Source organism: Geotalea daltonii FRC-32, from assembly GCF_000022265.1.
Lineage (GTDB): Bacteria > Desulfobacterota > Desulfuromonadia > Geobacterales > Geobacteraceae > Geotalea > Geotalea daltonii.
Window position 1 is genome coordinate 3,900,489 of sequence record NC_011979.1, and the last position, 57,671, is coordinate 3,958,159.

Consider the following 57,671-nt stretch of genomic DNA (forward strand, 5'->3'; position numbering starts at 1 on the left):
TCGTTGCTTCCAGGTCTTTTATCGGTCGCACAAACCTCCTGGTACGGAAGAAAACGACACAGGAGACAGCGGTGGCAGTAAGAAGCCCTATCAGCAGCATGTGCCAGAGCAATTTTTCTACCGGGGCCAGAATGTTGCTGGAAGGAACCGATAGAACCAGTCTCCAGCCGAAGCCCTCGAATCCTTCGATACCCTGCAAGGGAAACACGGCAAAAAGTTTATCGTGCTCGGAAAAAACCCGCGCCTCTCTTTTCGGCAGCTTCCCTCCTGCCGCTTTGGCAAGAGTAGACGGATCAAGCTCCCCAAGAAGCAGATGTCCGGAGGAGCCGATGATAGCGGTCTTGAACTCTTCCGTAGTTTGCATGACGGCCGAGATCAAGGAAACATCGAATTTGGCAACCAGAACACCTTCGGGCAGCGACTGGTAAAAAATCGGGAACGCGAAAAGCACCTTGTGATGCTTCCCGTCATCGCTGATCTCGGCATGGGGACTGCCCCCCATCACCTTTTGCCGCCACCGTACATTCTCGAAGACATCATTGCTCGTACCAGCTCCGTTTTTAGCGATGATCCTCCCCTTATAGTCGAGAAGAAAAATATCAGCCTTGTCACCCTCTTTGCCCGGCAGGGACAGCTTGCGCATGAAGGGAGCCAGATATGTCTCTCTCCCCAGTGTGTCGATGACGCTATTGATCATGAATGGATTGGCTGCAAGGTCCTGCGTTGCGCGCCACTTGATAGTCATATCCTCGTTTACCGCACGTGAAAAGTCGGCGGCCATCTGAGAAAGATGAACGCGAATTTCCCCTTCAAGCGCCTTCATGGCTGTCCGCGAAACGCTGAACATCATGATGCTGAGCGCCGTCAGGTCAAGAATAATAAAAAAGATAAGTATCTTGCCTTGAAGGCTCTTCAAATAGCCCATAACCAGCCTGCCTATCGGCGTGGCATGATCGTCCCGTCCCGATCGTAAATCGCCAGGTGGTAATCCGAGGCGTTCAGCCCCTCATGCCGCTGAGGGGTAAACGGAGGCCGGTATGTTTTGACAAGGCCCGAATAGGAGTTGATCTTTTCCATGGCATTGCGCACTTTTGCCCGATCGATGGTTCCCGCCTTGTCAATGGCCAGCGCCAGAATATGTACCAGGTCATAAGCGTGGGCAGTACCGACGGGGGCCATAATTTCCCGCTCGCTTCCGGCCTTGAACATGGTCTTGTAGCGATTGATCACCTCTCGCGCCTTTTTCCCTCTTGCGTTCATAAATGAATAGGTCTGAAGAAACTGCAATTTAACACCTTTCAGTCCATCCCCTGCACTCCCGCGGAAATTTCCCCCTGTTATTCCCCAGTGAGAGATTATTGGAAGTCTCACCTTTTCCGGTCTCAGCGCCATGTGCCTGACGATTGCACCACCCTCCGGAGCATTGGCCACCATGATCACCGCATCCGCCCCTGCTTTTTCGAAAGCAATCAATTGAGTCGTCATGTCCGTGTCCCCCAGATAGAACCACTGTACGGAAGCAGGCTTACGCCCCAGTTTGGAGAGGGCGACGGTGATATATTTTTCGTTGCCCCTTCCCCAATCGGTCTTTTCCAGCAAGAGCCCCAGGTTCTTGTAACCCTGCTTAACAGCCTGCCCTACCAGAAATCCGCCCACATATTCATCACGTACCGAAACCCTGAAGACATAGTTTGGAGATTTTCCATTCTCCACCACTGCAGTGGCGGCAGCCCAAGGATCGAGCATGATCAGGCGGTTGCGATGGATCAGATCCTGGTTCTTGATGATTGCGGGGCTGTGCAGACCACCGATCACTGCAACCAAGTTCTTTTCTTTGGAGAGGTCGTTGAGATTATCGGTGCTTCGCGTGGGCGAGCCATGATGGTCCTTCAAATTAAGTTCCAGCTTTCTACCACCAAGCACTCCCCCCTTTTCATTTATTTCGGCAATGGCGATAAGCGCACCCCGGTGAATAGCCTCACCTGCCGAAGCAGACCCGGAAGAGAAGTCGGCGTCTATGCCTATTATTACCGGTTCTGCGGCAAGCCCATTCGATGGCATTCCATAAAAAACCACACAAGTTCCCGACATCAGGAATACAGATGTCAGCGTCTTAAACCAACCTTTCATTTCTCCCCCCTGTTCGCTAATTTATGAGCCAGTGCCCGATGTACACCGGTATGTTGAGGACAAGCATTACACACTTTCTTCTTCATGTTAGTTATCGGAAGAAAGGCTGAATTTCTTTAAGAACTTATTAAATGCATTAGGACACTACGGGAAGAGATAGGATTAAGAATGAAGTGGAGGTGCAAGGAGTGAAACAGGCTGTCTAAGTAGGGAAAGAGGTGTTCTTGTGGAACTCCAGAGGGGTCTGCCCTTGACATGAGACATTCCTAAACCACCAAAACGCCCTTAAGTCCTTTTCATACAAGGCTTAACGGCGTTTTGAAAGAGATGAATTCATCTGATGTTCGGGAGGGAGCTTTGGCTGCTTGCCAACGGTGGCGTAGAGAATGCTCAAGGAGATTATCCGGCAGCACCTTCAATATTTATACTTGCCACTTTGATGGACACAACAGTTGGGGATTTTGTTGTCATGCAATGAAGATGGGACAGGTTGGGCAAGATAAAAGGGTTGCCTTCCTGTATCACAAGAAGGCACTTTCAAAATCAGGCGGCCATCTCCGTTCGGCGCAGCACCCGTATGGTCCTCCACCTCCCGCGCCGAAACCGGAACAACCAGATTACCGCTGTGGCGAACACGAACATGGTAGCCAGTGCCCATTCCGCCATCAAGCTCGGAATGATCATGTCGACAAGCCATAGCAGGGCGAGAAATATGCTCGAAGAGACCAGGAAGGTACGGGCGAGCCAACGGGTATCGCCTGCTGAAGCCAGTACGCACCCAATCATGACATTGGCTGCATCGAAGATGCAATAAAAGGCGACGAATTTCATGATCAGGGAACCGGTCTCCACAATTCGTATGCTTTCCGGCCCGTAACCCGCAAAGACCGACATGAGCGGCACCGGCGCTGTGGCGAACAAGGTTGCCATTGCGAGCATCCAGATCTCGCACACCACAAGCGACTGTGAGGCTATGGCCGGGATCTCGTCATCATTCCCGGCTCCCCGGGCGTGTCCCACCAATATTCCTGCGGCCTGGCCGAGTCCGAGTGCAGGGAAGAATGCCATGCCATTGATGCGAAAGGCAATGCTGGATGCAGCCAATTGCACGGTTCCCAAGCGACCGACCACCACCAGAAACAGTGTCCACGCAGCAAGCTCACCGCTGATCCGCAGCCCCATCGGCATGGCGAGGGACAGGAAATGGCGAAACTCCACCCAATCGAGCCGCCTTGCCACGGCGTCAGAAAAGCCGCCAGCCCTGGCAAACGTCGCTGCATAGAGGATCATAGCGACCATCTGCGCGGCCACAGTCGCGACCGCCGCTCCAGAGATTCCCATCCGGGGCAGGCCCCATTCACCAAGAACCAGCCCCCAGGCCAGTAGTGCATTCACCGTGAGAGATATGAATGCCACCCCGGTAACGACGGCAGGTCGTCCGATGCCTGAAAGCCATCCTGCCAAGGCTCCGCCCATAACCGGGAACAATGAACCGGCCATACAGATCCCAAAATATGTCATCTCGTTCCGGGCAACCCCTGGCTCGTGGCCGGCCAGCAGGAACAGTAGTGCAATCGGCCAGGCCAAGACCAGGGCTGTCCCCCCGGCCGCCAGAGCGGCATAAATGCCAAGCCATGCGGATCTGCGCCCCCCCTGGGTGTCACCACGCCCGTGACAGTGGGCAACAAAGGTGCCGGCATACCCTGCAGTACCGAACATAAATCCCTGAAAAAGGATTACCGCCAAACCTGACGGTCCCATGGCCGCGACCGCCTCGCTTGAGTAGCGTGACAAGACGATGGCATCTATGATCTGCATCAGCATGATCGCGGAACTTGACAGTATCATTGGTGCCGCTAGCTTTAGCAGGCGCGGGACGTGATTGAACGTCACATTTTTCCATTTGGTCCATCTCATTGACGCAGTTGCCATGGCCACACTCACTCGTATCGCAGGGCGTCGATCGGGTTGAGTCCTGCCGCCCGGTGAGCCGGAAAATAACCGAAAATGACGCCGATTCCGGCGGAAAACAGAAAAGACAGCAGGTTGATTCCGGGGTCGAACAGATAGGGAACCCCCATCAAGCGGGCCAGGCCGATGGAAGCACCGGTTGCCACTGCAATGCCGACCAGGCCGCCAAGGCTGGACAATACTACGGCCTCGATGAGGAACTGCAGCAGCACTTCCCTTTCCAGCGCGCCAATGGCAAGGCGAATACCTATTTCTCTGGTACGCTCGGTAACGGATACCAGCATGATGTTCATGATGCCGATGCCACCAACCAGAAGGCTTACCGCAGCAACGGCACCAAGGAGCATGGTCAGGATTTTGGTGGTGCTGGTGAGTGTTTGGGCGATCTGCCGGGTGTCCATGACGCGGAAGTCATCCTCCTCATTCTCTGCGATTTTTCTTCGCTCACGCATGAGCAGGGTGAGCTGGTTTTTCACTTCATCGATGGAAGCTCCCTGCTTTACCGAAACCGTCAACCGGCCGATATCCTGGTTGCCGGTAAGACGACGCTGAACCGTGCGGAGCGGCATCACCACGGTATCGTCCTGGTCCGAGCCCATGGCCGACTGTCCCTTTGCTTTCAGCAGGCCGATCACTTCGCAGGAGAACTGCTTTATGCGGATTTCGCTCCCCACCGGATTCTGTCGCCCGAACAGCTTCCCGCGCACCGTTTCACCGATCACGCAAACCGCCTTGCCAGCCCGTTCCTCCGCCTCGCTGAAACTGCGGCCACTGGCCAATTCCCAGTTGCCGGACTCGAAGTACTCGTTGTTGCTGCCGTTGATCACGGTGGACCAGTTGCGGGCCTGATAGACAGTGGTCACTGTTTTGCTGACCACCGGCGCAACCCTTTCGATGGCAGTAATCTGGTTGCGGATGGCATCCGCGTCAGCGCTCTTGAACTTGGGTGCCCCCTCGGAGCCAGGTCCGAAGCGCTGGCCCGGGATCACCATCAGCAGATTGCTCCCCATGCTGGAGATCTGGTCTGATACGGACTTGGTGGCACCGTTACCGAGGGTGACCATGGTGATGACAGCGGCGACGCCGATGACGATGCCGAGGATGGTAAGAAAAGAACGCATCAGGTTGCGCCGGATGGCGCGCATCGAGAGCAACAAAGTGTTCCAGAACATCAGGCAGCCTCCCCGTTGCGTCGGTCGCTCTCCACCCGTCCGTCGACAAAGTGGATGACCCGCTTGGCATACGCCGCTATGTCCGGCTCATGGGTGACCATGAGGATGGTGATGCCCTTGTCGCGGTTAAAATCAGTGATCAGCTGCATGATCTCTTGACTGGTACGGGTGTCCAGATTGCCGGTGGGCTCGTCCGCCAGCAGTACCGCCGGGCTGGTGACAATGGCGCGGGCAATGGCAACCCGCTGCTGCTGGCCTCCGGACAGTTCTGCAGGGGTGTGATGCTCCCAACCATGCAGACCCACCTGTTCAAGAGCGGCACGGGCCGCAGCATGCCGGACAGCGGCAGGCTCCCTTCGATAGATCAACGGCAATTCCACATTCTCCAGAGCAGTGGTGCGCGACAGCAGGTTGAATCCCTGGAAGACGAAACCCAGATAGTGCCGCCTGAGCAGAGCGCGCTGGTTTCGCGCAAGTTTCTCCACATGCACCCCCTGGAATTGGTAGATGCCGCTGCTGGGGGTATCAAGACAACCGAGGATATTCATGGTGGTGGACTTGCCGGAACCGCTGGGGCCCATGATGGCGACGAATTCGCCGGCGTCGATATCAAGATCGATTCCCTGCAAGGCCTGAAAGGAAGCCTGACCTCGACCATAGGTCTTGGTGATGCCGGAAAGCCTGATGAGACTCGCGTCGCTCACGATGAACTCCCCAGCGCCTCGGTGATCACCTGCATGCCTGATTTGAGCGGTCCGCTGAGGATCTCGGTCACCCGGCCGTTGGTTGCGCCGGTCTTGACATCGATAGCCGCAGGCTGGCCATTGAGCAGCACCCACACCTTTGGCGTGCCGGTGGAGGTCGCCAGGACCTTCGGCGCCTGGCGGGGTGGCCGCGGCATCAGGACACCCATGACACTGGAGCCGGACTTTTTCTGCCGGGTACCGGTTGTTGACGGGGTGAAGCGCAGAGCGGCGTTCGGCACCAGCAGCGCGTTGTCGTGAACCAGGGTGGTGATTTCGGCGATGCCGGTCATGCCCGGGCGCAAGGAGAGATCATCGTTAGCGACCTGGAGCACGGTCAGGTAGGAGACAACCCCCTCTTTTTTCTGGGAGCCATAGCCGACCCTGGTGATAACCGCGTCATACTTGCGCCCTGGCCAAGCATCGACACTGAAGGTCGCTTTCTGGCCGACCTTCACCTGACCCACGTCGGCCTCGTCCACATCCACCTGCAGTTCCATCTTTGACAGGTCCTCGGCCAAGGTGAACAACACCGGTGCCTGGAAAGATGCTGCCACAGTCTGCCCCGGCTCCACTTTACGGGCCAGCACGACACCGTTGATGGGTGAGCGGATACTAGCTTTGGACAGGTTTGTTTCGTCCGATTGCAAATTGGCCCGAGTCTGGGTAACGCTGGCACGGGCGCTGGCCTCGTTGGCCTCGGCCCGCTTGAGATTGGCTTCGGCGCTGTCCATCTCGGCCTTGGAGGGCACCTTGCCGCCGGAAAGTTGTGCTACCTGCCGAAAACGTGCCAGTGCAGCCCGTGCTTCAGCTGTCGTCGCCTGCGCCTGCAGCACCTGCGCCTCGGCAGCGGCAAGGCTGGCGCGCGACTTCGCCACAGCATCCTGCAGCTTGGCCGGGTCAAGGCGTGCCAGAACCTGTCCCCTTTTGACCTGGCCATTGTCGTCGACAAATACCCGATCTATGATGCCTGATAATTCGCTCCCCACGTCAACCTGGTTGGTCGGCTGCAGATTGCCGGTGGCGGAAACCTTTACCACCAGCGTGCCAACATCGACCGGTTCGGTCTGGTAACGGGGCGCGGTTGACTTATCGCCTGGGCGAAGGAAGAAAATGGCCACGGCCGCAACGACGATCAACGCACCGGCCAGCCACAGCCAGCCTCGGGAGAATCGCCCTGCGGACCTGTGGGCAAGAAGATGTTTCAGGGGTTCTTCCTGGTTTGTTTGCGTGGTTTTGGTATCTTTCATGACTTTACCTTCTCTGTGGCGCCTGGTTGGTTCTGCGGCGACCATCCGCCGCCCAGTGCCTTGTATAAGCGAATCAGGGCCGCTACCTGATTGGCGCGGGTGCTGGCAAGACTGTCTTCGACTGAGAGTACGGTGCGTTCGGTGTCGAGAACGGACTGGAAATCGATCAACCCGGCACTGTAACGCTGCCGCGCCGACCGGGCAGCATTGCGCGCCGATTCGGCGGCATTTGTCAGCGCTTCGCTGCTTTCACGGTTACGGGAGAATGCTACCAGGGCGTTTTCCACCTCCTGCAAGGCGGTCAGTACCGATTGTTCATAGGCAACCAATGCCTGCTCACGCACCGCATCTTGTATCACCACCTGATTGCGTAGTTTGCCGGCATTGAAGATGGGCGCGGTGATGCCCGCAAGTAATGATGAAGTGGCGGCCCCGCTGCTGCCGAGTGCTCCGACGGTCAGCGCTTCAAAGCCGATGGAACCAGAGATGCTGAAGGAAGGATATCGCGCAGCTTCGGCTGCCCCTATCCGGGCCGTTTCTGCTGCTAATTTCCGCTCGGCGGCCCGAACATCAGGGCGCTGGCGAAGGGTCTCGGCTGGGATGCCTACGGCAATCTGCATAGGTACAGACGGCAGTTCACCGGCGACTGCAAGTCGCCCTTGGAGGGTTCCCGGCGTTTTGCCCAGCAAAACTTCCAGGCGGTGCTCTGCTTCCGCCAGACTGATTTCCAGACCTGGAATGCGGGCCCGGGTCTGCTCCCGGTTGCTGCGCGCCTGGTCAACGTCCTGGCTGCTCACCAGGCCCGCTTGGGCACGCCAGTCGGTGAGCTGCAGCGTCTCCGTCTGGCTGACCAGGTTGTCCCGGGCAATGCCAAGCCTGAGCTGCAGGGTTCGAACCTCCACGTAGTTCTGTGCCGTTTCCGCCACCAGAGAAACCCTGGTATTCTCAAGGCTTGCCACCGAGGATTCCACATCAGCCCTGGTCGCCTCAATGCCACGGCGTACACCACCGAAGAGATCCAGCTCCCACTGCGCATCGAAGTCTGCTCTGAACAGGTTCTGCGTGCTACCGCCTCCCAGTTCCTCGCTTGACCGATTGCGTCTGGCGCTGCCCGAGGCGGTCACGGCGGGATATAGCCCGGCAGAGGCCACTGCGCCCCGAGCGCGGGCTTCCCGCAATCGGGCTTTTGCGCTGCGCAGATCGGGGCTCGCCTGCAGGGCATCATCAATCAGCCCGGACAGCAGCGGATCATTCAGCGCCAGCCACCAGCGGCTCAAGTCACCAGTCGCAGCGGCTTTTGTTTCTGAATTGGCTTGGTCCAGCCGATTCCAGTTTGCCGGCACATCAAGTTCCGGCTTTACGTAATCCGGGCCGACTGTGACGCAACCAGCGAGGGCAAGTGTTGCAATTATGATTAACCACCGGACGAGATGCACCACGTATGTCACCACCATTTTCCTTGTTTTAGCTTTGTCACGCATATGCTCGACAACTATCAGCAGAATGTGCATGAATTGTGGAGGAAATCAGCATTTTGCACTTACGGCTCAAATTTGTAGCCTGCCCCGTAAAGGGAATGGATATATTCTTGTCCTGGATCTGCACCTGACAGCTTTCTGCGTAATTTTTTTATGTGACTGTCGATGGTACGATCACTGACGATACGCTGGTCCGGATAGATGTGGTCCATCAGCTGCTGTCGTCCGAAGATCCTTCCTGGGCTGGCTGCCAGCAGGCTGAGCAGCTTGAACTCAACGGCAGTGAGGTGAAGGTCTCGGTCATGGAGCATTGCCCGGTAGCGGGAATCATCAAGGACCAATTCCTTCCCATTGACAGCTTCAGCTCCGTGAGCCCTGCGCAATACCGCTTTGACCCTGGCCACCACCTCGCGGGGACTGAACGGCTTGCAGATGTAGTCATCGGCACCCAATTCCAGGCCAAGTAACCGATCTATCTCCTCGACTCTGGCAGTAATCATGATTATCGGTACCGATGAAAAGGATCGGATCTCCTTGCAGATCTCCAGCCCTCCCTTACCCGGCAGCATCAAATCAAGCAGGATCATCTCCGGCTTTTGCGCCTGAATCCATGGCACGACCCTTGAACCGTCACTAAGGCAATGGGTTTCATAGTCCGCCTGATGCAGGTAATCAGCCAGAAGCTTTGCCAGCTTCTCTTCATCTTCCACTATGAGAATCATTCCGCTCATGAACGTCTCCCCTTTCCAGGCAGCTCAATTCTCATCCATAGCCCGCCAAGAGGTGATGGCTGCGCCGTAATGGTTCCTCCATGGGCCTCAACAATATTGCGGCAAATGGCAAGGCCAAGTCCGGCCCCTCCTGTGGACCGATTGCGGGAAGAATCGACCCGATACAGACGTTCGAACAGCTTTTCCGACTCTGCTAACGTGACCCCCGGAGGAGAATCCTGGAAACTGATCACTGTGCACCCGGCGCTCTTTTCCATGGTGATCTGCAACGTTCCGCCCGGGTTTGTGTACTTCAATGCATTGTCCAACAGGTTGGCAAACAGCTGGTGCAGCCGCTCACGGTCACCCCAAAATGCGACCGGCTGGCCGGGGATTCCGGCTCTTACGGTAATATCCTTGGAGGCAAACCCCTGGCGGTATCCGGCAACGGCTGCTGAAAGGACTTCGCTCAGGTCGAGATCGAACTTTCTGTAGGTCATGGCACTCAGGTCGGACAGGGAAAGCTGGTAGAGGTCATCAACCAGCCGTCCCAGACGGAGCACCTCGCCATGGAGCGAGGCAATGGTCTCCGGGGACGGTTGCCGGATGCCATCCTGAAGCGCTTCTATTTCACCTCGCAGGACCGCAAGAGGGGTTCTCAGTTCGTGGGAGATATCGGCTACCCACTGCCGCCGTGCCTGTTCGTTTTTCGCCAGCACCTCTGCCAATGCATTGAAATCCTGAGCAAGGCGACCCAGTTCATCATTTGCCTCGGCCGACACGCGAATGGTGAAGTCACCGGTAGCAAGGCGATCGGTGGCCTTGGCCAATTCTGCGATGGGCTTCACCAATCGTCTGGCCAGCAAAAGCGACAGGCCCGCGGCCAGCAGAACGACAACCCCTGCCACAACAATGAACGCAAGTTTCTGCTCTCTCAGGAACCTGCGTTGATGGTCATCTGAGATATTGGTGCGGGGAAGAAGTCCCACATAGCCGACGACCGTGCCGTCAAAATGCACCGGCGTCAGCTCAGCTCCCGCTGGTATGGGAGCCTCAGCTATCAAAGGCTTCTTCCGGGCATCGAGAAGAAACAATCGCTGCATAAAGTGCCGGACCACCGGTGGGGGTACCCGTCGGTAGGACTCCATGGCGCGCCTTTGTGGTCCACTTGCAGGACTGTCCTCAGGGAGAGAGATTTTCACCAGTTCCCGCCATTTTGCCGGGGTTTGTTGGATCGACAGCCAATTGCGGTCCTCCCCATAGGACTGTTCCAACCGGCTCACCAGGCGGCTTACGCTTGACCGTTCCAATGAATTGACATATCGCAGGAAACCGCGGCTGAGATTCCACTGCATGATGAAAACCAGGCTGATAACAGCCAGGCCGGCTGCCGCCAGAATGGCGAAAAACAATTTATGAGTAATGCTGATATTCATCCGTTTTCCCCTGTTCGACAACGACCTGTTGATTAGCAGGTTGTTGAAAAACGTCGAGAGGATGCCGAAATGCAAGGCTTAAGCGAGCGAAAAGCCGAAGCGTACCCACTGTACGCTGAGGTTTTGAGCAAGCGATAACGCAGTAGATCGGCACCGCAACAGTTTTTCGACAACCTGTTAAGTTCTATCACAACTATTCGGTACAGATACAGGCCCTTTTGCCCCGTCTGTGCATTTCCTCATTTCTTCCACATTTGATGCACATTCTCCTGCTATCTATCAAACCATAACATTCACCGGCACTTTAGAACAGGTGCCTACTTGACAAAGGAGAACCACAATGAAGAAAAAAGCATTGGTAGCGGCTGTGTTGGTAGCGATGGCCATTGGTGGAGGAACAGCGGTGTTTGCAGGACGCGGACCAGGGGGAGATTGCGACAAGAAGCAGGGGTCGGAGATGCATCAAGGGAAATTTTATCAGCGCATGGCGAAGGTGCTGAAACTGACGGATGCACAACAGAACCAGATAAAGTCGCTGATCAGTGCGGAGCGTGCCGCATCTGAACCTTTCATAGATCAGATGCACGAAAAACGCAAGCTACTCATGCAGTCAGGTGAAAGCACCACCTTTGACGAAGCCTCAGTTCGGAGTATCGCTGCCGCCATTGCCCAGATCAAAACGGAACTGGCGGTCATCCGGGTGAAGACCCAGACGCAGATATACACCATACTGACTCCCGAACAGCGGGAACTGGCAAAGAGTCTCAAGCCTAACAGGAAGCATGGTAATCGTTCTTCGGTGCCTGGAGACGAGGAGTGAGTTCGATTGGCAGAGGTAGTTTAACAACCTGAGGACATGGTTCAGAGGGCAGGGCTGATATTCAGCACCTGCTCTCGCCTTGTTTAATGCAGTGGAAGCTACTGCCTTCTCACCCGAAAAACCGAGGTAAATGTCGCCACCTTGACCCCCGCCTCGTCGAAGACTTCGGCTTCCCCCTTGATATTTCTTTCGTCACGTTCAACAATCCGCGCCTCGGCCTTAACCAATCCGGATCTTACCGGAGCATGGAATTTGAGGCCCAGATCCATGGTGACGAAATTGCTTCCCTCAGGCAGCATACTTTTGATGGCCATGGCGACAGCCGTGTCTGCCAGGGCAGTGATGGCGCCACCGTGCATGAATCCCACCCCCTGGGACAGCTTGACCGTGAACGGCATGGTCAGTATGGCCCGCCCTTCGGCAGCCTCATCTATTTTCATCCCCAGGTACTCCTCGAAGGGGGCACAGGCTATCCATTCAGGCAGCTCAAAGGGTAACTCCCCCCCGGCTGGCATTGGAGTGTCATAGACCTTTTCGTACATTCTCTCCTCCAATCACTTCTTCAGTTCAATATCAAGCAGCCGCATCACCTTCTGCATATCTTCCCACACCTCGCGCTTCATGGCCGGATTGCGCAACAGGAACGCCGGGTGAAAGGTCGGCATGAGCGGTATGCCATGGTAGTCGTGAAAGCGGCCACGCAGTTTGGAGATCGGTTCCTTGGTCTGAAGCAGGGTCTGGGCGGCAAAGGTGCCCAGACAGACAATGGCTTCAGGATTCACAGCATGCAGTTGCCGGAGCAGAAACGGCTGGCACTGTTCGATCTCTTCCTGCTGAGGGTTACGGTTGCCCGGGGGACGGCACTTGAGTATGTTGCAGATGTAGACATCGCTCCGCTTGAACTGCATGGCGCCAATTATCTTGGTCAGCAGCTGTCCTGCCTCGCCGACAAAGGGCTCTCCTTGAAGGTCTTCGTCCCGCCCCGGCGCCTCGCCTACAAAGACCAGCCTTGCAGCCGGATTGCCGATACCGAATACCAGATTGGTCCTGGTGCCGCTTAGTCCGCAGCGGGTGCAATTCCCCAGGTCAAGCCGCACTTTGTCCAGAGTTTCCTTCTCTGCTGATACCGGGTCTGGCGGCGAGCCTTCGGCAGGGGCCGGTTCAACCGAAGCTGGTGGGGAAGTAGCAGAGTGGTAATCATTTCCGTGATCAACAGCTGGAGCGGACTCTCCATAGGCCAAGCCGTCTATGCCAGATTCCTGCAGATCCTCCAGATAGACACAGAGCGAAGCCACCAACTGCCGTGCTTCATCGGCCCCATGCATGGCAAACTCCTTTACATTTACAGGCACATCTAATATTCTTTATGTCAATGTTGCTCATATCTTTCGCCCTTCTACTCATCGTTTTAATGCCCCATGAAGCACTCGCCTGGGGTGCCGGAATTCACCTGCAGCTGGGCTCCGTCATACTCAACAACCTTCAGGCATTGCAGCCTGCCGTGGCAGCCATTATCAGTGAATTTCCCAATGATTTCCTCTATGGCTGCATCGCCGCGGACATCACCATCGGCAAGAAATTCACCCATTATTTGCTCCACTGCCATCGCTGGCGGATCGGGCTGAAAGTCCTGGAAAATGCAGAGATGGATGCTCAGAAAGCCTGCGCCTATGGCTACCTGGCCCATCTTGCCGCAGACACCGTCGCCCACAACTATTATGTCCCCTATAAGGTGATGCGAAGCTTTTCCACCATGACCCTGAAACATGCCTACTGGGAAATGAGATTCGAAACCTTCGTCGACAAGGAGATCTGGGACGGCGCCCGGAAGGTGTCCATGGAGCATTACCGCAAGAATGACGCTCTGTTGAGAAAGGTATTGTCCGACACACTGTTTTCTTTCGGCACCAACAAGCGTATCTTCAACTCCATCCTGCTGGTAAGCCGGCTGGAAAAATGGCAGCAGGTCCTGCAGACCCTCTCTGACATTTCCCGTTTTGGTCTGGAGGAGGTGGATCGTGACGAATACATGAGTCTGGCCGAAGAAGCGGTTTTCAGCTTCCTCACTGATTTCGAAGATTCACGGTTCTTCCAGGCGGACCCCACCGGGGAGCGAGCCCTTGCCACGGCTGAAGCAGTGAGGAAGAATCTGAGACTGCTCTACCGCAGCGGCAAGATCACCAAGCAGCAGGCCAATGAACAGCTGGATGAAATTAAGGGAAAGCTGCACGAAGCCATTTGTAAGCCGGAGCTGTTGCTGCAGATCCTCTCCACAGAGTAGTTCATGCTGAAAAACGCCCATCTGCGGCGTTGCCGGCGTCTCTGCGCTGCTCACATTCTGATGTATGCTCTGGACATTTTTGAGCATGAACACTGTCTTTAGCTGAAAACCACCAATCACCAATCACCAATCACCAACCACCAACCACCAATCACCAATCACCAATCACCAATCACCGCCCCTTCAACTTCACCGCCCGGTCCAGAAGTACATCGGCCAGTTCCTGTTTGCCCATCAGCGGCACATCTTCAACCCTTCCATCCTTGAAAAGAAGCTTGACGATATTGGTATCCACATTGAATCCGGCACCTTCGGCCCCGATATCGTTGGCAACGATCATATCCACATTCTTTACGGTCAGTTTCTTTGCGGCATTGTCCAACAGATCACCGGTCTCGGCGGCAAAACCGATGAGGATCTTGTCTGCTTTTATCTTTCCCAGCTCGAAAAGGATATCCGGATTTTTCTCCAATTCCAAGGATAGGGAACCGGCAGTTTTTTTGATTTTGGCGACTGCCCTGGCCACAGGACGGTAATCGGCCACTGCCGCGGCCTTTATGATGATGGTGCTTGCGGGAAAGGCAGCCATTACTGCCTGCCGCATTTCTTCGGCGCTAGTGACCTGAATTGTCGCGACACCGCATGGCTCGGTCAGGCAGGTAGGCCCGGTCACGAGGGTAACGGCTGCTCCACGGCGGCGGGCAGCTTTGGCTATGGCATAGCCCATTTTACCTGATGAGTGGTTGCTGATGAACCGCACCGGGTCGAGTTCTTCCCTGGTGGGGCCGGCAGTGATAAGAATATGCTCACCTGCCAGATCCTTTGTCGTCAATGCAGCCAGGGCCTCTTCAAAAATGATCTGCGGCTCCTGCAGCTTTCCTTCCCCCTCCCAACCGCAGGCAAGTAATCCCCTCGCCGGTTCGACAAAGAGATAGCCGTGCCTCTTCAATTTCTTCTCGTTTTCCTTGTAGATAGGGTTCTGGTACATGTTGACATTCATGGCCGGAGCTACCAGCACCGGCGCCTTGGTAGCCATGACCGTGGTTGTCAGCATGTCGTCGGCAATGCCGTTGGCCAGCTTGCCGATGACATTAGCGGTTGCAGGAGCGATGACAAAGAGATCGGCCCGGTCGGCCAAAGAAATATGCCCTATTTCCCTCTCGGAGATCAGGCTGAACAGAGAGGTAGAGACCGGGTTCATGGAGAGGGTCTGAAAGGTCAGCGGCGTGACGAATTCAGTTGCAGAAGCAGTCATGATCACATGTACGTTTGCCCCCGCCTTGGTCAGCAGGCGCAACAGTTCCACAGATTTATAGGCAGCGATACCGCCGGTGACCCCAAGGATGATTTCATTACCTTTCAACATGCTGCCCCCATCACAGATATGGATTGTGCCGCTTCTCATGGCCTATGGTCGTCGACGGCCCATGACCGGGAAAAGCCTGGGTCTCATCCGGCAGCACAAGCAGTTTGGTGCGTATGCCGTCAATCAGGTCGGCCTGGGAGCTGCCCGGGAAATCGGTGCGCCCAACCGACTCGGCAAAAAGGGTGTCTCCGGTGATGATCTTGTCTTCGCTCTCCAGGTACAGGCAGCAGCCTCCCGGAGTATGTCCCGGCGTATGCAGCACCTTCAGTTGATGCTTGCCGAAATTTACCACCATCCCGTCCTGAAGAAGGTCGTCAGGTTTGGAGGAGTTTTCTGCCTTCAGTCCATATGAAGCCGCTGAATCTGCGGCGCGGGAAAGGAAATAGACATCCGACTCGTGGATCAGTAGCTTGGCTCCGGTTTTCTCAATGATACTCCGGTTTCCCCCCATATGGTCGAAATGCCCATGTGTATTGATTACATACCTGATCTTCAGCCCCAGCTTCTGGACTACCGCCAGGACCCGCTCCGCATCCGCTCCGGGATCTACAACAATCCCTTCCCGGGTTTCTTCGCAGCCGAGGATGAAACAGTTGACCCCCAGCTGGCCGACTACGATGGTTTCGAATATCATGTGATTCCCCTTTTCAGATTGGTGAAATACTTTGCCTTGCAGAAACATGTAAACCAGCAAAATAACCACGGCAGTTATGGCGATCAGCAATGGTCTGCAAACAGTCCGCGCCATGGCGAGCTATCCCTTTGGCAACTGGAACAGGTCGAGATTCTCCTCTTTAAGCTGAGTGAAGGGGCTGTTGTGAAACCCATGCTTTCCTTCCCTTGGCTGGACAGATTTTGCCTGCAAGGGCTGCGCCTCCGCCGGAGTCTCCACCACAGATTCAATCTCCATCTCAGGCTCCTCATGGCCATTGTTCTTGAAAAAATAACGGTCATAGAGGCGGTGATAGGCTGTCCAGCGGGAGTCGCTGGCAGTTTCCTTTTTGATGTGGGTCTTGATGCCGTTGATCTTTGAATCCAGGTCGTCCAGGTAATTGAGAATTGTAGCCTCGATGGTTTTCGGACGTTTCGGGGAACCGAACTCATACTGGCCATGATGGGAAAGGAGCATGTGCTTGAGAAGCATGGCCAGTTCCACGGGAAAACCGGTGATGGTCATGATTTTCTCCTGCAGCATCTCGACGCCGATGGTGATGTGGCCGATGAGCTTGCCTTCATCGGTATAATCGAAAGCGCGCATATAGGTCATCTCCCTCACCTTGCCCACATCATGGAGCAGTGCACCGGTTATGAGCAGATCGCGGTTGAGCCCCGAATACAGGGGAACAATGCTGTCTACCAGTTTGGCTACGGCAAGGGAATGTTCCAGAAGACCACCCAGGTATACGTGATGCATCCCTTTTGCCGCCGGAGCAACCCGGTAAAGGGAGAAGAGCTCGGTATCCCTGAAGAACGCATTGAGCAGGCTCTTCAGATTGATGTCGGAGACGGATTCGACCAACGAGAAGAGCTCGTTCTCCATTTCCTTTATGTTCCGTTCCGTCTCCGGCAGAAAGTCCGCCAGGGTGACGCTCTCCTCCGGCACTTTGCTCAGCTCGGAAATGATCAGCTGCATCTTCCCCAGGTAAACCGATGCCTTGGAACGAACCGACAGGAAATCATCCTTGTCGAACAACATGCTGATCTGATCCACATTATCCCAGATCTTCGCATCAACCTCGCCGGTTTTATCCATCAGGCGCAACGTCAGGTAAGGCTTGCCGTTTTTGGCCATGGCAGTGATCTTTTCCTTGACCAGAAAAACGGAATCCACCTGATCGCGATCCTTTATTTCAGAAACAAATTTCTTCAAGGTGCACCCCTTTTGGAAAATCTATGGTTACCGGCGCCATGCCGGCGCCGACTTATGCTATAGCCGGGCAATAATGTCTGCAGCGCGAATACCGTCAAGGGAGGCGCTCATAATTCCACCTGCATGCCCCGCCCCCTCACCCACCGGATAGAGACCACGAACACTGGTGGACTGCAGGTCCTGACCGCGCAGAATGCGCAGGGGGGCGGATGTTCTCGTTTCCACCCCCGTCAGATTCGCTTCAGCGGTTATAAATCCACGCATCTTCCGCTCAAAGAAGCGAACGCCATCCTTGAGTGTATCGTGAACCGCCTTTGGCAGAACTTCAGAGAGGTCCGTTTCACAGATACCGGGCCGGTAGGTAGATGTGACTCTCCCGCCCCTGGACTGACCGAGAAACGCCAGAAGATTCTGGGCCGGGGCCAGGTAATTACCACCGCCTGCCTCATATGCGCGGCGCTCCCACCTGCGTTGGAATTCTACACCGGCAAGGGGATGGCCGCCGCCGAAATCCCTGGTCTGCACAGTAGCCACCAATGCACTGTTGGCAAAAGCTGAATTACGGGCGTAGCCGCTCATGCCGTTGGTGACAACCCCACCTTCTTCGGAAGCGCCGGCGACAACGATACCACCTGGACACATGCAGAATGAATAGGCGGAACGGCCGGTTTTGGTATCGTTATAGGCAAGGGCGTAGTCGGCAGCCGGAAGCTGCGGATGGGAAGGCATCCCATACTGGATGCCATTGATCAATTCCTGTGGATGCTCCACCCGCAGACCAATGGCAAAAGGCTTCTGTTCCATGGCCACCTGCCGTTGATTGAGCATGGCATAGGTATCACGGGCACTATGCCCGGGCGCCAGTACCAGAACATCGCAGGGCAATTCATCGGTATCATTGATCTTGAGAGCGATAATCCTGCCACTATCTGTCACAATGTCGGTCAACCGACTGCTGAAGCCTATGGAAAAGCCACGCTCGGTGAGAAACTGCCGGATGGCCGTTATCACGCAACGCAAGCGGTCGGTACCGATATGGGGTTTTGCAGAGGTCAGAATCTCCTCCGGTGCACCAAACTGCACGAACTTATCCAGAACATAGCGAATATTTTGATCCTTCAGCCGGGTAGTCAGTTTACCATCGGAGAAGGTTCCCGCCCCCCCCTCGCCGAACTGGACATTGCTGGCGGTGTTCAGCTCCCCCCGGTCCCAGAAGGACTGAACATCTTTGAGTCGCTCTTCCACCGGCCTGCCACGCTCAACGATGGTCGCCGTCAATCCGTACTCCGCCAGGCGCAGGGCGGCAAACAGCCCTGCCGGCCCCATCCCGACAATGACTATCCTCTTGTCGCAAGCCACGCGTTCAAACACAGGAGGCTTCTTTTCAGCCACATACTCAAGGTCCCCCCCTTGATGGGACAATTTGAAGAGCTCTTCGTCAGCTACAGCAAACTCGATGGTATATACAAGTTTTATGCGAGGCTTTTTCCTTGCATCAATACCCTTACGGATTATGGCAAAGCGAGTAATGTCCTCTGGCTGGAGGGAAAATCTGGCGCAGACAATGGCAGGGAGGAATTCTTCACTTTCCCCAAGATCAAGTGTGAGGTTACGTAGCAGGAAAGGCATGGGGAAAGCTATTGGGTAAGCCGCTGTTGTCTTTTGCGGGCAAGCAACTGTTCGACGATAATCACTATGTCAAGGGCTTTGGTAGATTTGGGTATGTGGATTTTGGCTCCCATTTCCGGGATCTCGTGCTCGTGTGGGGCACCATGAAACATGGAGGTAAGAAGAATGATAACCGGTTCATTGTCTGCTGCACGCCTGGATATTTCCATACAGGTACTGACGCCACCCATGCGCGGCATGATCAGATCGCTGATAACAACATCAGGAGTGTTTTCTATATAAGCTTTTACCCCCTCCACTCCATCACTGGCAGTAATCACCGTGAAACCGGTCTCTTGGAATGAATCAGATAATATCTTAAGGAAAAAGGGATCATCGTCGATCAAAAGGATTTTGCCTCTGGCAGCTTCCATCAAAACCTCAAAACAGAACTTCAACGAACGGTCATTCCCAGAATTGGCTGTCGCCATAATACAAAAATACCGCTGAAAAGAAAAGGACAAACAGGCCTATTTTAGAAATCTACAGGGGGAGTTTGACACAGAAAGTAGTACCGGTGGCATCACTTTTTTCAACTTCGATCTTGCCTTTGTAGTTTTTGACAATGCGCAGGACAACTGAAAGCCCAAGCCCGGTACCGCGGCTGTTGGTGGTAAAGAACGGGTCGAACACATAGGGTACGTTTTCAACCGGGATGCCGGTGCCGGTATCGGAAACCCTGATGGTAATGTACTGCCGGTCATAATCGAGAAAGACGCCAAGTGTACCTTCGGATGCCATCTCATTGATGGAATTGAGGAAAAGATTGGTGAATATCTGCTCCAGTTCTGAAGGATCCGCCTTTATAGCCGGGGGAATATTCCTGTAATCCCGGTTGACCGTAATCTTGTGCAACTGGATCTGCGGGCTGAATATCTCAAGGGTGTTATCTATTACCTGATGGATCAGGACGTCCCTGATCTCGAATTTCGGCCGATTGGATGCGTCAAGCAGCTTGCGCAGGATGCCATCGATACGATCTATTTCCTTGACTATTTTATCCACATATTCCAGCTTTTCAGGGTCATCCATGCCGCTTTTGATCAATTGGACAAACAGAGAAATGGAATTCAGCGGATTTCTTATTTCATGAGCCATGCCGGCAGATAAATAGCCCAGGGTGGCCAGCTTCTCGGACTGAACAATTTCAGCCTGGGCTTTCTGCAGCGCCTCGCTCTTCTCATGAACTCTCGCCTCAAGCTCAAGGTTCCATGCCTCAATCTCTGCCAGAAGCATTTCCTTTTCACGGAGCAACTCCCGGTTTTTCATCTCAAAGCCACGAATCTTCAGGACATTTTCGATGCGGTCGGCAAGATCCTGATTATTGAATGGCTTCAGAATGTAGTCTGAAGCACCGGCCTTCATGAGCTCTACGGCAATCTCCTCGCTGCCCTTGCCGGTAAACATGATGACATAGGTCTCGGGGAAACGCTTCTTGATCTCTCTTAAAGCGGTAAGGCCGTCAATGTCAGGCATCATGTAGTCAAGAAGCACCAACTCCGGCTGGGAAGCCTCTATTATCTCGAAACCGGAAGGCGCGTCTACAGCAGTGAATACAGTGTATCCGCGGTTTTTCAAAATGATGGAAGTCAAGTCCAGAATGACCTTCTCATCATCTATAATCAATACCTTACCGCTTTGCTGTCTTAGTTCCTTTGCCATATCCTCATCCAAATGAAAATTGATCGTGAAATTATAGCCCCAACAATTTTGAACTGACAAGCTTTTTGATTGATTTTAATAAGAAACTTAATAGGCAGATTTTATTCATTGCATAAAAGAAGGGCAGCAAAGCTGCCCTTCAGATGAATCTATAGATTGATAATGAGATTAGGTCAGGGAAGACGCACGGTCATAACAGGGCACTTCGCCTTCCTCACGACCCGCTCGGCAGTGCTGCCGAAAAGAAGGTGGTCGATGCCGCTTCTGCCCTGAGTACCCAAGACGATGAGAGATACGCTTTCTTCTTCGGCTTTTTTCAATATCTCTTCATAGGGTATGCCCATGACTATACTGGATTTATAGTTCGTCTCTTCTTTGATTCTGGTTCTGCAAAATTTCTCCATCATCTTCTCCGCTCCTTCCTCAATCTCTTTTTCCAGATTGTCGAAGGAAACATGGGGAACATAAAAGCCTCTCAAATCCACTGGTTCGTTTATCACGTGAAGAATTAACAGCTGGGATTCAAATTTTCTGGCAAAGGAATACGCGTATTCAAAGGCATGTTCCGAGTTTTCCGAAAAATCGGTAGCAAAGAGAATCTTGTCCAGGCGTGTCATATCCCCTCCTTTACATAACACATTTCAATGGCTGGTTTCCTTGAAGATCTTTTTCAGAATTGATTTCAGCTCTTCGATCTTTACCGGCTTATTTATGTATTCGAATGCGCCGAGGTTCATGGCTTCTATGTAAGACTCAACGCCACCATATGCCGTGATCATTATAACATTGCTTTTGGGAAAACTCTTGTTCAGCTCTTTAAGAAAGGTAATGCCATTCATCTCAGGCATGTTGATGTCGGTTACAATAAGATTGACCTCCTGCTGACGCAGATAATTAAGAGCTTCAAAGCCATTGGAAACACTTTCAACAAGGAAACCTTCCTTTGCTAACAATCTGGAAAGGCCGATTCTCGCATTTTCTTCATCGTCAACAACCAGAATTCTCTTTGGATTTTTCATTGGTATCAACATATTACTCCAGTTGGATTAATGAGCTGCTGTCCAGTCTAACATGGAGTTGATCCCTGTCAAGTCGCAGGTTAACAGGAGCTTAAAAAGGTTTTGACGGTGGATTTGGGCGCTACTCCGGCAGGAATGAGGAGTGCGCACCCTTACTCAGGTATTGGAGGAGGTTTTTCTCGCGGCCATGTTCTGCCGCAATTTAACAGCAGTGAGGATTAGATTGGCAATAATTGATATGAAATATATTTCATCATTAGTAAAGGTCTTCATGGACGTGGAGTTGAGGTTTATTACCCCGAAAACTTCCTGTTTATCTGCAATGGGGAAAGAAAGCATTGAATTGTACTTTTCTTCCTGCAGTTCCGGAAAGTTTTTGTATCTGGGATCCACCGAGGCATTGCTCAAGGAAATGTGCTGCCTGTCTTTCGCAACTGCACCGGTGATCCCTTCGCCAATATTGATCCTGATCTTGCCGATAAAACTTGGGTCAAATCCAAAGGTGGCTGCGAGGACAAGCTGTCCTTCTTCCATCAGATATATGGAACAAACGCTTACCTTGAGCTGGTTCGCCACCTTTTCACATACCCGCTGCAGAACCTGGGGCAGCTGAAAATCAGAGGACACGAGCATACTGATCTCTTCCAGCGATATGATCTCCAGATGTTCACGGTTGGCCTTCTGCATGGTCAGAACCATCTTTCCCTTCTCGCTTTCGAGAAAGGGAGTGAATCCTGCCTTATGGTAAAAAGGATTCACCGTCTTGATCTTCTCCGTAATAGTACGAAAATCGGAAAACCCGCAGCTGCATGTCATCTTTACGCGGTAACTGTCCACCCGCTCGCTTTTCATGACCCGTCCACACTTCCGGCAGCGTGCTACCAATTGCATACTACATTCTCCTTGAGAAAACTCCGTCTGAGTTTAGTTTCATTGTGCATCATCAGCCTTAAGAACCACATGAGCCGGTGCCCCCGCAGCACCGAAAGGTTTCAGCATTTTACCGTTAAATTCAGCTTCAACCCCGCCTGCATTGCCCAGATCGAGGGCGAAAGAGTTTCCACCCTTCCACTCTATTATATCTCCTGATTTAAGGTCGTAATGCTGCGTCACATTATCATCGATGGTGATATTCAATGAGCTGTCCTGGTTGCACTTTAATTTGAGAAAAACCCCTTTCAGCCTGGGTTCTGCGGCAACCGGTGCAGCACCGCCAGCAGGCACAGCCGGCGCAACTGAAACACTGCCTGTTTCCGAATGGGCCGATGAGCGAGCAGGCTGTACCGGCAGCGGCGGCATAGCCGGGGCAACAGGCTGTGGCTGTACTGCCGGTGCAGGGCTGGTAACCTTTGTTTCTTCATTTTCACGTACAAAAACAGCCGCGACCACAACAAGAATCAACAAGACCAGCGGCAGGATCCAACGACCACGGTTTACAGGTTTTGCACTGTATGGAGTGGAAGTAGCGGAATTTCCTTCCTCTGCTTCTTTAGCCTGGTCACCTGTTCTTTCGTAGATGGCAACTACCTCATCGCCTGAAAGTCCGACGAAGCCGGCATACAGTCTCAGAAAGCCTTTTACATAGGCGGCATTGGGAAGCTTTTCAAAATCGCCCGCTTCAATGGCAATGAGGTAATTCTTGCTGATACGCGTAGTTGCTGCGACATCATCAAGCTGCAATCCCTTGGACTCTCGGGCCTCGCGCAGATATAACCCCAATTCGTTTCTGCTCATGACTGCTGAACCTGATTCAGGCAAGGGATCCCTCACTTCAGCATATCCACATATTCCCGAGCGAACTGCCCTATCTCGGAATCAGGGGCAATGCGGATAACCTCTCTGAAGGCTGCAGCTGCAGCCTTGTTGTCTTTTGTCTTCATATACGCCAACGCCAGAAAATAGTGGGCATTGGCATAGTTGCCACTAAGTTCCAATGCTTTGCCATATTCTGCTATCGCCCAATCCACCTTGTCCAGGGCGAAATAGACCCGACCGAGATTCAACCGCACCCGCGCATCCCTGGGATAGGAGCTTACTGCGGAGCGGTAAACGGCAAGGGCTTGCTGGTGATCCCCTTTACCGAAATAGGCAAGCCCAAGATTAACGGCAGCTGTGTCCTGGTTCTGATAGAAGATATCTTCCGCAACCAGCTTCAGCTGGGTAATGGCATCGTCCCATCTCTTCATTTCCAGATAATTTACCGCCAGATTATTCCTCGCCTCTGAATAGAGGGGGCGAATTTTCAGTGCCTTGAGGTATTTTTGTTCTGCAATATCAAATTTATGCTTGCGAAAGTAGACCATTCCAAGATAATTGAGCAGCTCGGGGTTCTTGGGATCCAGTTTTTCAGCCTCGGAAAATTCAACCAGAGCACTGGTGAAGTTATTTTCCCCCAGATATGACAACCCCATCTGGTAATGATAGGAAGACTGCTTTCTCGCCTCATGGCTCATAGCACAAGCTGAGAGCAGGATAGCTGCCGATGCCCAAATCATAAACAAAAAACGCTTCATAACACCTTCAGTTTTGGCCGGGAATGAAAACCACACGGCAATTAAAGCAAACTTAGCGTCTGGAAACCTAGCAGATTTACTTGGTATTGTCAATTAAGGGCATATTTGAAAGTTATATCCCTCATCGGCTGCTCAACCCCTCAAAATGAGTCATTTTTTTGAAGCCCCTGTATCGGCTCTCAATTTCCTTGTAATCCAGCTTCTTAAGCCGATTGAGGCTGAAATCCTCCACGTTGAACGAGGCCATTACACTGCCGAAAATGATTGCTTGGCGAATCCCTTCTTCAGATGTGTCACCTGTGTTGGCGAGATAACCCATGAAACCGCCGGCAAAGGTATCCCCCGCACCGGTCGGATCGAACACTTCCTCAAGTGGATAGGCTGGAGCAGCAAAGATTGTCGAATCGGTGAACATCAATACCCCGTATTCGCCACGCTTGATGATAAGAGTTTTTGCCCCCATGGCAAGAATGCTTTTCGCTGCCTTGACGAGATTGGCTTCTCCTGTAAACTGACGTGCCTCGCCTTCGTTGATGATGAGAATGTCCACGCGCTCGACAACCTTCTTCAATGCTTCCCGCTTCGAGGAAATCCAAAAATTCATGGTATCGCAGGCAACGACACGGGGCTTCTGCATCTGGTTCAGGACTTCCATCTGCAGTTCAGGGTCTATGTTGGCGAGGAAAAGATAGTCGGCACCGGCATATAAGGCCGGGATGACAGGCTTGAAGCTCTCGAATACATTAAGGTGTGTTTCGAGAGTTTGTGCCTCATTGAGGTCATAACCATATTTCCCCTTCCAGTGAAACGTCTTGCCGTTGACCCGTGAAAGCCCTGTCAAATCTATGTTCCTCGACCGGAGGAAGTCGATGTGTTCCTCTTGGAAATCGTCACCCACGACCGCTACCAGACTCACATCGGTGAAAAAGCTCGCCGAGGTGGAAAAATAGGTCGCTGACCCGCCAAGAATACTGTCCATCTTGCCGAAAGGGGTCTCAACCGAATCGAATGCCACAGAACCAACCACAAGAATGCCCATTCTGCCATCTCCTGAAATTTTCAGTCTATTTTTTTGTCTTTTCCAGCTTTGTCTTGAGCAAATCGCCCAGGGTGCCCATGGTCTTTGTTGCGCTTTCAGCAGAGGAACGGCGGAAATCTTCAATCGTCCGCTCTTCTTCTTCCGCTGCCCTGCTCACTTCAGCAAGTGACAGCGACAGCCGCCTGTTCTCCCTGTCCACGCTCTCTACCTTGACCTCTACGGTTTCCCCTTCCTTCAGGACTTCTCTGGGATGGTTGATACGCTTGCCGGCACCAAGCTTGGAGATGTGAATCAGCCCGTCGATGCCGGAAGCAAGTGTAACGAAAGCGCCAAACTGAGCCAAGCGGGCCACCTGCCCCCTATGAAAAGAGCCTTCAGGGTAGTTGGCGGCCACGTTATCCCAAGGATCGGCAAGGGTATCCTTGAGGCTGAAAGAAATCCTGTCGTGCTCCCAATCGATCTGCTTTACGACCACTTCCACGTTCTGGCCCACGGAAAGCACCTCGCTTACATCCTTTACCCTGGTCCAGCCCAGCTCGGAGATGGGAAGCAGTCCTTCAATACTGCCGATGGATACGAAGGCGCCAAAATCACGGATGGAGGTGATGGTACCCCTCACTGTCATCCCTTCCTTGAGGATTTCCTTCTGTGCTTCCTTCTGCTTTGCCGCCTCTTCTTCCAATATTGCCCTGTGGGAAAGGACCAAGTTCCGGCCATTCTCTCCATATTCAGTTATTCTGAAAGATAGATGTTTTCCGATGACATCTGCCCCATTGTCGAGCCTGCGCATGGCAATCTGAGAGTAAGGGCAGAAGGCACGAACACTGCCGCTGATCTTGACCTCAAATCCTCCCTTGACCTCCTTTTCCACATGGCCGTCAACAGGAATTCCGTTTCTCCATGCATCTTCCAGTTGTGACTTTCCCGCCGCGCCACTCCCCAGCTTTGTAGTGAAGCGCAACTCATTGTTTACCATACCCAAAAACCAAGTGGTGATGGTTTCACCTTCTTTAACGGTTACCTCGCCATCAGCATTCAAAAGTTCTTTTTTCTCGAGGACTCCCTCCCCTTTTCGGCCGGTGTCGAGGAAAATCCAGTCGCCGCTTATCTTCATGATTTTTGCGTCTATCTTCTGTCCCGGCTCCAGGCGGGTCTGTGCGGAAAAACTTTTTTCAAACAGGTCGGCAAAGCTCTCTTCTGCCGATTCCAATTCCTCTTTTTCATCATTCGTGCTCATGCTTTATTCAACCTCACAATCGATATTTTCAATGAAAATTAGTGTAAAGTTATGATTAAGTCAACAACATAAAGGAAATACAGGGCTTCACCTTTACCGGCTTTTGATCAAGGAAGATCAGACAGGGCTTGAAGTATGGGGATATACTCCTCTCCAGCAATCGATTTCACGACCTGCAGAAAGTCTTCGGGCAAAGGGGCAAAAACCTTTACGGACTCTCCCGTCGCAGGGTGAATGATTGAAGATCTGAAGGAATGGAGGGCATGACCTCGCAGCTCGTTTAAGATTGAACCGCCGTAGCGGACATCGCCGCATATGGGATGACCTATCGACTTGAAATGCAGACGGATCTGATGCATTCGTCCGGTAATGGGATAGACAGCGACCAAGGCATGGCGGAGTCCATTGAAAAGGGTCTTGTAGCGTGTTTCGGCCTCCTTTCCTCCAAGTGGAACAGTGATGGTACCTTCCCCTTGCAGTCTCCCATCGACAATGGCCAGATACAGCTTGTCCAGACCGTCTTCTTTCAGTTGCCTGCCGAACATTCCGGCAGCTGTGGAACTTTTGGCCAGGATGACCGCACCAGATGTGCCACGATCAAGCCTGTTCACTGGTCTGAGTTTTCCATTGCCTCCATCCCGCCTGTTCAGCAACCGTGACCCCACATCCACCAGGTTTACGTCATCAACTTCTGCAGCTCGATGCATGGGCAACCCAGGTGGCTTGTTGAAAACGACTATCCAGGTATCTTCAAAAAGAATCTCCAGATCCGGTCTCACCGAACGCAGCAGCGCTTTTGTTTTGCCGCTTTCCTTTATGGTAATGACATCTTCAAGACAAAGGACAGAAGAGCTTTCTGCCGGATGATCGTTGACACGGACATGAACGGATGATGCGAGTTTACGTACATACGAAGGTGAAGCATCCGGTAGTATGACATGAAGGAAGCCCTCCAGCTGGCGACAGTGATCAGCCGCGGAAACTTTGAACTCAAGCATTGAAACACTCCCTTTGATTTATAAATGAAACTGATAGTGGCATTGCCGGCTATGGTTGTCAATATTACTCATGAAAAAAGAAAGCTCTTGATTTTTCCCAAGAGGAAAGATAAGATGTAATTAATCTTAAGGATCTCTCGGATATACGCAGAAATATTTTGAGGAACCTGTCGATATTTAACTTGATGATTTTCCCAGTACAGACGTGGTGTGCAAGCCCTCCTTTGGAGAAGGAAGCCTTAAGCGTTTTCTGGGGAAATGCTGAACACAAAGGGCAGAGAATTCAAAATTTATGCGGTATTCGGGAGCAGCTTAAGGACAAAACCCCGGCGTAACAGCCGGGGTTTCTTTTTAGATGATATCCCTTTACCAGCCTTCAGCACCATAAAGAGGGACAAATCTCACCGCACATAGCTCTTCAACTGTGAAGTCCGATCCACTTTTCCGTCTGGCTCGCACCAGCATCTGCAGTGTCTGGTAGGAACCGACCGGAACCACTAGTCGGCCACTAACCTTCAACTGCTGCAAAAGGGCTTTGGGTAACTCGGGAGCGCCGGCTGTGACAACAATGGCATCATATGGTCCATGTTCTGGCCAGCCCAGTGAACCATCGCCTGCCATAATTTCAATATTGTCATACCCCAATTTAATCAGTCGCTGACGGGCGCTTGTTGCCAGTTCCGCGATCCGCTCCACCGAATAAACCTTCTTGACGATGCGACTCAAAACAGCTGCAGCATAGCCAGAACCGGTACCTATCTCCAGAACGGTGTCTTCTGAAGAAAGTTCCAGTGATTCGGTCATATATGCAACCATATAGGGCTGGGAAATGGTCTGACCGTGGCTGATGGGCAATGGGTAATCCTCATAGGCAAGGCGCTCCTCTCCTTCCATGACAAAAACCTCCCGCGGGACATCGCCCATCGCCTTCAACACCGCCTCATCGCTAATGCCCCTGGCGATCAGATGCTCCTTGATCATCCTTTCACGGTGCACGGCCATTGATTTATCAACAATCATAATAGACCTCTAGCGGGTGCAGTATCCATCTTCACCGTTTGTAGCCCATCTTTCGCAGCATAGCCCGCCGCTCATTACGGTCAGCGTCAGTCTCCACCCCTTTTGGCGGAAATCCGTCTATCACGCCAACGACCCCCCAGCCCTTGTCCGTTGAAGCGACTATTACCTGTAGCGGATTGGCCGTAGCGCAATAGATCTGGCAGACTTCAGGACAGTTTTTTATGGGGTTCAGGACATTGATGGGAAATGCATCCCCCATGACTATGCAGAAAACATGACCGGCACCGATGGCCTGCATGCTCGTTACGCAACTGTGAATCAGTTCGTCATCGTTTCCTTCCGTGCGAATCAGGCAAGGTCCGGATGCCTCTGTGAATGCAATGCCGAAACGCGCTTTCGGTACCGTGGCAACCATGATTTCATAGAGATCCTCCACCGTTTTGACGAAATGGGTCTGTCCAAGGATAAGGTTACATCCGTCGGGGATGTCTATCTTTACGGCGTGCATCTCAAGGTTCATACATTCCCCCCTTTGGGATCGAGAAAATAGTTGTCATATTAAAATATTCTATCAACCCATCAGCCATAAGCAAATCAGCCTTGTCTGTACCAAGCAAAAAAGGCCGCTACTTTCAGTCAGTAGCGGCCCTTTTCCCGGCTCAAAATATAGAAAACTTATACAGATAAAAAAAATGACTGCCCAGGACTGAGCAGTCACTTATACAAAAAAATTGCTGGTAAGATTACTCAGTGATTTTGACTGCCGTCACGTAATACTCAGACTCGCCGAAACAGCTGGTTGGCACTCCCTTGTGCTGCTCGTAAACCAGGGATACTCTTTTTCCCATGGAACTGGTGATCTTCTGAGCGACAGCTTCTTCTCGTACGCTGAAAAGGAACTTTTCCGGCACTGCGCCCGGGACGGGAACCATGGATAGTTCACCTTCCCATGTCTTGCACAGCCATCCTTTACGTGAAAATTTCTGGATGTAACCTGCACGTTCCCCGCTTGAGTAACTCCAGGTCAAAGCAAACCAGGTATAGGCGAAAAAGCATCCGATCAACAGAAGCATTACTGCGGAAACCCATAAAGCTATTTTTGATCCTTTGATACCCATATTATGACTCCCAGGAAAATTAGAGATATTTTCCGATGATGATATCCAGATTCGCCCTCGTTTGCGGGGGAATCACTGCCCTGTCGGTGATAACCGCATACTGCATGGCAGAAGCGCAACTACATTTTCTATCTCTGCCAATACGGCCGACGGCATTTTTGATTATGGCCTTTGCCATGGTAACGTTCTTTCGGACTATTTCCAGTATGGCATCAATGGATACGTCCTCATGGGATTCATGCCAGCAGTCATAATCGGTAGCCAGAGCTATGACTCCGTAACAGATTTCTGCCTCCCTGGCCAGCTTGGCTTCGGGGACATTGGTCATTCCGATAATCGAGGCGCCAAAAGAACGATACATGACAGATTCTGCCCGAGTTGAAAATGCCGGGCCCTCCATGCAGATGTAGGTTCCCCCCCTGTGAACAGTCGCGCCTGCGGCCTGAGCTGCGGTATAGAGGCTGTCCGAAAGCTCGGAGCAGACCGGATCGGCAAACTGGGCATGGGCAACAATGCCATTGCCGAAAAAGGTATTGACACGGCTGGCATTGGTGCGGTCTATAAACTGATCAGGTATGACAATATGGCCGGGAACGATTTCTTCCTTCATGCTCCCCACCGCTGAAACGGAAATCAGGTGTGTCACGCCCAGCTTTTTCATTCCGTATATATTTGCACGAAAATTGATCTCTGAAGGCAAGAGCCGGTGCCCTTTGCCATGGCGTGGTAAAAAAACCATCCGCACTCCATCCAGAGTACCGGTAATAAAATCGTCGGAAGGATCTCCAAATGGGGTTGTCATGGAAACACTTCGTACATCTGTCAGCCCATCCAGCTCATAAAGGCCACTACCGCCAATTATACCTATTACCTGTCCGCTCATACCGCCTCCTTGAATTAATTGCAGCCATAACAACGAAACCGGCTAATTGCCTCCTGTCGTCACCTTATCCAGTCGCCCTTTCAACTGCCCACATGCTGCGGAAATATCGCTGCCCCGACTTGAGCGGGTAATGACCGTCACATGCTTATCGAGAAGAAATTTGTGGAACCGGTCAATGGAGTCCTGCGTCGGCGTCCTCAGATCACAGCCTTCATGCTCATTGAATGGTATCAGATTCACCTTTGACGGGAATGTGCTGATGAGTCTCACCAGGCGCTTTGCATCGTCGAGCGAATCATTAACCCCTTTGATCATCACGTATTCAACGGTTATCCAGCGTCGCGAAGGGAGAGGAAAAGCTTTGCAGGCTGCAAGAAGTTCCTTCAGGGGATAGCGACGGTTGACCGGCATGATCCTGTCACGGACCTCGTCGGTAGTGGCATTCATCGAAATGGCAAGATTTACCATAACCGCGGCCCCCAGTTCTGCCATCTCGGGTACAAGGCCGGCTGTAGACAAGGTCACTTTGCGGGTTGAGAATTGAAAGCCATCCGGATCGGTCAGAATGCGCAACGCGCCGATAACATTTTCAAGATTGGCCAAAGGCTCGCCCATCCCCATAAAAACAATGTTGCGGACAGGTTCATTCTTTTTAACCGCACAAACCTGATTGACAATCTCGGCAGTAGTCAAATTTCGTGTCAGCCTGAAGGTGCCGGTAAGGCAGAACTCGCAGCCCATGGCACAGCCAACCTGGCTGGAAATGCAAAGGGTATTGCGATCTTCATCGGGGATAAGTACCGATTCGACAGCATTGCCATCTGACAAACGGAAGAGATATTTCTTTGTCCCATCGGCAGAGGACTCCACCGCCTCCGCTTCCAGGTTGCTGATCCGGGCAGTTTTTTCCAGCTCAGCCCTGAAATCCTTGGAGAGATTGGTCATCTGGGCGAATGAGGTGGCATTTTGCTGGTAAAGCCATTTGAAAATCTGTTTGGCTCGGAAACGTTCCTTGCCTTGACCGGTAATATGGGCTTCCAGCTGGGACAGGGTAAAGTTTTTTATATCTACTTTTTCCATTACAAATATAAAAGAGCCCTTCAGGTCGAAGGGCTCTTTTCCTTACTTTATTTTGAAATCTACTAAACCAGTTCGAGCGAGCTGAAGAAGTATGGGATCTCAAAAGCAGCAGATTCGGGGGAATCGGACCCATGAACGGTATTTTCTTCGATGCTTACACCAAGATCCTTTCTAATCGTTCCGGCATCGGCATTGGCAGGGTTGGTGGCGCCCATCAATTCACGCCAGGCGGCAATGGCATTATCTTTTTCAAGAGCAAGCACTATAACCGGATTCCTGGACATAAAAGTACAGAGGTCATTAAAAAAAGGACGTTCTTTGTGGACGTAGTAAAATCCCTCAGCCTCTTTTTTTGTCAGATGAATTTTTTTCATGCCGACAATCTTGAATCCTGCTCCTTCTATCCTATCGAGAACTTTGCCGGATATATTTCTTTCCACGGCATCAGGTTTAATAATTGCAAATGTTCTTTCCATTCTTTCCTCCGTAGCATTATAGTAAACAGACCGTTCTCAATAACATTTTGCATCTGGAATGTCAATGAACTTGATAGGCACAAATGAAAATAGCCTACAGAACTAAATTCTGTAGGCCATTTGGATCCAAACTGACTGAAGAAAAATTATTTCTTCTCAGCAGGAGCTGCCGGAGTTGCTTCAGGAGCTGCAGGAGCAGACTTAGCAGTCATAGGTTCCTGAACCGGAGCAGCAGCAGGAGCTTCAGTTTTTGCGGGCTCAACAGGAGCCTCTTCCTTCTTTTTGCAGCCAGCGGCGAAAGCAAGAGCCAAAGCCAGGCACAGTGCCAAAGAGATCAGTTTTTTCATTGACGATATCACCTCTTTTCTTTTTTGATTACCATTCTTGTGCGCATGGCGCATGGTTTTTTCGGTCACAACAAAGCGCAAATATACTATTAAAATTTCAAAAGTCAAGATTTTTTTAACTCGTTAAAATATATATTCTAAAACACCACAGAGCACGATGAAAGGGGCTGAAAGACTATAGATTGATGCAGACCATTTTTATATTTGTCATTTCTTCCATGGCATATTTTAGCCCTTCACGGCCAAGGCCACTCTCCTTGTTACCGCCATAGGGCATGTGATCCACACGGAAGGTGGGCACATCATTGATGATAACGCCCCCCACATCCAGCTTTTTGATTGCCTTGAATGCCTTGTTAATGTCACGGGTATAGATACCGGCCTGAAGGCCGTAAACCGAGTCATCTGCCATCTCCAACGCTTCATCGAACGTGTCATAGGGCAGCACCGAAACAATGGGAGCGAAAACCTCGGAACACATCACCTTCATCTCCCTGGTAACGCCGGTAAGAATGGTCGGTTCCAGGCAATTTCCAATCGCATTGCCACCTGCTGCCACCACAGCACCGAGATTTTTTGCTTCTTCAAGCCATTCCAGTGCCCTATTCAATTCCTTTGTCGTTATCATGGGACCGATATCCGAAGATTTATCAAACGGGTCCCCAACCTTAAGGGCACAGGTCGCCTCGACGAATTTGGCAATAAATTCATCGTAGCGATCTTTATGAACAAAGATACGCTGCACGGAAATGCAGACCTGCCCTGAGTTGGCAAAACTCCCGACGACACATCTCGATACGGCTTTATCCACATCACCGTCTTCTTCGATGATAGTCGGAGAATTTGAGCCAAGCTCCAGGGTCACCCTTTTCAGCCCGCTTCGGGATTTGATTCCACGCCCAACAGGGGGACTGCCGGTAAAGGTGATCATTGCAAGCCGGTTATCCTCCACCAGACGGTTTCCGACAGTCGATCCACTGCCGATCAAGACATTAAGAGCTCCTGCAGGCAAGCCTGCTTCCATCAGCAATTCGGCAAGTTTGAGGGAGGTAAGCGGCGTTTTGGTAGCCGGCTTCAGCACCACGGCATTGCCTGTGGCAATGGCCGGAGCAAGCTTGTGGGCCACCAGGTTCAATGGGAAGTTAAAAGGAGTTATGGCTCCAATAATACCGATAGGAGTCCGGATGTAAAAACCGAAACGCCCTGCAGAAACCGCGGATGCATCCATTGGAACAATTTCACCATGGCTTGCCTTTGCCTCGATGGCTGCAAACTTGAAAGTCTCTGCACTTCGTTCGGCCTCGGCGACAGCATATTTCCAAGACTTTCCGGCTTCCCGTGCGATTATACCGGCAATCTCATCCTTGTCCCGAAGAATTAATTCAGCAGTTTTCTCAAGAATATCGGACCTTTTATGGGCAGGCATAGCGGAAATCCGCTCGAAGCCCTTAGCGGCAGCAATGATGGCAGCCTCTACATCTTCAGCAGTTGCCTCGGGGACCAACCCTATCAATGAATCATCAAACGGATTGATCACCTCTATGCCAGAACGGTCATCCCCCAGCCATTCTCCGTCAATAAGCATTCTATAACGTTTGGCCATTAGCCCCTCCTCCATCGTTAACCCTTGTAAATATTCGCCGAATATATTACATTGGCAACCAATTATCAACTGATAACAAGGAAACCACCGTGAACAACTCCAAACTTTCCGCTGCTGAAAAGAAGTCTCTCCTGAAAATAGCAAGGGTTACCATTAACGAATATATAACCGATGGCAAAATATCCAGGCTCGAAATATCGGACAAGGGTCTCCTCACACAGGCCGGATGCTTCGTCAGCATAAAAGCGAAAGGAACATTGCGCGGTTGCATTGGTAATTTTATCTCTGATAAGCCACTGTTTCAACTGGTGCAGGAAATGGCCGTTTCTGCCGCAACCCGCGATCCACGCTTTTACCCCATGAAAGAGGAAGACCTGGCCGATTACGATCTGGAGATCTCGGTGCTCTCCCCATTACAAAAGATCTCCTCCACAGAAGAGATTGAAGTGGGAAAACATGGTCTATATATAGAAAAGAACTTTTCCCGTGGCGTGCTGCTACCCCAGGTTGCAGTTGAGTTCGGCTGGGATCGCGAAACCTTTCTCCGGCAGACCTGCCTCAAAGCAGGACTAAAACAGGAAGGCTGGAAAGAGGGAACAGATATTTACATCTTCAGCGCCGAAGTATTCAGCGAAAAAGATGCATAAAGAAGCTTTTGCAGCCATGGTTCGCCTCTGATTGCAATGATTCAATCATAATAAAAGGGAGATGCCGAAGCATCTCCCTTTTTTTGCAACCATATCTGCAATCGGTTTAGAACTTGCGACCACCTTCAGCAGCCCACTTCTCGAGCATGTCGGTAGTAACAGATTTCGGACGCTCGATTGCATAGCCGAGACCACGGTCCCAAGTGATGTTCGCCATGCAGCCAAGAGCGCGACCAACACCGAAAAGAACAGTGTAGAAGTCCCACTCCTTGACGCCGTAGTACCACTGGATAACGCCGGACTGTGCATCGACGTTCGGCCAAGGATTTTTGGTTTTACCGTGCTCGGTAAGAACACCGGGGGCGGTTTCAAAGATCATGGCTACCAGTTTGAACAGCGGATCGTCTTTCAGGCCCGGGGTGTTGAGGCAGAACTCACGCTGTGCTGTATAACGGGGGTCGGTTTTGCGGAGAACGGCATGACCATATCCCGGAACGACCTGGCCTGCATTGAGTGTATCCCAAAGGGCCTTGGTAACGTTTTCTTTGGTGGGTTCGGCACCATTGAGCTTTTTCTGGAATTCCATGATCCAACCGAGAACTTCCTGGTTGGCAAGGCCGTGGAGCGGGCCGGCAAGACCGTTGAGGCCTGCAGAATATGCATAATAAGGATCGGACAGAGCTGAATGAACAAGGTGAGTCGTGTGGGCAGAGACATTGCCGGACTCATGGTCGGAATGGAGAATGAAGTACATACGGGCAACGTCTTTATACTGGTCACTCTGGCCGATCATATGGGCGAAGTTGGCACCCATGTCGAGTTTCGGATCGATAGCGATCTGCTTGTCACCCTTGTACTTCAGGTTATAAATGAATGCAGCAACAATGGGGATACGGGCAACGATGTCGCTGGCATCCTCATACACGCTTTCCCAAGCTACCATTTTGTTGAACTTGCCTGAGTTGTAGAAAGCTGCAAATTTGGAATCCTTCTGCATGGCCATAATACCAACAGAAAGCATTACCATGGGGTGACTGTCTCTCGGCAGGGCACGGATAGCATCAAAGACATAGGAGGGCACGTTCTGGCGCGTTTTCCACTCGGCGACGACCTCATCTACCTGAGCCTGAGTAGGAACATCACCAGTCAAAAGGAAGTACCAGAAGGACTCAACTGTAGGATATGCTGAACCGGCAGCCTTCGGCAGTGCTTCGAAAGTCTCAGGGATCGTCTTGCCACGGAAACGGATGCCTTCCTGCGGATCAAGATAGGAAATATCGGTAACCAGGCTGCGAATGTCGCGGGCGCCGCCAATGCACTGGTCGATCGTCACCTGATCGATTATTACTTTACCGAATTCTTTGGTCAGCCTGGTGGTACGGGGACGGTGGGCTTCAATCTTCTGCTTCAGGGTGTCCTTAAGTGCCATGGTGTTTGCTCTCCTTGTCTTTTGGGGTGATAAATTAAATGATATGAACATTACAACCGAAAGTTGCCTGGCAGCTACTACCTCCTTTCATGCACTGAAAGCTAAGAAACTTGGCAATTTGGGTTAGATTGCAACGAAAAATAAGTACAGGAAACGGCCAGGAGAAAGACACAATAAAACTTCTGCTGCTCATTATAAAATATACTGTATACAATTTGGCTAAGACTTATACCACCCCACAGTGCAGATTTCAACAAAAAAAATATGCAATTAAGTTATTTTCATAAGATTGTCAATTCTTCACTGGAAAAGGTCAGCTGTTTAAGACCGGACTCGGTGAGATAGAAGGTATTTTCGATACCGACAGCACCTTCTCCGACAAAAACCACCTTAGGTTCAAAAGCAAAGGCCATTCCAGGTTCCAGGACCATATCATCGAATCCCTTGGCTATAAAAGGATACTCATCGATTTCGACACCAAGGCCGTGCCCTATGAAGCTGACCTGTGCCCCTTTGTTTCCCATGAAGGTGTCGGCATATCCCAATTTGAAGGCAAGAGCCAGACATTCTTCGTATATGAGCCCCCAGGAAGGTCTCTCGGGTACCAACTCCATCATCCTTGCCTGTATCTTCAGCATGTCATCATAGCCCTTTTTCATTCTGTCAGACAGGTGACCAATGGCGAAGATCCTGGTCTGATCCACCAGGTAACCGTCACAGCAGCCCGCAAAATCAACGATGACGGGCTCGTTCCTTTCGATCCGCTTGTAGCCTGCGCCCTGGCTGAAACTGGTACTGAGCCCCATCCCCCCAAGGGGTGTATCCACATAGGTAGGCACAGCCGCATCCGTGCCGGAAAAGACATGGCCGAAGAACATCACGCCATTGAAGGCCCTCATGCGCACCAACCCTTGATGCCCCTCTTTCCGTGCCACGTATTCAAGCTCGGCAGCAAGATCCAGATCGGTCATCCCCTCGCGAAGCACATCCCTGACCCGGCGATTGACCCTGTCCACCTGTTCAGCCGCATCCTGCAGGAGATGTATCTCATAGTGGCTCTTGATCATGCGGACCTTGCGCACAATTGGCGTGGCATCCCTGAATCTGGCCTCTGGAAAGACTTTTTCGTAGCGGGCAAAGAAATTCACGGGAAGGACGTCCAGCTCCATGCCAATGCTAGCAGGTAATGGGTAGCCGTGGGCGGCCAGGACGGAGGGAATATCCTTCATGGAGCCGAAGGGAACAACATTTTTCAGGCCACATTCCATGCGAGCCCGCATTAAATCCTTTCTCACCATGTAAACAGGCTCACCCTCAACAGGAATATACAGATTGCCGTTCTGAATGGTGCCGGTAAAGTAGAACAGGTCCGCATTCTGCAGTATTATGACCGCATCGAGCCCCTGTGCTGCCATGTGGTGTTGAAGTTTTTTATATCGATGCTCAAGCTCTGTTGCCGGTGTAAGTCGCATTTACACTTCCTTGAAATTAATGTTGTGACACGTGCTGTTTTTCCCTTGCCTCACGCAGTAGTTTGCGCTTTTTTCGCCCACCGAGAAACGTTTCTTCAACGATAATGGCAATGAAACAGAGAATAAAAAGAAAAAATATTACACCCAGCGCCGTTTCCCTCACACTGTGCTCCTTTATAACGGGCACTCGCCCGTGAATAGCCTATCAGTCTTTGGCATCTTCCAGCTGCAGTTCCTTGATTGCCATCTCCCGCAGCTTGAATTTCTGAATCTTGCCACTGGCTGTCATGGGATAGCTGTCGACGAACTTGACATACTTGGGGATTTTATAGTTGGCAATCCGGCCTTTGCAAAAATCCTTCACCTCATCCTCAGTCATGATCTCACCCTTCTTGAGAATGACCGCCGCCATGACCTGTTCGCCAAATTTGCGGTCAGGCACACCGTATATCTGCACGTCGGAGATCTTCGGATGGGTGTAGAGATACTCTTCGATCTCCTTGGGATAGATGTTTTCGCCGCCACGGATGATCATCTGTTTGATCCGTCCGGTAATCTTGCAATAGCCGCTCTCATCCATTACCGCCAGATCACCGGTATGCAGCCAGCCGTCGTTGTCGATGACTTTGGCCGTCTCCTCCGGCATCTTGTAATAACCTTTCATGACCATATAGCCCCGGGCACACAGCTCCCCCTGCTTTCCAGGCGGCAGAGTTGCACCGGTTTCTATATCGACAATCTTTACCTCGGCACCGGGAAGCGCCCTTCCCACTGTGGCGACCCGCAATTCGACGGGATCATCGGTGCGGCTTTGGGTGATACCGGGAGAAGATTCAGTCTGGCCGAAAACAATGGTGATGTCTCTCATGTTCATGTCCTTGACAACCCGTTTCATGACCTCGATCGGGCAGACGGACCCAGCCATGATGCCGGTACGAAGGGTCGAGAGGTCGAACTTGCTGAAGTCCGGATGCTCCAATTCGGCAATAAACATGGTGGGAACACCATGAACCGCCGTACAGCGCTCCTTCTCAATGGTCTGCAGCACCTTCAGCGGATCGAAGAGTTCCACTGGCACCATTGTCGTGCCATGGGTGACGCTGGCCATAACTGCCAGAACAGAGCCGAAGCAGTGGAAAAACGGTACAGGAATGCAAAGACGGTCCAGTTCTGTAAATTTCATGCACTCGCCGATGTTGAAACCGTTGTTGACCAGATTGTGATGAGTCAGCATAACTCCCTTGGGAAAGCCGGTTGTGCCTGAAGTATACTGCATGTTTATGGTGTCATGGATATCCAGTGTCGACTCTACAGCAGCGAGTTCAGCGTCGCTGATATCCTTCCCGCTTTCCACAAGGCTATGGAAATTAAGCATGCCGGAAGGGGTCCCTTCACCAATATAAACAAGGTTTTTCAGGAAAGGAAGTTTGGGCGTATGGATGCGTCCATTATCGGCTGTAGCCAATTCGGGCACCACTTCCCCCAGGGTTGCCACATAATCCGTATCTTTCCACGATTTGACCAGGAACAGCGTAGTTGAATCGGACTGATCGAGAAGATATTCAAGTTCTGCCGATTTGTAAGCGGTGTTAACCGTAACCAGGACAGCACCAATCTTGGCCGTGGCAAATTGGAGAATTACCCATTCCGGGACGTTGTAGGCCCAGATGGCCACATTCTCTCCCTTCCGGATGCCGAGTTTCAAAAGCCCCTTGGCCACCTGGCGGCAGACTTCATTGAACTGCCGATAGCTGTAGCGCAAGCCCAGCTCAGGGTAAACCAAGGCATCATTATCAGGATAGGTGGCGGCGATGTGGTCCAGTAAACCACCAATGGTAAAATCAAGCTGGGTCGACATAATATCCTCCTGTTTAACCATATCAAACACAAGTTTAACCAATTTAACTTATTGATTTAAAAAGGGATTTACCACTTATCACAGCATTTATGACAAGTCAAGAAGTTTAAGGCAATAAAATTATCAAGATTTGCTGCCGCTTTCTTCGGCATTCTGTTACAGACACTATTTATCATTACCCTTTTTCTCCCAATTCACATATTATCAACAGGTGTTATCAACAGCGTTTGTGGAACAACACCGTCAGCAATAGCTAGTTTCCATACGGAAACTTCGGATGAGAAACTAGTGGTTTCCGATTCGGAAAGAGGGGATTTTTTGTTCTGGCAAGGAAATCAAGGGCTTGCGCGGAGACGTACATCGGTACGTCGCACAAGTAAGCCCGCAGATTGACGCCGCCAGGGCAGAAAAGAACCCTTTCCGGATGGAAACTAGCTAGTGTCCGGTGCGGTTAGCTCACCGCAAGAATTCTGAGGGATTTTGGTTCCTGGCAAGGCGCGGCGACGCAGGCCTGGCAGGGCCTGAACCAAGGAGACGCAACGCAGCCAGGGGCCCAAAGAGCCAGAATTGTAAGGAATGAATTAACCGATCGGGACACAAGTGAGGGGACTATGAAAACGATCCTTGTTATAGAGGATGAGCGGGATCTGGCAGAATTGATAGCCTTCAACCTGGAAAAGGAAGGTTTCCGCTGCCTGCGGGAAGCCGATGGGACCTCGGGACTCGAAACGGCACGCAGTGAATTACCGGATCTGATACTACTCGATCTGATGCTGCCTGGTCTCATGGGCACCGAAATCTGCAAGATACTTAAGAAAAATGAAAAAACCGCCACCATTCCCATCATGATGCTGACAGCGCGCGGTGAAGAGATCGACAGGGTTGTTGGGTTCGAGGTGGGAGCCGACGACTATATCGTCAAGCCGTTCTCTATCAGGGAGCTGCTTCTGCGGATCAGAGCAGTTCTGCGGCGTGCCGCTCCCGCCGCACCAGCCTGCAAACTGGTCATAGGTCCGGTGCATATGGATACCGAACGTCACCAGGTTCTCATTGAAAATGAAGAAATTACCCTTACCACAACCGAATTCAAGCTGCTCCTCAACCTGGTCGAACGCCGCGGCCGGGTGCAGAGCAGAGAAACGCTGCTCCAGGATGTCTGGGGGTATAACTACGTGGGTGACACACGGACCGTGGACACCCACGTGACAAGGCTAAGGACTAAACTGGGGCAGGCAGGGGAAATGATCAAGACCATCAGGGGCTTCGGTTATAAGATGGAGGAGCAATGAGAGCAAGCTTCCGCCTGAAACTGATGCTCTCCTATCTCTGTCTGGTTCTGCTCATGGGGGCAATCATTTATGCATATCTCAACAATGCCCTGGAAAGATACGTGCTGGCGGAAATCAGAAACAACCTGATCAGCGAAACAAAGCTGGCTGCCCTAATAGCCGACAAGTCCGGAGAAAACCTGCACCGGGATGCACCGGCCATTGCTGCAGCTGTCGGCAAAGAGATCAAGGCCAGGGTAACCATCATCTCCAGCGACGGTCAGGTAGTCGGTGATTCCGAACTCAGCCCTGTTCAGCTCAAAGACCTGGAAAATCACCTTTATCGACCGGAAGTACAGGCATCGCTGAAAGATGGCACCGGTACCGCCATTCGTTATTCATCGACCCTGCAGATGCCCATGCTATATGTTGCCCGCCCCTTGGCCCTTAAAAACGGGGAAACGGCTACCTTAAGACTCGCACTGCCCTTGGCCCAGCTCCAGAAAGCGCGTTCCCACATGCACCTGATGCTGGGCATTGCTTTATTCCTGGCAGTCCTGGCAGTCCTCTTTTTCAGTTACGTCATGTCCAACATTACATCACGCTCCCTGCGCACCATATCCGCCATCGCAGCCAGAATCGGCAAGGGAGAATACGGTCTCAGGGTTCCCAGGGAAAGCAGCGATGAGGTGGGAGAACTGGCCGTGGTGATGAATGACATGTCGGAGAGGATCGAGGCCCAGTTGTCAAGCATTATGGCAGAAAGAAACAGGCTTGACACTATTCTTCGCGGCATGGGCGAGGGGCTGATGGTGACAGACGCCCAAGGCATTATTACTCTGGTCAATCCGGCCTTCCGCAAGGTGTTTTCCGTCGATGAAGATGTTGAAGGCAGACCTCTGATCGAGGTGAGCAGGCAACCGGCCCTCCATGCCGCCTACAGAAAGATCATGGCCGATGGTATCGAACGGCAGGAAGAGATGAGCCTGAACGGAGAAAAGGACGGCAATATCCTGACCCACTGGGTGCCGCTCATTGACGGCAACAGACTTACTGGGGTAGTGGCGGTTTTTCACGACATATCCGACCTGAAGAGGCTGGCCGCTACCCGTCGGGATTTTGTGGCCAACGTCTCCCATGAGCTGAGAACCCCGGTCTCCGTCATCCAGGGGTATGCAGAAACCCTCCTGGCTGGTGCTCTGGAAAGTGACCCCGACCGGGCACGTAGGTTCATTCAAGTAATCCATAATCATGCGGAGCGACTATCAGCCCTTATCGCCGACCTGTTGACCCTGTCCGAACTTGAGTCCGGCAAGGTCCTTCTTGAACCTCACCCCCTGAATCTCCGGTCGGCAGTAAAGCAGGCAATGTCCCTTCTCAGTCAGAGGGCAACTGACAAGGGAATAACCCTGGATACAGGGAATATCGAGGCAAGCCGATTTGTCCTTGCCGACAAGGGGAAGCTGGATCAGGTACTGGTCAACCTGCTGGATAATGCGATCAAATACACCCCTGGCAATGGCAAGGTAACAGTCACTGCCGAGGATGAGGCAGAAATGCTGAAAATATCCGTGACTGACACCGGCCTGGGTATTCCAGCCAAAGACCTGCCCCGGATCTTTGAACGTTTTTACCGTGTCGATGAAGCGCGAAGCCGTGACAAGGGGGGAACCGGTCTCGGACTTTCCATAGTAAAGCACATTGTACAGTCTCACGGCGGCATGATCTCGGTAAAAAGCATTCCGGGAGAGGGGTCGACCTTTTCATTCACCCTGAAGAAAGGCGGAAAATAAAAAAGGACCGGCTTGTTATGCCTGGTCCTTTTTATGCCTTTTTTACAGGTGACGCCAATCCGTTGTCAGCTCAACATCTCCCGAACCTTATCCACCATGTTGCGAGCTATGAAAGGCTTGCGGATGAATCCGTCGGCTCCGGAATCGGTTACCAGGCGGGCCAGTTCATCTGCCGGCTTCGATGAGAGCAAAAGGATCGGAATACTTTTGGTCTGGGGATTGTCCTTTAGCATTTTTGCCTTTTTGTCCCCGTCGAGGATAGGCAACATCACATCGAGAATAATCAAATCCGGTTTTCTCTCGGAGTGAATGTATTTATCCGCCGCCTTTGCATTGGGTGCAGTGATAACCGTGAAACCACCCTCTTCAAGGGCATCGCTGGCCATGGCCACCACGATCTCGCTGTCATCCACGACCAGGACCGTCTTCTTTTTCATCACTTTCCTCCACCCTTCCTTGTTACATTGCAAACGTTATTTTATTAACGCTACAGGAACTCCTCAAAGTAGTCAAGGTCCTTGTGAAACGTCTCCTTCAGACACCACATGATAGCATTAGGTTTTTTTCAAGGACAAGGTTGTTTTTCAGATGATCCACAACACAGGTGTGAATCTGATTTCTCTTGACCCGCCGTTCCCCTCCCATTAGACTCTGCCCATGGCAAACCAGAACCAGTGGCAGATATTGCGGGAAGAAATAAGGAGGCAGTACGAGCTGTTCGACAGCCTGACCCTGCGTTGCATCGAGGAGTACAGCAATTCCGGCAAACGTATCCATTGCGGGAAAGGATGCTGCGAATGTTGCAATCTGGCCGTGAACAGCACCTATAGCGAAGCGCTCTGTGTGGCGGAAATCCTGACGGAAGCACAGACCGCACTGATTAAAGCCCACGCCGACAAGCTTCTGAAGCACATCGCGGAAGTGTCGGACCTGAAATCTTACCTGGGCATGCAGCGCAAAATTATCGGCTTCTGCCCGCTGCTCACCGACAACAGGGCCTGCGGCGTCTATGGGCAAAGACCTTTTTCATGCCGCTCATTACTCTCAACCCTGGATAATGCCTGGTGCGCTACTGACTTTGCCCTGCTCTCCCCAGCCGAAAAAACGGCCTTTATGGAGAGTCTTGACCGGCAGGCGGTCGCCTTTCCCATGCACTACCTGGCAGCAAGCCGGGACCTGGGACAGCAGTTTGAATCCCGGTCGGCATTGGCCCTGGCGGCCACCTTCGGTTTCACCCTGTCCGGCAACCTTCCCTTTCTCATCTATCTGGAAAAGGAATATGGACTCGGCAGCATCATGTGCCATGGCTACAGCGTCACCATGGACTTTCTGCGCCAGGCCGGCCTTTTCAACCCCTTCCTGGTCACAGTGGAAAAGATCTAACAGGTTGTAGAAAAACGTGATGGGTCGCCCGGGATGCAAGGCTCAAGTGAAGGAGGGAGCGAATCGTACCGTGATGTACGTTATGTACGTTGAGTTTCCGAGTGAGCGGCAACACAGCAGACCGGCCCTTCAGGCCCCGCGGGTCCGCAATAGTTTTTCAACAGCCTGCTAAGGTCTATTCCTCCTCGATGGTACTTCTCGATCGTCTTGTCCCGCGCCTGCGTTCCTCTCTCTGCGTCCGGGCCGGAACTGCCACCGTTGGCGGACCGGGCGGTGCGACCTGCAACTGTGCACCCGCGCCTGGAGCAGCAGGTGCAGCTGCCGGAGCCGACGAAGGAACCGGCTGATTAGAAGGCTGATCCTTTTGCTCCGGGCCCAGGTTCAATACCTTTGCCTTCGCCTTGTATCTGGCTGGAATCTCAACCATACTGTTCGTATAGTGAGTGGTTCCCTTTGAATCCCTCCAGGCGTAAATTTCACCTTGGGCAGAGGATGCGACCAACACCAGCATAATCAGCAACTTTTTCACCATTTCCCCCTCGTCTTGATCTTCCCCATTAATAGATAAAAAAAGCCTGCTGTTCAATGTAATTTTCGCAAAAGAAAGGTTTAATGATTAAAAAGAAGAGCCGACTGGTTTTTCAGCCGGCTCTTTGCAGTTTTGGGAAACGCTTACCTGTGGAAAAGCGTCAAGAGCCACCCTTGATCATGACAGCAGTGAACGCCGCCCAGCCAAGCACCGCAATTGTTGTCACCGCACAGATAAGCGCCAGCAGATGATGGAAAGAATTCTCCCGGCGCCGTTCCCCATAGCCGAGAAGCTTTCCCAGCACAATGCCGCCAAGGATCCCGCCGCCGTGTCCCCAGTTGTTGATGCCCGGCATCACCAGCCCGAAAAGGACCAGCCCCACCACCCAACCGCTCACCTCCCGGTAAACGGCTGCGCCGTAGGTTCCACCCCGGCTTTTGCCGAAATAGAGCAAGGCTCCGATCAGACCGCAGATTGCCGCCGAGGCGCCGATGGTAAAAGGGACACCGACGATGTATGAGACCCAGAATCCACAGACACCCCCCAGGGTGTAGATGATGAACATGCGGCTGGAGCCATATTCCTGAATCACCCAGGGAGAAATCTGGCGCAGGGCCATCAGGTTGAAAAATATATGGAGGATGCCGCCGTGAAGATAGTTGGCGGAAACCAGGGACCAGAGGCGGCCAAAACGGTCGATGGGAATGGTACCGGTTGCGCCCATGAGCATCAGGCCTGTCTGGTTGGGTGACAGCATGCTGAACGGGTTCCCTGTCGGCTGGAGCCCCCCCATGAGCAGAGACAGCAGATAGAAAGCGATATTGGCAGTTATTATGGCTTTGACCAGCCAGTCCCCGTCAAGGGCGCCCCTGGTCCAGGCAGATATGCGCCACAGGCCTTTGGGTCGCGGAGTACCGCACCAGGAACAGGAGGATTCGCTGCTGCCGATCAGGCGCCGGCAGCGTGGACAAAGCATGGCTCGTTGCGACATTTCCACCTCAAAGAACTTTTTGCGCAATATAGCTGCATAAGCCCATAAGGTCAAATCTAGAGTGGCATGCTCATCTCCTCCACACACACAAGAGCCTCAAGGGCATCGACCAACCTGCTGTTAAAGGAGTCCTTCATCTCCTGCCTGATTATGTTGATGGAGATGTGGGGGGGCAGAGCCTTGCGACCGGTACGATCTATGGTCAGAGTGCAATACAGATCGCAGAGGGCACAAACCTGGGCACTGCGCGGAATAAGCGCTGCCTTGAGACCATTGGGATAGCCAGTGCCGTTATTCCGCTCGTGGTGAAAGCGGACGACGTCCAGGGAAACTTCACTGAGCCGTGTTTTCTCCTTCAGATACCGGTATCCCTCCTCCGGATGCTTCTTGAACTGAGCAATTTCAGTCTCCGTCAGCTTCCCGGACTTGTTCAGGATATCCTGGGGAACGAAGATCTTGCCGAAATCATGGAGCAGGGTGCCGATGCCCACGTCTTCCAGTTCGTCACGTGAAAGAAGATAAACCTCCGAATGGAGCAGAATTGAAAGGGCCGTCACCTGCAGGCTATGGACAAAGGTATGGTAGTTATAGGACATGACCGTTTCCAGGGAACGCAAGGCTTCTTTATCATTGGCCAGATAGAGCAGAAGATTTTCGATGAGGCGCCGGCTCCGGTCAAAATCCTCCACCTTCTCCGGATGTTGAAAAAGGTCGCCGACGAAATTGATAGAGGTCTGGTAAATGATCTTGCCTTTGGTCTTGCTGTCAAATGAATCGCTCTTCAATAACCGCTCGGCATTATTTTCCATGTAGTCGGTGAGAACCTCCAGGTCAGCCGGCCTCACATAGAGACAGGCAACGCTGTTGCCCATGAGCCTGGCGGCATCTTCCCGATCAAAATTTCGTCCATGGCTCTTATACAGCACATAGTTGTTGCCGCTTTTCAAAAACAGGGCAACATCAGGAAAAATTTCTGGTTCAATGCTCTCAATTGCTACCGGAACATAGAATTCTCCCATCCTCCCACCTCCACAGATCTTCGCCGGCTTTCTTTTCGCCATTTGCCTTACCTTATCGGCAGGAGGGGCGGGCAACTCAAGGATCTGAATATGGATTACCCCCTTTCAAGCATTGCCGGCGCCGTCACTGCTTGTCCCGGAACTCCACCACATTGCCGGCAGGAGAAAATGTTCCTTTACGCCTGTTTTCTCCACCGCTGAAGACAAGATAGCCGTACTTGCCATAATGGGTAATCTTGAGGGCATATTTTTGTGCCGCATCTTGGGAAAGGGGGAGCAAAAGGGCTGCCAGCTTGCCCACCGCCAACGGGTGCTGCGTAACGACGAAAAGCAGGTCGTAATAATCCTTGTAGCGGATGTCATCAATGGTGAATTCTTTCGGCGCGGCCTTGATGCCGGCGGGAAAATCCAGTGAGAGATGTTTTTGCTGCGGAACGCCGCAGAAAAGGAGATCGTGGTCGGCAAGGCGTACTTTCCCAGGGTTCTTCTCGGTTACTATCGGCGCCCGGCCCTGCCCCAGGGATTCCAGAAGGTCATGAAGTGTCCCCTCATCGGCCTGACAATTGTCGGTCACCACCAGGGCAACATCCTTTGCCCCCTTGATCAGGTTTACCGCCGGCGGAAGTTCTTCGGCCGAGAGGATGCGAAAGACGTCGGCGCCAGGGTCAAGAATGATTCTTTTGGGACGGTAGCGGACCGGCAGATTGAAAGCCGTCCGCTTTGCACTTAACACAAGAGTCCTCTGGACATTCCCCCGTTCGGTCTCGATCAGAAGCGGCAGGGTAAGCTCATAGGCTGGGGAGGCTTCCTGGACAATGGTACCGGATAGTTGCCACCCTCCCCCCTTGCGCCTGCGGGTGACCTTGTCAAAGGAGAGTGCCGGTCCGCCGAATCTGGTTAGCCACTGTCGCATGAAAGGGCCCAGGTCCTGCCCCGAGGTTTTGGAAAAGGCACGGATAAAGTCGCTCCAGGTTGCTGCTCTGAATAAAAAATCTCTGTTCAGTGTTTTAAGAGCATGAAAGAATGCCCGGTCACCGATTCTGGTTCTGACCATGTGAAACACCATCGCTCCCTTGCCATAGCCTATGGCACGGGAAGCAGGATCGACTCGACCCATGAACTTCTGCAGGGGAAAGTCCCGATCAGCTTTGACCAGGGAGGAATAATCACTCAAGAGGCGCAGACGGTAATCTCTGGCAGCGGCAGGGGATTTTTTCTCTTCCAGGAGGTAATCGGCCAGATACGTGACAAGACCTTCGGACCAGTTTCCTTCCCGGTAGTCGACCTGCACTCCGTTCCCCCACCAGCAGTGGGCGATCTCATGGGGAAAACTCGTGTCGACGATGAACGGCAAGCGGATGACGGTACTACCCATAAGCGTGTAAGACGGATAGCCGTAGCCGGTAGGGAAGAAATTCTCCACGGCAGCAAATTTGTCGAATGGGTAAGGGCCAAAAAGCTCTGTGTACATGCCGATGTATTTGACAGCCGCATCCAGATATTTTTTGCCCAGTCCGGCATTTTGCGGGTAGAGGTAGGTATAGATATCCACATGGCCCAGTTGCCGTTCCTGAACGACGTAAGGGCCGGCAGACAGGGAAAGCTCCCCAACCGGCCTGGCCTCTTCCCAGACAGAATGCGATACATTATGGGCGGTACTACGCTCAAGACGCTTGCCGGAAGTAATTGCCTCCATCCCTGCCGGGGCAAAGATCTCAGTCCTGCGATACTCCGGCAATACCTGGGGCGCCGGATACCAGCCGGCATCGCTGCCGAGGAAGACTCCGGCAGAGGTAATAGCGCCGGTCACGCCATAGGTGGGATCCTCGCTGCTTACCGGCCGTTCCGGCACCTTGGCACCATAGGCTGCATGGTAGGTTATATGCACCGTAGCCGAAGCCTTTTTCCCCCCTCCCGGGAGATCAACGGCAAGTGCGCCGCCGGAAAAGGTATAATGCACCTCTTTTCCGGCCACGGAGACCGTGTCGATGGCGGCAACAGAGGAAAGGTTCAGGAATACCCGCCCGGAAGAAGCAGCAAAGGTGACGAGACTTTCCCCCTTCAGGAGCTGCCGGTCCGGGACAAGGGTTACTTTAAGCTCCTGGCGTTCCACCGCCGGCATTCCCGCAGCAAGGACTGTAATGTGGCATGGCAAGACAAGAAGCAGACCAATGATAACTTGAATGGCAACCCTCACAGCTCCCTCCATCGCTCAGGTGGGAAAATACCTGTAAAGTATACCAAACGAACCTGCCTTTACACGCTTTGCATTACCTCTGAAAAATTATCGTATTTGGCTTTTAATTTTTATCTTTCATGCCGATAAATATGGATAAAGGCCTTGGGGTGATCTATGGGCAAAGGCAAGGAAGTAGACTACAACACGGTAAGAATACTTGAATTGTGCCGGGATGTGGAACTGCATGGTGCGGAGATCTACAGGTATTTCTCCGAGATATTCGCCAATGATCCGATGATTTCCAACCTATGGTTCAAGACATACCAGGAAGAGCTGAACCATGCCCACCAATTTGTCATGGCTATCAACATGAGAAAAGAAAACATCGTCCAGAGCGTGAAAATAGACCTCTACTCCGCACAGAACATGCTTAAGGTGATCCAGTCAATCTATGACAGTGTCAGAAAAAACAGGCCGACCATCCTCGATGCCTTTAGATCGGCCATCAAGCTGGAGGAAAAGCTGGCAGACATGCACATGCATGCCATTTCGGAATTCACGGATCAAAGCTTAAAGGCGCTGTTCAAGGCACTGATGAACGCAGACAAGGAGCATGTGGAAACGCTCCGCAATGCCTATACCAGCCTGCTGAAGGTAAACGTGTAACAGGTTGTTGAAAAACGTCGCTATGCAAGGCTCAAGCGAGCGAGGAGACGAGGCGTACCCTCTGTACGTTGAGTTTCCAAGCGAGCGGTAACGTAGCAGAGTGACCCTTTAGGCCCCGCGGGTCCGCAATAGTTTTTCAACAACCTGATAATATTGCAGCAGAGATTCCACCGCAAACGCCAAGCCCCCATAGACCAGGAACAACCATGACCTTATCTGCTTACAGGGAAGTCATCCTCTCTTCCAAAAGTGATGACGAAGCCGCAATTCTTGCCATTTTCCGCGATGTTTTCGCACGGGAACCCAACGCCCTGTTCTCTCTCCTCAACATCTACAAGGAACTTCCCATCTGCAACAACGCCACTATTTTCGACATAAAGGGAAAAAATATCGAGTTCCAGGCAACCCCTCTGCAGATAGCGGCTATCGCTAACGGTACTGAAACCATTATCCAGGCCCCGTTCTTCAATATGAGCGTTATGGGGCAGATGGTATACCTGGACCTGCCCCACCAGCTGGTTTCCCTGGGGAAATTTTCCTACGCCGAGGTCCTGATCGACAAGCGCAACACCGTCAGGGTCAAGCTGCGAATTCCCCTGAATGTCATGTTGCACGCTGACGGCAAAACGATCCCCGGGGTTGTCCGAGACATTTCCCTGGGGGGGTGCAGCCTGACTACCCTCCTTGGAGCGGACCTGGAAGCAGCGGAAGACCTGAGCCTGCATATCAAGATCTTGAATGAGGGAAAGGTGGTGGAGATAGATGTGCCTGCTAAAGTGGTGCGCGTAGGTCCCGGGCCACCCCACGATTGCGCCATGATGTTTCAGCACACATCAGAGTCGGAACGGATCCTTTCCGTTTTCATCTATCAGCGTCAACTGGAGATAATCCGGGAACTGCGGGAAAAAGCCTAGGTTTCCAAAGATGAGCAGGCCCATGATGGACATTTGTTTCATAGACCGGCTACGCTCTGGACACGGTAAAGCGAAAAATGGTTCCCTCGGCAGAGGATGTAAATCGCACCTTGCCGTTAAGGGCCCTTTCCCCCAGGTACTTCATCATAAAGGTTCCTATGCCCCGGCCATGTTTCGCCTTGGTGCTGAAATAACGCTGAAAGATCCGGCCCGAAATCTGATCGGGAATGGGCTGACTGTTCCAAACGCAGAAGGTAACATCCCCCTCACCCTCCTCCAGCCACAACCTCACCTCATCACCGTTGTCACTCCCCTCCAGAGCATTGGTAATCATATTGGATAGCACCCGCAACAACAAAGGCAGGTCAGTGGCAATCCTTCCCTCGACGGTGGATGGAAGTTGAATGTGCTTATGTATTGACATGGGATGGGAAATGAAGACGTCTCTCAGGCAATCAATCACTTCAGCTATGGCCACAGGCCTGAGTTCAGGCCGGAAAGCGCCGGTTTCAACCTGAATAAGGTTCTGCTGTATCCTCAGCTCACTTTCCAGTCGCAACGAAAGGCGGTGCACCGATTCCGCCAATGGCCCACCTGCATAACCGGAGCAGGCCAGCAATTCGCTGGCCCCCACAAGCCCGGTGGCCATGTTGCGTATATCGTGGAAAAAAATTGACTGAATTTCCGCCCAATTTTCCTGTTCGCTTATGTCCTGGAGCATGAGCACCAGAAAACATCGCCCACTGATGTAAAAGGGTGTTGCCCGGACATTCAGGCAGATGTCAGCCGTGCCGCCGTTACGCCAGACGGTTGCCACACATTTTCTCTCCTCGCCGGTCCTTCGCAAGAGGCTGACAACAATGGCTATGGCCGTACCACAACTGGCACAGGTCCTGCCGGTACCGCAACCGCCAGGGGAATCGCCGGCATGAACACAGTGGATCGCCTCTCCTGGCCGCAAACCGATCACCTCAAGAGCATCCTTCACACCCGTACCCTTTAAAAAGGTGTCATTGGCAGCGAGTATCTGCCGTGACTCGTTCAGCACCGCGAAGAGGCCACCGACCGTCTGCATCAGCCCATCGACCACAGGACTGGAGGCAATGATCGCAATATCCCTCTGTAGTTCTTCAGGGTCGGCACGTTCATATAAAGCCGCAATGTCCGAATCAGAAAGGTTAAGATAAGTGCAGAGGTAATCCATATCAGCCATTAAGCCCTCCCATAAACCCCACCTGGCTAAATACCAACTTATTAAACTAAGATAATATAGCAAACCGGTTTTTTTATCCAGAGAGAAACTGCGCGCCTTCCAAATGGAAGCCGTTGTTATCGTTTGGCCAGAGGGTAAAATTATAATAGTTTTTAATTGTTACATGATCTGTAAAATTACATGATCTGTAAAAGGGAGAATGTCCTCGGGTGAAACGGAAAGATCTTTTTATCTCATCAGCAAAAAAAAGGGGATATGCCAAACTGCTGCCGGCAGGAATCAGGGCGCGGCTGTTTTTGCTCATCATCCTCGTGCTGCTGCCCCAAGGGCTGTTTTTGACATGGATCTACAATGAACGGTATCAGACACAACGGACTCAGGCAATGAACACGGAACTGGAGGTGGCACAGGGCGTTGCCATGGCCTTTTCCGGATACGTGGAGGGAATATGGCGTGAAAATCATGCCATCGGCGAGGCGATCCGCATGTTTTCATCGCCGGTATTACCTAAGGCCAGAAAGCTCCTGACCATTACCGCCACCCAGCATGCTTCCATCCGAAGTTTCAACTGGGTGAGCCCCCAAGGGGTCATCCTTGCTTCCAGCCAGCCTGTACTCGAGGGAAAAGATCTTTCTTCTCTCCCTTATTTCATCAAAATCGTCACAGGCGCTGAATGGAGCATCAGCGATCTCACCAGCAGAGGGATAAAGGTCCAAGCACCGACCTTCGCCATTGCCACAGCTTGCCGCGATGGCCACGGCAAGCTGCATGGGATTGTCGTAGCTGTCATAGAGCCTGAGCGGCTCGGCGAGTTGACCCTCACCCAACGCCGTCTCGGCAAAGGAGCCTATGCCATCTTCGATAGCCGGGGCGTCATTGTCTACCACAGCATCTATCAAAAACTTGCCTGGGAAGATCGGGCCGGGTGGAGAAAGATGGATCCCATTTTACAAGCTGCACTGAAAACTCGAACTCCCCAGGTGGGAATAGCGGTACCGGTGCTGCGCAAGAGCGAATGGGTTTCGGCGCGAGTACCTATGCAGGATCTGGGATGGGTGGTGGGAGCAGGAAAGCCGGTTGAAGTGGTATTCGGACCGGTCCGACAAGCACTGGTCCGTGAAATAGGCTTTTCACTTCTGGCTCTGGCACTGGCTTTTCTCTCCGCATACATGGTGGCACGCACCATTGCCCTTCCACTGCAGCGTCTGGAAAAGGCGACAACAGGCATGGGAAGCTCCCCACAGGCAGCACCTGAAGATCCCCTGGCTCCCATGGAGGTCAGCCGGTTGCGCCACGTTATCATGGAAATGGCGGACAACCTGCGCGCCGGCGAAAAAAGATTTCGCCTGGCCCTGGAAAGTATTCCCGACATGATCGCCATCTGTGATCAGCAACTACGCATCCAGTATGTGAATCCCGCCACAATCAGTGCCACCGGCCTGCCCTCCTCGAAGCTGGTTGGGCGGCTGGACTCGGAAATATGGCCGGAACTGTACAAGCTGTGGCGCCCCGTTTTGGAAAAGGCGTTAGAAACGGCAAAGGTGCAGAATCTGGAATTGGAACTCCCTTCCCCGAAAGGCAGCCGTCACTTCCACGTCACCTATGTGCCCCTGATGGAAGAGGACGGTCATGTCAAGGAACTTATGGGCATCACCCATGATTATACGGTAAGGAAGCAGGCAGAAGATGAACTGAAGAGGACCCTTGAGGAATTGATCCGCTCCAACAGGGATCTTGAGCAGTTCGCCTATGTTGCGTCCCACGACCTGCAGGAACCGTTGCGGATGGTGGCAAGCTATGTCCAGTTGCTGGACAAGCGGTACAGGGGGCAGCTCGATCAAAAGGCGGACAGATATATAAATTATGCGATACAAGGGGCAAAAAGGATGCAGACCCTGATCGAGGATCTGCTCGCCTACGGACGGATCAATCGCGTTGTTGAATTTCAACAGGTGGATCTTAATTTGGTCTGTGCCGAAGCGGTAAAGGCCATGGAGACTGCCATCAGTGAGAGCGGAGGAGCTGTCCAGGCCGCGGATCTCCCGGTGGTCTGGGGAGACAAGATACAGCTGTTCATCCTGTTCCAGAATCTGATCGGCAATGCCATCAAGTATCGACGGCAGGATGTTCAGCCCCTTGTCCTAATTTCAGCACGGCAAACGGAAGATGCCTGGGTCATCTCGGTGCAGGACAACGGCATTGGCATAGAGAAACAATATTTCGACCGCATTTTTCAGATTTTCCAGCGGCTCCACGCACGGGAAGAATATCCCGGTACCGGCATCGGTCTTGCCTCATGCAGGAAAATTGTAGAGCGTCATGGCGGCCGGATCTGGGTCGAGTCCATGCCCGGCAACGGCTCAACCTTTTTTTTCACGATTCCGGACCGAATTACTAGCCCAGGGGACCGACAATACCCATAACCAGCGCCTGCCAAGAGGATGCAATGGCCAATCAAGACAAGGAGCACGATCAGCGGGAGATTTCCAGCAGCAAATACAGCGATGCCCTGAACCACATCAATATGCTGATCCATTCAAAACTGGATTTCGACAGCATCATGAAAAAGGTGGTGGTGGAGGTTGCGCGGACCATAGATGCTGAATCGGCAGTCATCTACCTGCCGGAAGGGGATGGTTGGATCGCAAAATACATTTACGGATTTCCTGGAGAACTGCAGGACAGGCAGATCAAGGCCGAGGAGATTTCCTTTTCCATAGAAGCAGCCAGGCAGAGGAAAGCTGTGGTCATCAACGACGTTCTCCATGATAACCGGGCAAACAACAAGTTTAATGAGCGATACGGCATAAACGCCCTTCTTGACGTGGCCCTGACCATTGGTGAAAAGGTGGTCGGCAACTTTTCCATCCATTACCATCATCCCGAGCGGAAATTTTCCCACAAGGAAGTGGACTTCGCCAATAAGGCAGCATCCACCATAACGCTGGCCCTGAAAAACGCACTGCTGCTCCAGGAGCGAATAAATGCAGAGGAAGCCGCCCGTGCCAATGAGCAGAAGGTGCTGCAGACCCTTGACCGGCTTATGATCCTGGTAGGTGTTTCGTCGGCTGTCCTAAGCGAGACGACCATTCAGGGCACCCTCAACCGTGCAGTAGAAGGAGCCATTGCCGTCACCGATGCACAGGTAGCAACCTCAGGCCATGGCTACAAGGAAGGAAGCATCACTATCGGTGCCCTCGCTTATGATGCCCCATTATCCCCCTGCCCTACGGATGTCACCTTTACCATCAACCGTGGCGGCGTCTACATGGAACTTCTGCAAAAATCATCAACCATCCGCTTTACCCAAAAGGAACTGGAAAACCACCCGGAGTGGTGGGGACTGCCCGAAGGACATGCGCCGCTGAAGGGCCTTTTGGGCGCAAGACTGGAGGGGACGGGAGGCGAAGCCTGTGGCATGATCCTGGTTTCCCACAAGCGGCATGGGGAATTCACCGAGGAAGACGAAGTCATGCTCACCCAGCTCTGCCAGCTCACTTCTCTGGCCATCAGACATATTGAAGCCCGTAATGTTGTCGAAAAACATGCCACCGAGCTGGAAAGCCTCAGCAAAAAGCTCCGGGAAAGCGAAGAACTGTTCAGGGAGTTCTTTGCCAATGCCCCGATCGGCTTGGCAATATTTGGACTTGATGGCCGATTCCAGGAAGTAAACCAGGCCTACTGCCGCATCATAGGGTATGACCGGGAAGAGGTCTTTCAGCCCGGTTTCACCTTCATGAAGGTTACCCATCATGACGATATTGAAGAGAATCTGGCCGAACTGAATCGGGTGCTGAAAGGTGAAACAAGCAGCTTTTTCATCGAGAAACGCAACATCCGCAAAGACGGCAGCATTATCTGGGTGAGGGTCAGCGCCACCCAGTGCCGTGACCCGGAAGGTAAATCCGCAAGGTTAATTGCCATAGTCGAGGACATTCATGACCGTAAACAGGCTGAGGAGGCCCTTAGAGTCTCGGAGGCAAACTACCGGACCATCTTCGATTCTGCCAACGACGGCCTCTTCATCCAGTGTGCAGAGTCTGGAGCCATTTTGGACGTGAACCAAAGGGTGCTGGAGATGTACAAATACCGTTACGATGAAATTCTGCGCCTGAATATAGGAGAGTTGAGCGCCTACTCGGCAGGCTACACCCAGGAACGGGCCATGGAGGTCGGTCGTCGCGCCGCATCCGGCGAGCCCCAGCTGGTGGAATGGCTGGCCCTCGCCAAGGACGGAACCCAATTCTGGGTCGAAGTTAGCCTGAAAAAGGTGATACTCGGCGGCAAAGACCGCCTTCTGGCAGTGGTGCGGGATATTTCCGAGCGGAAAAGGGTACTGGAAGCCCTGCAGCAGAACGAAGAAAGACTGCGCGTCAGCGAGGACCGGCTGGTCCTCGCCCAGTCCGCGGCAGGCATCGGCATGTGGAATGTGAACCTGCTGACGCGGGAAAGCACCTTCTCCAATCAATACCTGTCCCTTCTCGGCATCGATCGTCCCCCCGGATCCTATGAAGATTTCCTGGCATTGCTTCATCCCGATGACCGATACCAGGTTATGATGGAAACGGATCAGGCCATCGCCCAGTGCAGACAGTTCCAGGCAATGTTCCGTGTCAACTGGAATAATGGCTCCCTGCGCTGGATCATGGGCCGGGGTGGAGTTTTCTGCGACAGCAGGCAGCAACCCTTGCGCATTACCGGCGTCATCTTCGATGTCACGGACCGGAAAAAGGCGGAAGAAGACCTGAAAGCAGCCATGGATGAGCTGGAACGTTCAAACCGGGAACTGGAGCAGTTCGCCTACATCGCCTCCCACGACCTGCAGGAACCGTTACGGATGGTGGCCGGATACGTGAAGCTTTTGGAAAGAAGATACAAGGAAAGTCTGGACGAGAAGGCGCAGACTTATATTAATTTTGCCGTCGATGGCACGAGCCGGATGCAGAAACTGATTGAAGGGCTACTCACCTACTCCCGCATTTCCCGCGGCATCAGCTTGCTGCCCGTGGACACCAACATACCCTTTGCAGCAGCACTGGCTAACCTGGATTCGGCAATCCGGGAGAGCAACGCCAGGATCACCAGTGAAACCCTCCCCGTGGTGGAAGGGGATGAGACACAATTGATGCAGCTTTTCCAGAACCTCCTGGCCAACAGCCTGAAGTACCGGAAAAAGTGCATACCTCCCCAAATATATGTGTCGGCCAGAAGGGAGGGTAATGAATGGCTGTTTTCGGTGCAGGACAATGGTATAGGCATTGAAAGGGGATATTACGACGAGATATTCCAGATATTCAGGAGACTGCACGCACAGGACGAATACCAGGGAACCGGCATCGGCCTGGCATCCTGCAAGAAAATCGTCGAACGCCATGGTGGCAAAATATGGGTAGAATCGGAACCGGGTGAAGGGTCGACCTTCTTTTTTACCATGCCGGCTGCAAGAAGTTGATAAGTTGCGGCCAGTAATGGGATACCAGGAGTCTGTCGGACTTAGGGATCGAAGCGAGAGAATGGAAAATCGAGGACGGATATTTGGAAATTTGAGAGCGAATAGTGGACCTATTTGTCGAAAATTTACGGAGATCCGGACCGATTTGCCATTTTCGCAGCCGATTCATTCTAAGTCCGACAGACTCCTAGCATTCAATCAGAGCTTTTATGGTCGCCAATCCATGCTCCAGATCCAGCGGCTTGGTGAGATAGGCATCCATACCGGCAGCATATCCTTTCTCCTCGTCTTCACTGAAGGTATGGGCCGACATGGCAACGATCGGAATATGCCCCCCCGTTGCTTTCTCCTTTTCACGAATGATGCGGGTAGCGGTTAAACCATCCATCCGCGGCATCTGCACATCCATGGTTATCAGGTCATACTCCCCCTGTTCCCACATTTTCACCGCTTCAGCCCCGGTCTGTGCCACGTCAGTGTCGAACCCGATCAGGTCGAGCATGTTCTGCAACAAATTGCTGGCCATTGGGTCGTCTTCGGCAATGAGAATCCGCGCCTTTTTTTCATTTTTGGCTGAGGCCATTGTCAAACCTCGATCCGGAATTCAGCGCCTGCTCCGGTATTGCGTACGGTAATCCTGCCGTTCATGTTCTTTTCGATAATCGTTTTCGACATGAATAATCCGACCCCGGTCCCCTTATCCGGCCCTTTGGTGGTGAAATACGGGTCGAATATCCGAATCATGATATCTTCGCCAATCCCCCCGGCGTTATCGACTATACAGACAACAGTCTTTCCCTCTTCCATGTATATTCTCACAGTGACAAGACGGGGTCCACTGATATCTCGCTGCACAAAAGCATCCCGTGCGTTGAGAAAGATGTTGAGGAGCACCTGGGAGTACTCGTTTGGATAGCCGTTGACGGCTGGATCACCTGCAGCGTCAAGCTGGATACTGATTTGATTCT

General features: G+C 52.3%; 54 protein-coding genes and 1 other RNA gene (2 of these 55 cut by a window edge). 11 read left to right on the forward strand and 44 right to left on the reverse strand.

Going from position 1 to position 57,671, the window contains the following annotated elements:
* The 9 genes from GEOB_RS20530 to GEOB_RS17515 form a co-directional block, all read right to left on the reverse strand.
* Positions 1 to 925: the 5' portion of an ATP-binding protein gene (locus tag GEOB_RS20530; protein ID WP_012648583.1), read on the reverse strand. It extends 1,037 nt beyond the left edge of the window; only the first 925 of its 1,962 coding nucleotides appear in the window; the start codon lies at positions 923 to 925; its stop codon lies beyond the left edge, outside the window.
* 11 nt (positions 926 to 936) lie between these two features.
* Positions 937 to 2,130, reverse strand: coding sequence for an ABC transporter substrate-binding protein (locus GEOB_RS17480; protein ID WP_012648584.1), 1,194 nt, complete (start codon positions 2,128 to 2,130; stop codon positions 937 to 939).
* A 543-nt stretch (positions 2,131 to 2,673) separates the two neighbouring features.
* Positions 2,674 to 3,978, reverse strand: a complete 1,305-nt coding sequence (locus tag GEOB_RS17485; RefSeq protein ID WP_230198983.1) for an MATE family efflux transporter — start codon at positions 3,976 to 3,978, stop codon at positions 2,674 to 2,676.
* A 92-nt stretch (positions 3,979 to 4,070) separates the two neighbouring features.
* Positions 4,071 to 5,273 carry an ABC transporter permease gene (locus GEOB_RS17490; protein ID WP_012648586.1) on the reverse strand — a complete coding sequence of 401 codons (1,203 nt, stop codon included), beginning with the start codon at positions 5,271 to 5,273 and terminating at the stop codon, positions 4,071 to 4,073.
* Positions 5,273 to 5,977, reverse strand: a complete 705-nt coding sequence (locus GEOB_RS17495) for an ABC transporter ATP-binding protein (protein WP_012648587.1) — start codon at positions 5,975 to 5,977, stop codon at positions 5,273 to 5,275. The genes GEOB_RS17490 and GEOB_RS17495 overlap by 1 nt, the downstream gene beginning before the upstream one ends.
* On the reverse strand, positions 5,974 to 7,266 hold the full coding sequence (locus tag GEOB_RS17500; protein WP_012648588.1) for an efflux RND transporter periplasmic adaptor subunit: 1,293 nt from the start codon (positions 7,264 to 7,266) through the stop codon (positions 5,974 to 5,976). The genes GEOB_RS17495 and GEOB_RS17500 overlap by 4 nt, the downstream gene beginning before the upstream one ends.
* Positions 7,263 to 8,714 carry an efflux transporter outer membrane subunit gene (locus tag GEOB_RS17505; protein WP_407638365.1) on the reverse strand — a complete coding sequence of 484 codons (1,452 nt, stop codon included), beginning with the start codon at positions 8,712 to 8,714 and terminating at the stop codon, positions 7,263 to 7,265. The genes GEOB_RS17500 and GEOB_RS17505 overlap by 4 nt, the downstream gene beginning before the upstream one ends.
* Positions 8,715 to 8,806: 92 nt before the next feature.
* Positions 8,807 to 9,475: a response regulator gene (locus tag GEOB_RS17510; protein ID WP_012648590.1), complete on the reverse strand. Its 669-nt coding sequence runs from the start codon at positions 9,473 to 9,475 to the stop codon at positions 8,807 to 8,809.
* Complete coding sequence (locus tag GEOB_RS17515; protein WP_012648591.1) at positions 9,472 to 10,890, reverse strand: ATP-binding protein; 1,419 nt, start codon at positions 10,888 to 10,890, stop codon at positions 9,472 to 9,474. Before GEOB_RS17515 ends, GEOB_RS17510 begins: the two co-directional genes overlap by 4 nt.
* 340 nt (positions 10,891 to 11,230) lie before the next feature.
* On the opposite strand from GEOB_RS17515, the gene GEOB_RS17520 reads away from it, so the two are divergent.
* Positions 11,231 to 11,710, forward strand: coding sequence for a Spy/CpxP family protein refolding chaperone (locus GEOB_RS17520; protein WP_012648592.1), 480 nt, complete (start codon positions 11,231 to 11,233; stop codon positions 11,708 to 11,710).
* A 98-nt stretch (positions 11,711 to 11,808) separates the two neighbouring features.
* On the opposite strand, the gene GEOB_RS17525 is transcribed toward GEOB_RS17520, so the two are convergent.
* Both GEOB_RS17525 and GEOB_RS17530 read right to left on the reverse strand, forming a co-directional pair.
* A complete protein-coding gene (locus tag GEOB_RS17525; protein WP_012648593.1) occupies positions 11,809 to 12,252 on the reverse strand; it encodes a PaaI family thioesterase in 444 nt (147 codons plus the stop codon).
* 12 nt (positions 12,253 to 12,264) lie between these two features.
* Complete coding sequence (locus GEOB_RS17530; RefSeq protein ID WP_012648594.1) at positions 12,265 to 13,035, reverse strand: uracil-DNA glycosylase; 771 nt, start codon at positions 13,033 to 13,035, stop codon at positions 12,265 to 12,267.
* 47 nt (positions 13,036 to 13,082) lie between these two features.
* On the opposite strand from GEOB_RS17530, the gene GEOB_RS17535 reads away from it, so the two are divergent.
* A complete protein-coding gene (locus tag GEOB_RS17535; RefSeq protein WP_012648595.1) occupies positions 13,083 to 13,991 on the forward strand; it encodes a zinc dependent phospholipase C family protein in 909 nt (302 codons plus the stop codon).
* 172 nt (positions 13,992 to 14,163) lie between these two features.
* Here the strand turns inward: GEOB_RS17535 and coaBC are convergent, their stop codons facing one another.
* From coaBC to GEOB_RS17605, 14 genes are all read right to left on the reverse strand, one after another.
* Complete coding sequence (gene coaBC / locus GEOB_RS17540) at positions 14,164 to 15,357, reverse strand: bifunctional phosphopantothenoylcysteine decarboxylase/phosphopantothenate--cysteine ligase CoaBC (RefSeq protein ID WP_012648596.1); 1,194 nt, start codon at positions 15,355 to 15,357, stop codon at positions 14,164 to 14,166.
* Positions 15,358 to 15,367: 10 nt separating this feature from the next.
* The gene (locus GEOB_RS17545; protein ID WP_012648597.1) at positions 15,368 to 15,991 is read right to left on the reverse strand and encodes an MBL fold metallo-hydrolase; all 624 of its coding nucleotides are present in this window, start codon (positions 15,989 to 15,991) and stop codon (positions 15,368 to 15,370) included.
* A 120-nt stretch (positions 15,992 to 16,111) separates the two neighbouring features.
* Positions 16,112 to 17,227, reverse strand: coding sequence for a 3'-5' exoribonuclease YhaM family protein (locus GEOB_RS17550; protein ID WP_012648598.1), 1,116 nt, complete (start codon positions 17,225 to 17,227; stop codon positions 16,112 to 16,114).
* A 57-nt stretch (positions 17,228 to 17,284) separates the two neighbouring features.
* Positions 17,285 to 18,856: an NAD(P)/FAD-dependent oxidoreductase gene (locus GEOB_RS17555; RefSeq protein ID WP_012648599.1), complete on the reverse strand. Its 1,572-nt coding sequence runs from the start codon at positions 18,854 to 18,856 to the stop codon at positions 17,285 to 17,287.
* A gap of 8 nt (positions 18,857 to 18,864) precedes the next feature.
* Entirely contained in the window at positions 18,865 to 19,269 is a 405-nt protein-coding gene (locus GEOB_RS17560; RefSeq protein WP_012648600.1) for a response regulator, read from the reverse strand.
* Positions 19,270 to 19,378: 109 nt separating this feature from the next.
* The gene (locus GEOB_RS17565) at positions 19,379 to 20,557 is read right to left on the reverse strand and encodes a hybrid sensor histidine kinase/response regulator (protein ID WP_012648601.1); all 1,179 of its coding nucleotides are present in this window, start codon (positions 20,555 to 20,557) and stop codon (positions 19,379 to 19,381) included.
* A 173-nt stretch (positions 20,558 to 20,730) separates the two neighbouring features.
* Positions 20,731 to 21,174, reverse strand: a complete 444-nt coding sequence (locus tag GEOB_RS17570) for a universal stress protein (protein WP_012648602.1) — start codon at positions 21,172 to 21,174, stop codon at positions 20,731 to 20,733.
* Between the two features lie 24 nt (positions 21,175 to 21,198).
* Positions 21,199 to 21,588: a response regulator gene (locus tag GEOB_RS17575; RefSeq protein WP_012648603.1), complete on the reverse strand. Its 390-nt coding sequence runs from the start codon at positions 21,586 to 21,588 to the stop codon at positions 21,199 to 21,201.
* A 144-nt stretch (positions 21,589 to 21,732) separates the two neighbouring features.
* Positions 21,733 to 22,467 carry a GAF domain-containing protein gene (locus tag GEOB_RS17580; RefSeq protein WP_012648604.1) on the reverse strand — a complete coding sequence of 245 codons (735 nt, stop codon included), beginning with the start codon at positions 22,465 to 22,467 and terminating at the stop codon, positions 21,733 to 21,735.
* A 39-nt stretch (positions 22,468 to 22,506) separates the two neighbouring features.
* Positions 22,507 to 23,310, reverse strand: a complete 804-nt coding sequence (locus GEOB_RS17585) for a helix-turn-helix domain-containing protein (protein WP_012648605.1) — start codon at positions 23,308 to 23,310, stop codon at positions 22,507 to 22,509.
* A 32-nt stretch (positions 23,311 to 23,342) separates the two neighbouring features.
* Positions 23,343 to 24,089, reverse strand: a complete 747-nt coding sequence (locus GEOB_RS17590; protein WP_041267194.1) for a tetratricopeptide repeat protein — start codon at positions 24,087 to 24,089, stop codon at positions 23,343 to 23,345.
* A 121-nt stretch (positions 24,090 to 24,210) separates the two neighbouring features.
* Entirely contained in the window at positions 24,211 to 25,128 is a 918-nt protein-coding gene (locus tag GEOB_RS17595; RefSeq protein ID WP_012648607.1) for a PfkB family carbohydrate kinase, read from the reverse strand.
* A gap of 25 nt (positions 25,129 to 25,153) precedes the next feature.
* A complete protein-coding gene (rpsA, locus tag GEOB_RS17600; RefSeq protein WP_012648608.1) occupies positions 25,154 to 26,365 on the reverse strand; it encodes a 30S ribosomal protein S1 in 1,212 nt (403 codons plus the stop codon).
* A 107-nt stretch (positions 26,366 to 26,472) separates the two neighbouring features.
* Entirely contained in the window at positions 26,473 to 27,363 is an 891-nt protein-coding gene (locus tag GEOB_RS17605) for an RluA family pseudouridine synthase (protein WP_012648609.1), read from the reverse strand.
* Between the two features lie 130 nt (positions 27,364 to 27,493).
* On the opposite strand from GEOB_RS17605, the gene ssrS reads away from it, so the two are divergent.
* Positions 27,494 to 27,676: non-coding RNA, 6S RNA (gene ssrS, locus GEOB_RS20785), on the forward strand.
* A gap of 53 nt (positions 27,677 to 27,729) precedes the next feature.
* On the opposite strand, the gene GEOB_RS17610 is transcribed toward ssrS, so the two are convergent.
* From GEOB_RS17610 to GEOB_RS17645, 8 genes are all read right to left on the reverse strand, one after another.
* A complete protein-coding gene (locus GEOB_RS17610; protein WP_012648610.1) occupies positions 27,730 to 28,383 on the reverse strand; it encodes a protein-L-isoaspartate(D-aspartate) O-methyltransferase in 654 nt (217 codons plus the stop codon).
* A gap of 31 nt (positions 28,384 to 28,414) precedes the next feature.
* Positions 28,415 to 28,903 (reverse strand): adenosine-specific kinase, encoded by a 489-nt coding sequence (locus tag GEOB_RS17615; protein ID WP_012648611.1) that lies wholly within the window; start codon positions 28,901 to 28,903, stop codon positions 28,415 to 28,417.
* A 223-nt stretch (positions 28,904 to 29,126) separates the two neighbouring features.
* On the reverse strand, positions 29,127 to 29,501 hold the full coding sequence (locus GEOB_RS17620) for a hypothetical protein (protein WP_012648612.1): 375 nt from the start codon (positions 29,499 to 29,501) through the stop codon (positions 29,127 to 29,129).
* A gap of 19 nt (positions 29,502 to 29,520) precedes the next feature.
* A complete protein-coding gene (mtnP, locus tag GEOB_RS17625) occupies positions 29,521 to 30,384 on the reverse strand; it encodes an S-methyl-5'-thioadenosine phosphorylase (protein WP_012648613.1) in 864 nt (287 codons plus the stop codon).
* A gap of 42 nt (positions 30,385 to 30,426) precedes the next feature.
* Positions 30,427 to 31,464, reverse strand: a complete 1,038-nt coding sequence (gene rlmN / locus GEOB_RS17630; protein WP_012648614.1) for a 23S rRNA (adenine(2503)-C(2))-methyltransferase RlmN — start codon at positions 31,462 to 31,464, stop codon at positions 30,427 to 30,429.
* A 62-nt stretch (positions 31,465 to 31,526) separates the two neighbouring features.
* Positions 31,527 to 31,940: a nucleoside-diphosphate kinase gene (gene ndk / locus GEOB_RS17635; protein WP_012648615.1), complete on the reverse strand. Its 414-nt coding sequence runs from the start codon at positions 31,938 to 31,940 to the stop codon at positions 31,527 to 31,529.
* A gap of 146 nt (positions 31,941 to 32,086) precedes the next feature.
* Positions 32,087 to 32,395 carry a hypothetical protein gene (locus tag GEOB_RS17640; protein ID WP_230198984.1) on the reverse strand — a complete coding sequence of 103 codons (309 nt, stop codon included), beginning with the start codon at positions 32,393 to 32,395 and terminating at the stop codon, positions 32,087 to 32,089.
* A gap of 67 nt (positions 32,396 to 32,462) precedes the next feature.
* Entirely contained in the window at positions 32,463 to 33,890 is a 1,428-nt protein-coding gene (locus GEOB_RS17645) for an aldehyde dehydrogenase family protein (protein WP_012648616.1), read from the reverse strand.
* Between the two features lie 89 nt (positions 33,891 to 33,979).
* Between GEOB_RS17645 and amrA the strand changes: the two genes are divergently transcribed.
* Positions 33,980 to 34,537, forward strand: a complete 558-nt coding sequence (gene amrA, locus GEOB_RS17650) for an AmmeMemoRadiSam system protein A (RefSeq protein WP_012648617.1) — start codon at positions 33,980 to 33,982, stop codon at positions 34,535 to 34,537.
* 106 nt (positions 34,538 to 34,643) lie between these two features.
* Here the strand turns inward: amrA and GEOB_RS17655 are convergent, their stop codons facing one another.
* The 3 genes from GEOB_RS17655 to GEOB_RS17665 all read right to left on the reverse strand — a co-directional run bounded on the left by GEOB_RS17655 (position 34,644) and on the right by GEOB_RS17665 (position 39,296).
* A complete protein-coding gene (locus tag GEOB_RS17655; protein ID WP_012648618.1) occupies positions 34,644 to 35,966 on the reverse strand; it encodes a citrate (Si)-synthase in 1,323 nt (440 codons plus the stop codon).
* A gap of 281 nt (positions 35,967 to 36,247) precedes the next feature.
* Complete coding sequence (locus tag GEOB_RS17660; RefSeq protein WP_012648619.1) at positions 36,248 to 37,438, reverse strand: M24 family metallopeptidase; 1,191 nt, start codon at positions 37,436 to 37,438, stop codon at positions 36,248 to 36,250.
* A 205-nt stretch (positions 37,439 to 37,643) separates the two neighbouring features.
* On the reverse strand, positions 37,644 to 39,296 hold the full coding sequence (locus GEOB_RS17665; RefSeq protein ID WP_012648621.1) for an AMP-binding protein: 1,653 nt from the start codon (positions 39,294 to 39,296) through the stop codon (positions 37,644 to 37,646).
* Positions 39,297 to 39,907: 611 nt separating this feature from the next.
* Here GEOB_RS17665 and GEOB_RS17670 point away from each other — a divergent pair.
* Positions 39,908 to 40,585 carry a winged helix-turn-helix domain-containing protein gene (locus GEOB_RS17670; protein WP_012648622.1) on the forward strand — a complete coding sequence of 226 codons (678 nt, stop codon included), beginning with the start codon at positions 39,908 to 39,910 and terminating at the stop codon, positions 40,583 to 40,585.
* Positions 40,582 to 42,357 carry a two-component system histidine kinase PnpS gene (pnpS, locus tag GEOB_RS17675; protein ID WP_012648623.1) on the forward strand — a complete coding sequence of 592 codons (1,776 nt, stop codon included), beginning with the start codon at positions 40,582 to 40,584 and terminating at the stop codon, positions 42,355 to 42,357. Before GEOB_RS17670 ends, pnpS begins: the two co-directional genes overlap by 4 nt.
* Positions 42,358 to 42,422: 65 nt before the next feature.
* Here pnpS and GEOB_RS17680 read toward each other — a convergent pair whose 3' ends face one another.
* Positions 42,423 to 42,794 (reverse strand): response regulator, encoded by a 372-nt coding sequence (locus GEOB_RS17680; protein WP_012648624.1) that lies wholly within the window; start codon positions 42,792 to 42,794, stop codon positions 42,423 to 42,425.
* 220 nt (positions 42,795 to 43,014) lie between these two features.
* Between GEOB_RS17680 and GEOB_RS17685 the strand changes: the two genes are divergently transcribed.
* Positions 43,015 to 43,740 carry a hypothetical protein gene (locus GEOB_RS17685; RefSeq protein ID WP_012648625.1) on the forward strand — a complete coding sequence of 242 codons (726 nt, stop codon included), beginning with the start codon at positions 43,015 to 43,017 and terminating at the stop codon, positions 43,738 to 43,740.
* Between the two features lie 175 nt (positions 43,741 to 43,915).
* On the opposite strand, the gene GEOB_RS19515 is transcribed toward GEOB_RS17685, so the two are convergent.
* The 4 genes from GEOB_RS19515 to GEOB_RS17705 all read right to left on the reverse strand — a co-directional run bounded on the left by GEOB_RS19515 (position 43,916) and on the right by GEOB_RS17705 (position 48,476).
* Positions 43,916 to 44,272: a DUF4124 domain-containing protein gene (locus GEOB_RS19515; RefSeq protein ID WP_012648626.1), complete on the reverse strand. Its 357-nt coding sequence runs from the start codon at positions 44,270 to 44,272 to the stop codon at positions 43,916 to 43,918.
* A 157-nt stretch (positions 44,273 to 44,429) separates the two neighbouring features.
* Positions 44,430 to 45,260: a rhomboid family intramembrane serine protease gene (locus GEOB_RS17695; RefSeq protein WP_012648627.1), complete on the reverse strand. Its 831-nt coding sequence runs from the start codon at positions 45,258 to 45,260 to the stop codon at positions 44,430 to 44,432.
* A gap of 56 nt (positions 45,261 to 45,316) precedes the next feature.
* A complete protein-coding gene (locus GEOB_RS17700) occupies positions 45,317 to 46,279 on the reverse strand; it encodes an HD-GYP domain-containing protein (RefSeq protein WP_012648628.1) in 963 nt (320 codons plus the stop codon).
* A 124-nt stretch (positions 46,280 to 46,403) separates the two neighbouring features.
* Positions 46,404 to 48,476, reverse strand: a complete 2,073-nt coding sequence (locus GEOB_RS17705; protein WP_012648629.1) for a M1 family metallopeptidase — start codon at positions 48,474 to 48,476, stop codon at positions 46,404 to 46,406.
* A 156-nt stretch (positions 48,477 to 48,632) separates the two neighbouring features.
* Here GEOB_RS17705 and GEOB_RS17710 point away from each other — a divergent pair, with 156 nt between their 5' ends.
* Together GEOB_RS17710 and GEOB_RS17715 are read left to right on the forward strand one after the other, a co-directional pair.
* Positions 48,633 to 49,124, forward strand: a complete 492-nt coding sequence (locus GEOB_RS17710) for a rubrerythrin (protein ID WP_012648630.1) — start codon at positions 48,633 to 48,635, stop codon at positions 49,122 to 49,124.
* Between the two features lie 206 nt (positions 49,125 to 49,330).
* Positions 49,331 to 50,038 (forward strand): PilZ domain-containing protein, encoded by a 708-nt coding sequence (locus GEOB_RS17715; protein ID WP_012648631.1) that lies wholly within the window; start codon positions 49,331 to 49,333, stop codon positions 50,036 to 50,038.
* Positions 50,039 to 50,087: 49 nt separating this feature from the next.
* Here the strand turns inward: GEOB_RS17715 and GEOB_RS17720 are convergent, their stop codons facing one another.
* Complete coding sequence (locus GEOB_RS17720) at positions 50,088 to 51,251, reverse strand: sensor histidine kinase (protein WP_012648632.1); 1,164 nt, start codon at positions 51,249 to 51,251, stop codon at positions 50,088 to 50,090.
* A gap of 209 nt (positions 51,252 to 51,460) precedes the next feature.
* Here GEOB_RS17720 and GEOB_RS19520 point away from each other — a divergent pair, with 209 nt between their 5' ends.
* Both GEOB_RS19520 and GEOB_RS19525 read left to right on the forward strand, forming a co-directional pair.
* A complete protein-coding gene (locus tag GEOB_RS19520) occupies positions 51,461 to 53,674 on the forward strand; it encodes a sensor histidine kinase (protein ID WP_012648633.1) in 2,214 nt (737 codons plus the stop codon).
* Positions 53,675 to 53,697: 23 nt separating this feature from the next.
* A complete protein-coding gene (locus GEOB_RS19525) occupies positions 53,698 to 56,703 on the forward strand; it encodes a PAS domain S-box protein (protein WP_012648634.1) in 3,006 nt (1,001 codons plus the stop codon).
* A gap of 187 nt (positions 56,704 to 56,890) precedes the next feature.
* On the opposite strand, the gene GEOB_RS17735 is transcribed toward GEOB_RS19525, so the two are convergent.
* The gene (locus tag GEOB_RS17735; protein ID WP_012648635.1) at positions 56,891 to 57,286 is read right to left on the reverse strand and encodes a response regulator; all 396 of its coding nucleotides are present in this window, start codon (positions 57,284 to 57,286) and stop codon (positions 56,891 to 56,893) included.
* A gap of 2 nt (positions 57,287 to 57,288) precedes the next feature.
* Positions 57,289 to 57,671, reverse strand: the 3' portion of a protein-coding gene (locus tag GEOB_RS19530) for a PAS domain-containing sensor histidine kinase (protein ID WP_049764396.1). The gene runs 886 nt beyond the window's last position; only the last 383 of its 1,269 coding nucleotides appear in the window; its start codon lies beyond the right edge, outside the window — the gene reads right to left on this strand; its stop codon occupies positions 57,289 to 57,291.

Excerpts from the sequence above, each read along its gene's own strand:
- GEOB_RS17545 (WP_012648597.1), bottom strand. The coding sequence starts at position 15,991 with ATGATATTCGAAACCATCGTAGTCGGCCAGCTGGGGGTCAACTGTTTC.
- GEOB_RS17660 (WP_012648619.1), bottom strand. The coding sequence starts at position 37,438 with ATGCGACTTACACCGGCAACAGAGCTTGAGCATCGATATAAAAAACTT.
- GEOB_RS17680 (WP_012648624.1), bottom strand. The coding sequence starts at position 42,794 with ATGAAAAAGAAGACGGTCCTGGTCGTGGATGACAGCGAGATCGTGGTG.
- GEOB_RS17510 (WP_012648590.1), bottom strand. The coding sequence starts at position 9,475 with ATGAGCGGAATGATTCTCATAGTGGAAGATGAAGAGAAGCTGGCAAAG.
- GEOB_RS19515 (WP_012648626.1), bottom strand. The coding sequence starts at position 44,272 with ATGGTGAAAAAGTTGCTGATTATGCTGGTGTTGGTCGCATCCTCTGCC.
- GEOB_RS17560 (WP_012648600.1), bottom strand. The coding sequence starts at position 19,269 with ATGGAAGCTGCCAGAGGCAAAATCCTTTTGATCGACGATGATCCCTTT.
- GEOB_RS17645 (WP_012648616.1), bottom strand. The coding sequence starts at position 33,890 with ATGGCCAAACGTTATAGAATGCTTATTGACGGAGAATGGCTGGGGGAT.
- rpsA (WP_012648608.1), bottom strand. The coding sequence starts at position 26,365 with ATGAGCACGAATGATGAAAAAGAGGAATTGGAATCGGCAGAAGAGAGC.
- GEOB_RS17695 (WP_012648627.1), bottom strand. The coding sequence starts at position 45,260 with ATGTCGCAACGAGCCATGCTTTGTCCACGCTGCCGGCGCCTGATCGGC.
- GEOB_RS17490 (WP_012648586.1), bottom strand. The coding sequence starts at position 5,273 with ATGTTCTGGAACACTTTGTTGCTCTCGATGCGCGCCATCCGGCGCAAC.
- GEOB_RS17665 (WP_012648621.1), bottom strand. The coding sequence starts at position 39,296 with ATGTCGACCCAGCTTGATTTTACCATTGGTGGTTTACTGGACCACATC.
- GEOB_RS17565 (WP_012648601.1), bottom strand. The coding sequence starts at position 20,557 with ATGGCAAAGGAACTAAGACAGCAAAGCGGTAAGGTATTGATTATAGAT.
- GEOB_RS17515 (WP_012648591.1), bottom strand. The coding sequence starts at position 10,890 with ATGAATATCAGCATTACTCATAAATTGTTTTTCGCCATTCTGGCGGCA.
- GEOB_RS17715 (WP_012648631.1), top strand. The coding sequence starts at position 49,331 with ATGACCTTATCTGCTTACAGGGAAGTCATCCTCTCTTCCAAAAGTGAT.
- GEOB_RS17525 (WP_012648593.1), bottom strand. The coding sequence starts at position 12,252 with ATGTACGAAAAGGTCTATGACACTCCAATGCCAGCCGGGGGGGAGTTA.
- GEOB_RS17570 (WP_012648602.1), bottom strand. The coding sequence starts at position 21,174 with ATGACACGCCTGGACAAGATTCTCTTTGCTACCGATTTTTCGGAAAAC.
- GEOB_RS17500 (WP_012648588.1), bottom strand. The coding sequence starts at position 7,266 with ATGAAAGATACCAAAACCACGCAAACAAACCAGGAAGAACCCCTGAAA.
- GEOB_RS17585 (WP_012648605.1), bottom strand. The coding sequence starts at position 23,310 with ATGAGCAGAAACGAATTGGGGTTATATCTGCGCGAGGCCCGAGAGTCC.
- rlmN (WP_012648614.1), bottom strand. The coding sequence starts at position 31,464 with ATGGAAAAAGTAGATATAAAAAACTTTACCCTGTCCCAGCTGGAAGCC.
- coaBC (WP_012648596.1), bottom strand. The coding sequence starts at position 15,357 with ATGTTGAAAGGTAATGAAATCATCCTTGGGGTCACCGGCGGTATCGCT.
- ndk (WP_012648615.1), bottom strand. The coding sequence starts at position 31,940 with ATGGAAAGAACATTTGCAATTATTAAACCTGATGCCGTGGAAAGAAAT.
- GEOB_RS17735 (WP_012648635.1), bottom strand. The coding sequence starts at position 57,286 with ATGGCCTCAGCCAAAAATGAAAAAAAGGCGCGGATTCTCATTGCCGAA.
- GEOB_RS17710 (WP_012648630.1), top strand. The coding sequence starts at position 48,633 with ATGGGCAAAGGCAAGGAAGTAGACTACAACACGGTAAGAATACTTGAA.
- GEOB_RS17575 (WP_012648603.1), bottom strand. The coding sequence starts at position 21,588 with ATGTTGATACCAATGAAAAATCCAAAGAGAATTCTGGTTGTTGACGAT.
- GEOB_RS17595 (WP_012648607.1), bottom strand. The coding sequence starts at position 25,128 with ATGGGCATTCTTGTGGTTGGTTCTGTGGCATTCGATTCGGTTGAGACC.
- GEOB_RS17700 (WP_012648628.1), bottom strand. The coding sequence starts at position 46,279 with ATGGGAGAATTCTATGTTCCGGTAGCAATTGAGAGCATTGAACCAGAA.
- GEOB_RS17605 (WP_012648609.1), bottom strand. The coding sequence starts at position 27,363 with ATGCTTGAGTTCAAAGTTTCCGCGGCTGATCACTGTCGCCAGCTGGAG.
- pnpS (WP_012648623.1), top strand. The coding sequence starts at position 40,582 with ATGAGAGCAAGCTTCCGCCTGAAACTGATGCTCTCCTATCTCTGTCTG.
- GEOB_RS17535 (WP_012648595.1), top strand. The coding sequence starts at position 13,083 with ATGTTGCTCATATCTTTCGCCCTTCTACTCATCGTTTTAATGCCCCAT.
- GEOB_RS17555 (WP_012648599.1), bottom strand. The coding sequence starts at position 18,856 with ATGCCTTTCCTGCTACGTAACCTCACACTTGATCTTGGGGAAAGTGAA.
- GEOB_RS17685 (WP_012648625.1), top strand. The coding sequence starts at position 43,015 with ATGGCAAACCAGAACCAGTGGCAGATATTGCGGGAAGAAATAAGGAGG.
- GEOB_RS17580 (WP_012648604.1), bottom strand. The coding sequence starts at position 22,467 with ATGCAATTGGTAGCACGCTGCCGGAAGTGTGGACGGGTCATGAAAAGC.
- GEOB_RS17620 (WP_012648612.1), bottom strand. The coding sequence starts at position 29,501 with ATGGGTATCAAAGGATCAAAAATAGCTTTATGGGTTTCCGCAGTAATG.
- GEOB_RS17530 (WP_012648594.1), bottom strand. The coding sequence starts at position 13,035 with ATGCATGGGGCCGATGAAGCACGGCAGTTGGTGGCTTCGCTCTGTGTC.
- GEOB_RS17670 (WP_012648622.1), top strand. The coding sequence starts at position 39,908 with ATGAAAACGATCCTTGTTATAGAGGATGAGCGGGATCTGGCAGAATTG.
- GEOB_RS17720 (WP_012648632.1), bottom strand. The coding sequence starts at position 51,251 with ATGGCTGATATGGATTACCTCTGCACTTATCTTAACCTTTCTGATTCG.
- GEOB_RS17520 (WP_012648592.1), top strand. The coding sequence starts at position 11,231 with ATGAAGAAAAAAGCATTGGTAGCGGCTGTGTTGGTAGCGATGGCCATT.
- GEOB_RS17610 (WP_012648610.1), bottom strand. The coding sequence starts at position 28,383 with ATGATTGTTGATAAATCAATGGCCGTGCACCGTGAAAGGATGATCAAG.
- GEOB_RS17615 (WP_012648611.1), bottom strand. The coding sequence starts at position 28,903 with ATGAACCTTGAGATGCACGCCGTAAAGATAGACATCCCCGACGGATGT.
- GEOB_RS19525 (WP_012648634.1), top strand. The coding sequence starts at position 53,698 with ATGGCCAATCAAGACAAGGAGCACGATCAGCGGGAGATTTCCAGCAGC.
- GEOB_RS17485 (WP_230198983.1), bottom strand. The coding sequence starts at position 3,978 with ATGATACTGTCAAGTTCCGCGATCATGCTGATGCAGATCATAGATGCC.
- GEOB_RS17590 (WP_041267194.1), bottom strand. The coding sequence starts at position 24,089 with ATGAAGCGTTTTTTGTTTATGATTTGGGCATCGGCAGCTATCCTGCTC.
- GEOB_RS17655 (WP_012648618.1), bottom strand. The coding sequence starts at position 35,966 with ATGGCACTTAAGGACACCCTGAAGCAGAAGATTGAAGCCCACCGTCCC.
- GEOB_RS17480 (WP_012648584.1), bottom strand. The coding sequence starts at position 2,130 with ATGAAAGGTTGGTTTAAGACGCTGACATCTGTATTCCTGATGTCGGGA.
- mtnP (WP_012648613.1), bottom strand. The coding sequence starts at position 30,384 with ATGAGCGGACAGGTAATAGGTATAATTGGCGGTAGTGGCCTTTATGAG.